This is a genomic window from Cryobacterium sp. TMT1-2-1 (genome assembly GCF_004403955.1).
GTDB lineage: Bacteria > Actinomycetota > Actinomycetes > Actinomycetales > Microbacteriaceae > Cryobacterium > Cryobacterium psychrotolerans.
Genome location: NZ_SOHC01000054.1, coordinates 1 through 42,157, shown reverse-complemented (window position 1 = coordinate 42,157; position 42,157 = coordinate 1). Strand labels below are relative to the sequence as shown.

Sequence of the window (42,157 nt, the reverse complement as noted above, 5' to 3'; positions counted from 1 at the left end):
ATTCGATCCGAGCCCACTGGTCATCGGTCAGGAGAGCAGTACGAGACATTCCTCCACCCTCCCAAACGAATCACGATTCGATTAGGAGACACGCCCTAGCCCCGGTTTTGTTGTTCAGTCAGCTTCACTGCGAGCAGGTTTGCGGCTTCTCCCGGTGTCAGAGTCAGAATGCTGGCCTCGTCCACGCCGAGTTCGCTGAGTGCTCGGATGAGGTAGAGCGGCAGAGCGTTATCGGCGCACTGGTTCTTGGGTGCGCCCCGATCGGGGAGCCGCCCTTTGCGGACGCACGCCCAGAAGATATCCACGGTCACTTCGAGCTGCTCTCGTAAGATATGTGACCACATGCTTGGAGAGTATGTCGATTTGTCGAGGGGCTTCGAGATGCGGGTTCGAAGGATTCGCCCGTCCCATAGCGTCAACTCGTACGTGCGATGGTGCGATACCGGCCGGCCCGTAGCTCCGCGAACGATGCTCCAGCCTTCTCCCTCGCAGAACTCGTCGTGGTGCTCACGCGTGGCAGCCGGGTGCTTACTCACCACCGCACTCAAGCCAATCGAGGAGCTGATCCTCGTCGGAGAGCTTGATCAGCTGAACGAGCGCCCAATTGGCCGTGTGGTTGGGTGCACCCTGGAGCCGGTCCTCCCAATCATCCGCGTATTCCCGCAGTGACAGAGCGAGGTCTGCGAGAGCGCCAGAGATATCCTCGCCCTCCGAGACAAAGGGGCGGTCCTGCATGAGGGCGATCGTACGCCCGTCCTCCCTGTACACCTTCACACGGGGCGAGACCGTGCGGTGGAAGTATCCGCGGAGCTTCTCGGCCGGCATAACTGCCGACAAGTGGGCGTCGCGGAGCACGGTAACGATGCGCCCCTGCTCAGTGGCGTCGAGGACGTCCTTGAGGTGCAGACGTGCGTCAGTGAACGAGCCGTAGTCGGCTGTGATTGGCATGGCTCTTCTTCTCCGTTGGGGACGTACATGAAGTACATCACGTACATCGTAGCGCGTCCAGCCGGCTACCGGGCGAGCAGCATCTGCCGGAAGAACGCAGCCAGCGCCGCGGTCGCCGTCAGCGGCAACACGTTCGCCACGTACTGGTCCGGACGCACCACCACAACCGCGCCACCGCGGTTGATGCCGCGGAGCTCGAAGATGTCGTGCTCCGGGTCTGCGGCGTACACCTTCTCGTAGTCGATCAGCGCGAACGGACCGGTCTTCGGCAGGAACGCGCCGGGAACCCGGCCGATGTCCACGCCGGCGTGCGCCTGCTGGTAGACCACCTTGACGTCGAAGACGCTGTCGATGTCGCTCCCCGCGGGAGTGTGCACGAGAAGCGGCGAATCAGGCGAGGTCTGCATCCAGTGCGCCCAGTCCGCCAGCGCCGAGGGCTCACCGGATGCGGCGGCATCCGCGAACGCGTACGCGCGCCAGCGCCCATCGGCGCGGTGGTGGTGCCCCAGCTGCACCGGGTTGGCGTCCGCGACGCGAACCACCGGGGCGGACTTGAAGCGCTTGCCGACCGGGAACCCGGTGGCGAGTTCCTGGTGGGTCGACTCGCCAATCAGCATCGACGCCGGGTACTGCGTCATGAAACCGGCAGGGAACTCGGCGGTCTTCGTGTAGAACTCCTCCAACGGCACGTCGAGCTCCTCCGGCTTTTTCGCCATCAGGCTCGACCACTCCTTGTCGAAGTCGATGAGGTTCCTGGCGATGACCTGACGCTCGGCCGAGTAGGTGCCGAGCAGGGTTTCGGGGCTGCGGCCGTCGAGCACATGGCCGAGCTTCCAGCCCAGGTTGAAGCCGTCCTGCATCGAGACGTTCATGCCCTGGCCGGCCTTGGCGCTGTGCGTGTGGCACGCGTCACCGGTGATGAAGACGCGCGGCGTGTGGGTGCCGATCTCGTGGGGGAGCACGTCGTCGAATCGGTCGGTGAGACGATGGGCGACCTCGTACACGCTGTGCCAGGCGACGTTCTTCACGTCCAGCGTGTAGGGGTGCAGGATCGCGTTCGCTTTCCCGATGATTTCGTCGATCGTCGTTTTTCGCACGGCCCCATTGTCGTCGTCGGCCACGTCGCCCAGGTCGACGTACATGCGGAACAGGTAGCCGCCCTCGCGCGGAATGAGCAGGATGCTTCCGCCCGAGCCGGACTGGATCGCGCATTTCGTGCGAATGTCCGGGAAGTCGGTGACCGCGAGCACGTCCATGACCCCCCAGGCGTGCTTTGCCTGGTCGCCGGCGAGCGTGCAGCCGATGGAGTCGCGCACGCCACTGCGGGCACCGTCGGCGCCGACCACGTATTTGGCGTGAACGGTGCGCTCCTGTCCCGCCCGTTCCCCGGTGGTGTGCGCGAGCGTCACCGTGACGGGATATTCGCCCTCGTTGCTATTCGACAGGCCGCGGAACTCCAGGCCGAAATCAGGCTTCATTCGCGTCGGCGAATTGGCCATCACCTCGGCGAAGTAGTCCAACACGCGCGCCTGGTTGACGATGAGGTGCGGGAACTCGCTGATGCCGGTGGGGTCATCCACCGCGCGAGCGGTGCGGATGATGCGCGACCGGTCGCTCGGGTCCGGCTTCCAGAATGCCATCTCGGTAATGCGGTAGGCCTCGGCGATGATGCGCTCCGCGAAACCGAACGCCTGGAAGGTCTCGACGCTGCGGGCCTGGATACCGTCGGCCTGCCCGATCGGAAGGCGTGCGCCGCGGCGCTCCACGATACGAGTCGTGATACCCGGGAACTGGGAGAGCTGGGCTGCGGTGATCATGCCCGCTGGGCCCGTTCCGACGATGAGCACGTCGACATTCTCGGGGAGCTCGTCGGGACGGTCGAGGCCGACCCCTGCGGCGTCCTGGATGCGCGGGTCTGTGGATACGTATCCGTGGTGGTGGAACTGCACGGCTTCCTCACTTCGTTGTGGGCGAATCGGACATCACTGTCGCTGTATCTTCGATAATCCAACGCGCAGTTCTTTTGTCGCTTTCTGAATCGTATATCATCTGGCTGGCCGCGGTGCTGTGCGACGAAGACGCGCCCGAACAACGCCCGGGACTGGTGCCGAGGCGCGGGGGTGTCGCTTTGCGGGCACTGCGGCTATCTTTATGCCGATGGAGTAGTCAGGAAGACCTCGTGGAAACGGAGGATCGGATGGGTACGGACAGCCGGGCACGGGTGATCGTGCGAGAGGGACCATGGGGATTCGTCTTCTTGTTGGCGTACATCGGAGCCGCCATCTACTTCATCTCGATGTCAAGCGGATCATTCTGGGGCGTCATCCTCGGACTGCTCCAGGCGGCCGTCTGGCCGGTCTACGTCATCTACCACGTGTTGGTGCTGATCGGCGCCTGATCGCCCCGCCTGAGCCCAGGCTGCTACCCGTGCCTTTCCGCAACGGGTTCGTCGCAGCGCGGTAGCCTGTCGGCCATGAGCCTCGACCCCGCCCTGCTCGACTGGATGCTCGACGCCGACCCGGCGCTGCGCTGGCGGGTCGAGCGCGACCTGGCCGGCGCGCCACCCGACGTGTGGGGCGCGACCCGGGCCCGAATCGCGACGGAGGGGTTCGGTGCGCGGCTGCTCGCGCTGCAGGAGCCGGACGGGCAGTGGGCGGGCGGGGCGTACTTCCCGAAGGACTTCGACTTCGAGGGCCCCGAGGCGGCCGATGACGCGGGACAGCCGTACACCGCGACGACGTGGTCGCTCAACGCGCTCCGCGACTGGGGCCTGGATGCCGCCGTCCTGGCCGGCACGGCCGACCTGCTCGCCGCGAACAGCCGCTGGGAATACGAGAACCTGCCGTATTGGGGAGGCGAAGTCGACTGCTGCATCAACGCGTTCACGCTCGCCAACGGCGTCTGGCTCGGGGCGGATGTCTCCGGCATCGCCCAGTGGTTCCTCGACCACCAGATGGCCGAAGGCGGCTGGAACTGCGAGTGGGTCGAGGGCTCGACCCGGTCGTCATTCCACTCCACGCTCAACTCGCTGAAGGGCCTGCTGTACTACGAGGCTGCGACCGGAGGCAGCGACGCGCAGCGCGCTGCCCGACGAGCCGGTGAGGAATACCTGCTGCAGCGTCGGCTGCTGCGCCGGCTGTCCACCGGCGAGCCCGTCGCTCCATGGGCGACGCGGTTCGTGTACCCGTTCCGCTGGTTCTACAGTGTGCTGAACGCGGCGGACTACTTCCGGGCGGCGGCGCTGCACGACGGGACGGCCCCCGATCCGCGGCTCGCCGACGCCATCGAGGTAATCCGCGCCGCCCGGCGCCCCGACGGCACCTGGCTGCAGGAGCGCCGCCACCCCGGGCGGGTGTGGTTCGAGGTCGATGTGCCGGCCGGCGAGCCGTCCAGGTGGCTCACGTTCTACGGCACGCGGGTGCTCGAGTGGTGGGATGCTTCCTTAGCTTCCGGGTCCTGAGATTCTGGGTTCGAAGACCACCACGGCCGTCTCCGTCGGCCGGCGGCGGGCGTAGCCGTCGAGATCCTTGTCGAGTGACCGCCAGAGGTCCCAGAGCCGGGCACGCTCCGCCCCGGTCGCGGCGTGGGCGACGACCTCACGGGTCCCGTCGGTGAGCTGCACCCGGGCCTGCGGGTGCGCCTGCAGGTTCAGCCACCACGCGGGTTCTCCTTCGCCCCAGCCGTTCATCGCCATGGTCACCAGGTTCGGGCCGTCCTCGAAATAGCCGACGATCACCGAGCGCTCCTGACCGCTGCGGCGCCCGATTGTGGTCAATCGCAGTGCGCCCCAACGCTCGGCCCGAGCGGGCCACAGGCCGCGACGCCCGCCGGTGAACCGGACCAGGGCCCGGTGCACCTTCCAGAAGAGCACGATGAACCATCGCGGCTGAAGTCGCGGGGTCCGTTCGCTCTCACCAGGCATCCTGATCAGCCCCTTCCGTCGTCGACACCGGTCATGGTAGCGGGGTCTGGTCACCCGCGCGCCCTGCCTGGAGGCGACGTCACGGCATGTAGTCCCGGTCGGCCGTTCCTCGTGGTGCCTGCCGGCGAGCATGAACAACTGCGGTGTATTGTGCGGCCGCCGCGGGCCGGTTGCCAGCTTGAGGCAATAGGTTTTTTCCATGGATAGGATCGCCCTTCCCCTGGATTGGATTGCCAATGAAATGCCCCACCGATGACACTCTCCTGGTCATGACAGACCGCTCGGGGATCGAAATTGACTACTGCCCCCAGTGCCGGGGTGTGTGGTTGGACCGTGGCGAACTCGACAAGATCATCGAGCGATCTTCGATCGCTGCCGTGCCGCAGGCATCCGCCCAGCCTCCAGCCGGCTACCCGGCGAACGACGGCTGGTCACGCGGCCGCACGGACGACGCACACGGCCAGTCCCACGGCGGTTACTCGGACGGGCGAAAGCGCAAGAAAGAGAACTGGCTCAGCGAGCTCTTCGATTGAGCCGAATCCGGCAATCACCAGGGCAGCGATCGAATCCGCCCACCCCCACCCCCGCAGAGAGTTGAGCAGCAGTCCACCGAGGTGCGCTGCGGACAGTAGCTGCACATCAGGGTCTGCTTCGAGTCCGCCACGGCCGACGCCGACCCCAGCTCACGGCCGGTGCGGCGCTCCAGCCAGCTCAGCACCGGCATGACGGCAGCCAGCGCGATCCCGACCGGGCTGTGCTCCGCTTCGCGAAGGCCAGAGATCGACGGGTCGGCATCGACAATCACGTGGGCGGCCAGGCCGAAGAACGCGTACGCGATGACGCGTTTCGTTTTCGGGCGGATCGGTGTCGCGAACGTCGACGACCATGCACTGACTATACAGTCACCACTGATCTGTGGAGGCCTCACCGCCAGGTGCGCCGTGCGTCGGACTAAGACCGTCTGAGCCGTGCCGCAGCCGCTTCCCGCACGACGTGCGTGAGGCCGTCGAGCAGGGGAGAGGCGAGGTTCCACCGCTGCCAGTAGAGCCGAACGTCGACCGGATGCTTCGGCGCGAGCTCCACGAGGGCGCCGGCGCGGAGGTGGGCGTCGGCCTGCTGCTCGGGCAGAAGACCCCAGCCGAGTCCAAGCACAATCGAGCGGGCGAAGTCGGCGGAGGTCGGGATGAGGTGCCGAGGTCCGGACGGCTCGCGGCCGGTTGCCGTGCGCACAAAATCGCGCTGCAGCTCGTCCTTCCGGTCGAAGTCGACGACTGGGATGCGGTCGAGGTCGGCGAGGTCGCCGCGGGGGTTCCAGCGTGAGAGGAAGGCGGGGGAGGCGACGGCCTTGTAACGCATGACCCCGAGCAGACTCGACGTGCATCCCTGCACGGCCTGTTCCGCCGCTGTCACTGCGGCCATGACGGTGCCGGAGCGAAGGAGGGAGACGGTGTACTCCTCATCGTCACGGTGCACGTCGAAGATGGCGCCGAAGCGCTCGTGGGCGGTTGCGAGGGCGGGCAGGAACCAGGTCGCGAGTGAGTCCGCATTGACGGCGACGGCGATCGAGTACGTCGCCTGTTCCTGGCCGTCCTCGCCCAGATCCCGGCGAAGGTCTTTGCCGAGTAGATCCACTTCGCGTGCGTAGCGCGCCACGCTTTCGCCCGCGGCGGTGGCCCGGGCGGGATTCGTGCGTTGCACGAGCAGCTGCCCGGTCGCCTCCTCCATCGCCTTGATGCGCTGGGATACTGCAGAGGCGGTGACGTGCAGGCGCACAGCGGCGGCGTCGAACGTGCCCTCGTCAAGGACCGCCACGAGGGTCCGCAGATGTTCGAGGGAATACGACGGCATTAGCTCTCCTAACGGTGAGTAAGAAACATTAGCTGTTCTGTCGTCAGGCGGCTGAGTAGGGTCGAGGAATAATGCAGATCGTGATTGCGCCCTTGTTGATGGGCCTCGGAACCGGGCTCGCCCTCATCGTCGCCATCGGGGCCCAGAACGCGTTTGTTCTGCGGCTCGGCATCGCCGGCCGGGGCCGGGAGATCCTCGCCGTCGTCGCTATCTGCGCCGCATCCGACATCGCGCTCATCGCCGCCGGGGTGCTCGGCATCGGTTCCGTGGTCGAGCGCTTTCCCGTGGCGCTCATCGTGCTGCGCTTTGTCGGCGCTGCCTTCCTGATCGGCTACGGAGTGCTGGCCGCTCGCCGCGCGGTGCACCCAGGTGCGCTGCGCGTCGACGACGGCGCGGTGCCGCCGGCTCCGGGCGCTGCCGAGGCTCAGGGCGGCAGCACGCTGACCGTCGAACGCCCAATCCGTCTCCGCGCAGCGGTGGTGACCGCACTGGCTTTCACCTGGCTCAACCCGCACGTGTACCTCGACACCCTGATTTTCGCCGGATCGATCGCCAACCAGCAGGGTCCTGACCTGCGCTGGTGGTGGGCGGCCGGCGCCATGATCGCGAGCCTCGTCTGGTTCTTCGCCCTTGGCTTCGGCGCCCGCCTGCTCCGGCCGATCTTCGCTCGTCCGGGGGCATGGCGCGTTCTGGACATCTGCATCGCAGTGGGAATGATCGGCCTCGGGCTTGGCCTCGCAATCGCCGGCTGACCGACCGAGCCTGCCGGCATCCGAACCCCTTGCGGCACCACGTCAGGAAAGCTAAAGTACAACCAAATGGTTGTAGAAAGCGTAGTGGACGACGAAGCGGACCGCATCTTTCATGCGCTCGCTGATGCGACGCGCCGGGACATCGTGGTGCGTGTCGTCCAGCAGGAGCAGTCGGTGTCGACGCTCGCCGCAGGCTATGCCATGAGTTTCGCGGCGGTCCAGAAGCACGTGGCGGTGCTCGAGCGGGCGGCCCTGGTCGTCAAGGAACGCCGGGGGAGGGAGCAGATCGTGCACGGAAACCTCGAAACCGTCCGCCGGGCCACCCGCCTGCTTCAGCGCTACGAGGAACTCTGGCGGTATCGCGTGCAGAACATCAGCAGCATCCTGTCCGAGGACCGAGAAGAAGACCGAGTTGAAGACCGAGTTGAAGACCGAAAAAAGGAAAACGAGTAAGGGAGAAAGTTCATGACTGTCGTCAGTTCACACAAAGACCCGGAGGCGCTGACCCTCACGTTCGTGGCCGAGTTCGACGCGAGCGTGGAACGGGTGTGGCAGGTGTGGGAGGATCCCCGCCAGCTCGAGCGGTGGTGGGGCCCGCCCACGTGGCCGGCCACCTTCGACCGGCACGACTTCGTGCAGGGTGGCCGGTCGAACTACTACATGACCGGCCCCGATGGCGAGAAGGCCCGCGGCTGGTGGGTGATCACGTCGATCCAGCCGCCGCGCCGGCTGGAGTTCGACGACGGTTTCGCCGACGAAAACGGTGAGCCCGTCGGCGACATGGGCGCCACCCACGGTGTCGTGACGTTGGAAGCATCCGAGGTTGGCACCCGGATGACCGCCGTCACCACGTTCGAGAGCGTGGAGCAGCTCGAGAAGATGTCGGCCATGGGCATGGAGGAAGGCATGCGGGAGGCGCTGGGCCAGATCGATGCGCTGCTGGCCGAAGTGAGGGCCTGACCGGTCCGGTCAGGCCTGGGCGTCTGCGGCCACCTCGACCGGGCGGCCTTCCTGCAGGGCGCGCAGGGCCGGGATGCCGACCGGCTCGGCCGAAAGCAGGGGGACAACGGCCAGCCTGTCCGCGTAGCGGCTCTGCACCTGGTCGATCTCTGCCAGCTCGTTCGCGGCCCGCGCCCGGAGGAAGGGGGAGTCCGGCGCCGCGGCCGCGATCGAGTTGTTGATGATCCAGGCCCACGGCGTGATGCCGGCGCGGCGCAGGTCTTCCTGCAGCTCGGCTGCCTCGAGCACCGGGGTGGTCTCGGCGAGGGTGACGAGCAGCACCTTCGTCTGCTCCGGGTCCTGCAGCTTCATCATCGGGGTGGTGAGGTGCATGGTGCTGCCGACCTGGCGCTTGACCTCCCGGTCGTAGGAGCCGGTCGCGTCGAGGAGGAGCAGGGTGTGGCCGGTCGGCGCCGTGTCCATCACCACGAATTTGCTCTTCGCCTCCCGGATGACGCGGGAGAACGCCTGGAACACGGCGATCTCCTCGGTGCACGGGGAGCGGAGGTCCTCCGCCAGCATGGCCAGGCCCTGCTCGTCGAGGTGGGCGCCCTTGCTGCGCATGACCGAGTCGGTGTAGCGCTGGATCTCTACGGCGGGGTCGATGCGGGAGACTTCGAGGTTGTCGGCGCCGCCGTGGAGGGTGTCGGCCAGGTGCGCAGCGGGGTCCGTCGTCGTCAGGTGCACCGGGAGTCCGCGATCGGCGAGTGCGACGGCGATGGCTGCCGCCATGGTGGTCTTGCCGACGCCGCCCTTGCCCATCAGCATGACGAGCCCGTGGCCTGCGGCGGCGATGTCGTCAACGAGGGCCGACAGCGGCGCGTCCGGCGTGACCAGCGAGGCATCCGCGGGGTCGGTGGGGGAGTTCCCGGGCTGGAGCAGGCTCCGCAGGGCGGGCAGGCCCACCATGTTGTTGCTCTTCAGGTCGATGTGGTCCGTCGGCAGCGCTTTCACGGCCTCGGATATGTCCGCGAGGGCGAGGCGTTCGCGGCTGTGGATGGACGTCGCCAGGGGGTCGGTCCCCGCGACGTCGGCGGGAAGGATGCCGTTGACGACCAGATACTGGTTGCCCATGCCGATCGCGGCCAGTTCCGTGTGGGTTCGGGCTGCCTCCTGCAGCGTGGACTGCTGGGCCCGGGCGACCAGGACCAGCCGGGTGCGCGCCGGGTCGGCGAGGGCGGAGACGGCTTCGGCGTAGATCGCCCGCTGCTTTTCCAGCCCGGAGAGCGGGCCCAGGCAGGAGGGGTCACCCTTGCCTTCGTTGAGGAAGTCCGTCCAGGATCCCGGCAGCCGCAGGAGCCGGATCGTGTGGCCGGTCGGCGCGGTGTCGAAGATGATGTGGTCGTAGGCGGCGGTCCAGGCGGCATCCGTGAGGAGGTCGGTGAATTCGTTGAACGAGGCGATTTCGGTGGTGCAGGCGCCGGAGAGCTGTTCCTCGATCGAGGCGACGGCCGCGGCCGGAAGCACGCCGCGCACCGGTCCGACGATGCGTTCCCGGTACTGCTCCACGGCCTGCTCCGGATCGATTTCCAGGGCGGACAGACCCGGCACGGAGTCGATCGGGGTGACGGTGTTGCCGATGGTGACGCCGAAGACCTGGCCCACGTTGGAGGCCGGGTCGGTGCTGACGAGCAGAACGGATGCCCCGGCATCGGCCAGACGCACGGCCGTCGCGCAGGCGACGGAGGTCTTGCCGACCCCGCCCTTGCCGGTGAAGAAGAGGAAGCGCGGGGCGGCGTCGAGGAACTTCAGAGCAGTCATTATCGTTCTAGCAGCAGCTGGTTCCGCCGCAGCAGGCGGAATCGCCTTGTTCCGTGGCGGCGGCCGCGGCGGTGGCCGTGGCGGTGGCCATGGGCAGCAATCGTGCCGCGGGGACCGGGGCAACGGCAAGGCCGGCCCAGCGGGCCAGCTCGGCGCGGGTCGGGTAGCGGCCGGTCAGCACGGTGGCGCCGTGGACGAGCACGACGGGGAGCCCTTCCTCGCCGGCCGTGTGCAGGAAGGTGCGGGCGGTGTCGTTTTCGGCGAAAGCCAGCGGCTCCTGGGCGAGGTTGAACCGTGCGACGTCGCCACCTTCGGTGCGTACCCAGTCCATGTCGGCCGAGAACGTGATGAGCTGCTGGTCGACGTCCACGCCGCAGATGCCCGTGCCGCAGCACAGACCGGGTTCGAAGATCTGGATGTTAGTCATGAGTCAACCGTTCCTTAGTCGCCGTTGTCAGAGACAGAATGCTCGTGGTGGCGGTCTACCCACTATATCGACGGTTGTCGATGCAGCGCAACGTGTGGACCTGCCAATCGCCGGTGTACTTCAGGCCGGGGAGGCCGTCCGCCGTGAGGGGACTCAGACCGTGACGGATGGCGCCGCCTCGTGTCGCTCGTACGAGGCCAGTCCGTGCGCCGAGAGGTAGTGTTCGGCGTCCAGGGCGGCGGCGCAGCCCGTGCCGGCGGCGGTGACCGCCTGGCGGTAGCGGCGGTCGACCAGGTCGCCGCAGGCGAAAACGCCGGGAAGATTCGTTTCGGTGGTCGGGTGGCCCACGAGCACGTAACCGTCGGCGTCGAGGTTCACCTGGCCGGTGACGAGTTCGCTGCGAGGGTCGTGCCCAATCGCGATGAACAGCCCGGTGGCACCCATCGCGGAGAGCTCACCGGTCACGGTGTCGCGCAGCGTCAGGCCGGTCAGAGTCTCGTCGCCGGTGGCCTCGACGACTTCGCTGTTCCAGCGGGGGTGGATCTTCGGATTCGCCAGGGCGCGTTCCTGCATGATCTTCGAGCCCCGGAACGAGTCCCGGCGGTGGATCAGGGTCACGGAGTCGGCGAAGCGGGTGAGGAACATGGCTTCCTCCAGCGCGGAGTCGCCGCCACCGACGACGGCGATGTCCTGGCCGCGGAAGAAGAATCCGTCGCAGGTGGCGCACCAGGACACACCGTGCCCGGTGAGGTGTTCCTCGCCTTTCACGCCCAGTTTCCGGTAGGCGGAGCCCATGGCGAGCACGACGGCGTGCGCCTGATAGGTGGTTCCGTTGCCGGTTGTGACGGTCTTGATGTCGCCGGTCAGGTCGACAGTGACGGCATCGTCATAGACGAGCCGTGCGCCGAATCGCTCGGCCTGCGCGCGCATCTCCTCCATCAGGTCGGGTCCCATGATCCCGTCGCGGAATCCGGGGAAATTCTCGACCTCCGTGGTGGTCATCAGGGCGCCACCCATCTCGACGGAGCTCGTGAGCACGACCGGCTCAAGCCCGGCGCGGGCCAGATAGGTCGCCGCGGTGTAGCCGGCCGGGCCGGACCCGACGACGATCACGTTTTCGACGCTCATGCTTGTTTGTCCTTTGGGGAGAGTGTTTCGAGGAGGTGCTCGACCCGGTCCTTGATCTGGTCGCTAATCACGCGGACCTCGTCGAGCGGCAAGTCAGCAGGATCCGTGAGCGCCCAGTCCTGGTACTGCTTGCCGGGGTAGATCGGGCAGGCGTCACCGCACCCCATGGTGATGACGACGTCTGCGGCCTGCACGACGTCGTCGGTGAGCGGTTTCGGGAACGCCTCGCTGAAATCGAGTCCGATTTCGGCCATCACCGCCACGACCTGCGGGTTGAGTTCAGGGGGGGGCGCGGAGCCCGCGGAACGTACGTGAACGGCCCCACCGGAGAGCGCGTTGGTGAGCACGGCCGCCATCTGGGACCGGCCGGCGTTTTGCTCGCAGACGAACAACACCTCGGGAACCGGGTGCTCGATGGCGCCTTTGGCCTGCGCGAGCGCGGTCAAACGGTCCGTGGCGAACCGGATCGTGTTCGTCACCACGTACGCCTTCACTTTCGACGTGCGCAGCAGCGACACGTAGGACTCGAGCACATAGCGCTCGATCGTTTCGGCGCCGAAGACGCCGGCGAACTTCACGGTCAGGTCCCGGGCGAGGCGCTTCAGGTGCTCCTCCGGAAAGGTCAGGCCCGGCAGGGCCCGGTGCGCGCCGGCGTCGCTCATTGTTCGCGCGTCTTAGGCCGCGGCGGGAAGGATCTCGGCGAGCAGCTTCTCGATCCGTGCCTTGATCTCGTCACGGATCGGGCGGACCGACTCGATGCCCTGGCCGGCCGGGTCGTCGAGTTCCCAGTCCTCGTAACGCTTGCCGGGGAAGATCGGGCAGACGTCGCCGCAGCCCATGGTGATCACCACATCGGATTCCTTCACGGCGTCCGTGGTGAGCACCTTGGGCACGTTGCCGGCGATGTCGATGCCCTCTTCGGCCATGGCCTCGATCGCAACCGGGTTGATCTGGTCTTTGGGGGCGGAGCCCGCGGAGAGAACCTCAACGCGGCCGTGGGACAGGGCGGCCAGGTAGCCGGCGGCCATCTGCGAACGGCCTGCGTTGTGGACGCAGACGAAAAGTACGGTGGGCTTGTCAGGCATGGCGTTTCCTTTGCTCGTGGCGGCTTGACTAAAGCATAGACGGCCATCTATGGGTTGTGAAGAGTTCAGACGGAAATTCAGCTGCCGTTCACCCTGGCGGCCGACATCTCAATCTCGGTCAGCAGGTCACGCACTCGCCGGGTGATGTCGTCGCGAACCGCGCGCACGCCGTCGAGGGGCAGGCCGACCGGGTCGGCGAGATCCCAGTCGAGGTAGCGGCGGCCGGGGTAGACGGGGCAGGCGTCGCCGCAGCCCATCGTGATCACGTAGTCGGCGGCGCGCACGACTTCGTCGGTCAGCGGTTTGGGGTACTCGCCGGCGATCGGGATGCCGACCTCGTCGAGCACGTTGATCACGAGCGGATTCACGAGCTCGGCGGGCTCGGACCCTGCGGTCCTGACGCGCACTCGGTCCCCGGCGAGCGACCGAAGGATCGCGGAGGCCATTTGGGACCGTCCGGCGTTCTGCACGCAGACGAAGAGCACCTCGGGCGTCTCGTCGGTGACCAGGTTTTCGACGGTCGCCAGGGCGCTGAGCCGTTCACCGGCGAACCGGCTGGTGAGGGACGGCAGGTAGCGGGTGATTCGGGCTCGCTCGGCCAGGAGCGCGTAGCTTTCCCCGACATAGCGGTCGATTGTCTCCACGGAGAAAACGCCGCGGAATCGCATCGCGAGGTCCTCGGTGATGCGCTCCAGCACCGCCGGTGCCAGCGGAATCGGTGGCGCACCCCGGCGCGCGCGCAGCACCTCGGTCACGTCCGCCTGTCGGCCCGGCGCGACGGAATACCAGGCGACGCGGCCGTCCTGCTCGCGCTCGAGGAGACCCTCTTCGACCATGACCCGCATGTGGTGGCTCACGGTCGGCTGGCTCAGCCCCAGCGCAGTGGCGAGCTGTCCGACGAGGGCACGGCCGCCGGGACTGTCGACGACCATCCCGAGCAGCTGCACCCTGGTCGGATCCGTCAGCACCTTCAGGCTCCGGGCGATACCTGCAGCGGCGTCGCGAGTCGGAATGGCCATGAGCGTGAGTATAATCGGGCGAGTGCCGCCGCAGCCTGTGGTGCATCAGCAGCAGCTCGACGCGCCGCCACCGCCGGTGGAGCAGACGCCGGTGACCGGGAGAACGAGCTGCACCTGCCGGGCGGCAACACGGTTGCCCGCGAGTTCGTCCGCGATCGAGCGCACCTGCTCGTAACCGGTCGCGAGGAGGAACGTGGGCGCGCGTCCGTAGCTCTTCATGCCGACGATGAAGAAATCCCGCTCGGGCTGGGTCAGCTCGGCCACCCCGTGCGGCGACACGGTGCCGCAGCTGTGCAGGTTCGGGTCGATCAGCGGAGCGAGGGCAGCGGGGGCCTCCACGATCTCATCGAGGGAGAGACGGATCTCGCGCAGCATGTCGAGGTTGGGCCGGAATCCGGTCGCATTCACGATGACATCCGCGCGGACGTGTTCCAGGCCTCCGCGGCGGTTTCCGACGATGTCGACGCCGTCGCCGTCTCGCTCCAGTCCGACGATTTCGAATCCGTCCACCTGGCTGATCGCGCCGGATTCGGCGAGGCGGCTGACGGAAGCCCCGATCGACGCGCGAGCCTGAAGCTCGTCGTCGGCCGAGCCGAACACTCGCACCGCTGCTGTGTTGCGAATGATCCAGGTCACGGTAGTGCCGGGCTCATCTCGCGCAAGTTGCGCCAGGTTGATCAGGGTGTTGGCCGCGGAGTGCCCCGCTCCGACGACGGCCGTGTGCTTGCGGGCGAAACGGTGACGTTCGGCGCCGAGGACGTCGGGCAGGGCATGGCTGACGAGGTCGGCGACGCCTCCAAATCCCAGCGGGTCGAGGCCGTTCGAGCCCAGGCTGTTGGGGTTCAGGTACGTCCCGGAGGCGTCGATGACGGCGGCCGCGCGGACATCCGTGATCTCCCCGTCGGCTCCGGCAAGGCGCAGGATGAATGCGCGGGATCCGCGGCCGACGGTGCGGGTGCGGTCCATCCCTTCACGGCTGACCGCTGTGACGGTCGTACCGGTGCGGATGCGGGACGCGATGGCGTCCAGGGCGGCCAACGGCTCGAGGTAGTGGGCGATCAGCTCGCTCCCGGTCGGAAGTGAGGACTCGTCGGGCTCGGTCCAGCCGCTGGCCAGCAGGAGTCGCCCGGCCGCGGGATCGACGAGATGCTTCCAAGGGGAGAACAGCCGGGTGTGCCCCCAGGCGGCCATGCTGCTGGCGATGCTCTCGCCGGCCTCGTAGACGATGAAGTCGATGCCGCGCTCGTGCAATTGTGCGGCGGCGGCGAGCCCGATCGGTCCCGCGCCGATGATCGCCACGGGCAATGTGCCGAGGTGAAGGTTTCGGGCTGCAGGAGCCGTCAGGTCGATGAGTGTCATGTCGATGCCGTCCCTCTATATTGATTGTTGTCGATGAATGAATCCTGCCCCACAATATCGACAGATGTCAATGTTGACTTATGCTGGGCACATGTCCACTCCCACCTTGCTTCCGCTGGCCGAGACCGAGGTCTGCCGGGCTCCGCTGACCCGGCAGCCCCTTGACGCGGAGCAGGCGGTGGACCTCGCCCGTCTCCTGAAGGCCCTGGCCGATCCCGCGAGGTTGCGGTTGTTGTCGATCGTTGCGGCTTCCGAAGGCCAGCAGGCGTGCGTGTGCGACCTGACCGAGCCCGTCGGCCTCAGCCAGCCCACGATCTCTCACCACCTCAAGGTGCTCATGGAGGCGGGTTTCCTCAGCAGGTCCAAGCGCGGCACCTGGGCCTATTACGCCCTGGTCCCCGGGGCACTTGACTCCGTCGCGACCGTGCTCGTCACGGCATGAGCGAATTCGCCCGGCGAGTTTCTGCCGAGTTTCTGGGGAGCCTGCTGCTGGCCGCACTCGTCGTGGGTTCCGGCATCGCGGCGCAGCAGCTTTCCCCGAGCGACGTGGGATTGCAGCTGCTCCAGAACGCCCTCGCCACGGCGCTGGGACTGTTCGCGATCATTCTGATCTTCGCGCCGGTCAGTGGCGCCCACTTCAACCCGGTCGTCTCTCTCGTCGACGCGGCGCTCGGGCACCGGGCCTGGCGCGACGTGGCGGCCTACGTGCCGGCGCAGATCCTCGGCTGCATCTCCGGAGCGGTCGTCGCGAACCTGATGTTCGGGCTTCCGGCTGCGAGCATCAGCGCGACCGAGCGCCTCACGGCCCCGCATCTGCTGGCTGAGGTCGTGGCCACCGCGGGACTCGTGCTCGTGATCTTCGCTCTCGTCCGATCGGGCCGGGGTCACCTCGCGCCGGCCGCGGTCGGCGCCTACATCGGCGCCGCATACTTCTTCACGAGTTCCACCAGCTTCGCGAACCCGGCGATCACCATCGGCCGGATGTTCTCCGACACCTTCGCCGGCATCGCCCCGTCCGCAGCGCCGGGCTACATCGCCGCGCAGCTGGCCGGGGGACTGCTCGGCTTCGCCCTGGTGCGGCTCTTCTACCCGAGCGCCGGCCAGGGCGTCCGAGCCGCACAGGCGAAGGCCCCGGATCCGGCGGCGGCACTCCCGTAGGTTTCGGGCGCCGGGATCACAGGGCGACAAATACCCCCTGGGGTATAGTTCATCCTGTTCGAGGCAGTCAACGAAGGAGAACTCCCATGTGCGGTGCAGCCGAATGACGAGTTCCGCGGAACGTGCGGACGAGGCCCCCGTCATCGGGGAGTTCGTCGACGGCATCACCATTCCCGTCATCAACGAACGCGCCGTGCGCGCGTCCGCGGGGCTGCTGTTCCTGTTCGGGACCATCGGGTTCATGACCGCGGCGCTGACGGGGGACTTCCAACTCCTGCGCATGTTCGGCATGACATTCATGCTCGACATGATGATGCGCTTGTTCGTCGGCACCCGGTTCACGCCGAGCCTGATCATCGGTTCGCTCATCGTTCGGCGTCAACGCCCCGAATGGGTCGGTGCCGAGCAGAAGAAGCTCGCCTGGACATTCGGCCTCGTGATGGCGTTCGTCTCGTGCGCCGCGATGGGTTTCCTGGGCCTCAGCGGGGAGATCACGCTGGCGCTCTGCAGCGTGTGCCTGGTCCTGCTGTTCATCGAGAGCGCCTTCGGGATCTGCGTCGGTTGCGAATTCCAACGGCTGTTCAGCAAGACGAAGCCGGAACTCTGCTCGGGCGACACCTGCACGTACGTGCCGCCGAAGCGCGGTGAGCGCCATTCGGTGTCGTCGGCGTCCGAGCGTGACGGACAGCCAGGCGAGCTCAAGCGATCGTAGGGTGACGATCGCCGCGCAGCGGCGACTACGGTTGAGGAGGCCCGAGAGAGGACTTCCATCAATGAGTGAAATCGCGGGCGAACTGGCGCGGGTGCGCGAAGCCTTCGACAGACCCACGCTGCGCCTGCTGGACCGCAAGTGGGCGCCGTTTGTGCTCGCCGTGTTCAAGTCCTCGTTCAGCCGCGACCGGCGCAGTGTGCAGGCCGACCTGCTGCACACCCAGGTTGACGCCTACCTGGCCGACCTGCGCACGGTCGGCAGCGATGTCCCGCCGGGCAAGAACGGCCGGGCCCTCTGCGTGCAGTGGATGAACGACCAGTGGCTCTACCGGGAGACGGGGGAGGGCGACGAGGAACACTATTCGCTCACCTCGCACGCGCTGGAAGCGCTGCTCCTGGTCGAGAGCCTGTCCCGGGACCGCGCGCTCATCAGCGAGAGCCGCCTCACCACGATCGTCGACACTGTTCGCCACCGCGCGACGCAGGCCAACCCTGACCGCGAGGAACGCATCCGTCGTCTCGACCTCGAGATCGCCGAGAAGACGAGCGAGCGCGATCGCCTCGAGGGCGGCGGCGAGATCGCCCCGGTGTCGAACGAGGCGATGCTCGAGGGCTACGCGAACCTCGTCGACCTGATCAACCAGCTGCCGAGCGACTTCAAACGCGTCGAAGAGTCGGTTGCCGCCATGCACCGGCAGATCGTGAACGACTTCCGCGGCGAGGAACGCCCGATCAGCGAGGTTCTCGACGAGTACCTCTCCAAGACGGATGCTCTCATGTCTGCGACTCCGGAGGGTCGCGCCTTCGAGGGGGCCTTCACCCTGCTGCGCAACGACGCGCTGCTGCAGGAGCTCAAAAGCGATCTCGAGACGATCCTGCTGCACCCGTTCGCCCTCGAGCTCACCGCCAACGAGCGACGCGGTCTCATGGGCACCGTGCGCCTGATCCGCAAGGGCATCGACGACGTGCTGACCCAGCGGAACGGGCTGAGCGAGACCCTGCGCGAGCACATCGTCAACCACGATGTCGTCAAGGACCGCGAACTCGAACGCCTGCTGCGCGAGATCAACAAGGAGCTCGCGACCTGGATGCAGACCGCCGGCCCGCGTTCGGTCGTGACGGCCGAACTCATGCCGGGAACACTCGAGGTCGAGCACCTCCGGGAACGGTTCTACGACCCGGCTGCGCACCTGCCGCCGCCGGACCTCGAGGACGTCTCCGACGACGCGCCCGAGCCGCCGAGCCTCGACGACATGCGCAAACAGGGCGGCCCGCTCCTCGAGGAGCTGCGCGACGCCATCGTGACGGCCTTCACCGACGGGGACGCCGCATCCGTCGGTGATGCGTTCAACGACCTGGATGCGAACCTCCGCCGTCCGGTCGAGATCCTCGGGATGCTGCAGATCGCCACCCAGATCGACGCGGTCAGCCGCGCGCAAACACTCGAACGGTTCGAAACCGTGAGGCCGGATGGCTCCATCCGCAGCTTCGAGGTGCCACGAATCATGTTGAACGAGCACGAAACCGCGGCACTGGCCGCCCTGAACTATGGACCCGATCATGACGCCTGAATTGACCGACGAGTGGACCGCCGAGCACGCTGACGACGAGCGCGCGGACGAGGAAAATGCGACGCCGGACGACTCGTCGCAGAGCTTCTCGCTGTTCGAGGGCGACGAGGGCGGACTCACCGTGGAGCAGCGCCGAACCCTGGTGCTGCTGCTCAAGCACCGGTACATCTCCGCGGCCCTCCAGCCGGCGGAATGGCGCACCCTCCTGGCCTCCCGGAGCCTGCTCAAGTCGCGCCTGAACGACGTATTCCTCGACCTGCATGTAGACCTCCATTACGAGGTGGCGTTCAAGCGGCAGGCGGTCGCGGAGGGCGGCGACCGGTTCCCCACCCTCCTGCACGATGTCTCGTACACCCGGGAGGAGACGATCCTGCTCGTGCTGCTGCGCCAGCGGTTCCGCAGCGAGCGCGCCAACGGCCACGACATCGTCATTGTCGACCGCGACAACCTGGTCGACAACGTGGCACATTTCCGCCCGGAGCACGCCACCGACCGCTGGGGAGATGCCCGCAAGGCCACCGCGGCCGTCGACAGCCTCGCCAAGGCCCGGGTCCTGCTGAAAACGAGCGACCCCGACCGGTTCCGCATTTCCGCCGTGATCGAGGTGCTGCTGCCCGTCGACCGGCTGAACGAACTGCTGGAATGGCTGGTCACCCAGAACGGCGACGACGCCGAATTAGAAGAGACTGACGAGACCGCCGAGCCACGACTGGAGGCCATCTCATGACCATGACCGATTCCCCGCTGTTCTACGCCGATGGCCTCACCGAAGGCACCACCCAGTGGAAGGCCGAGTCGTTCCAGATGGTCAACTGGGGTGGCTTCCAGGGGCACCACGAGGTCGCCTTCGCGCCCTCGGCCACCCTGGTCTCCGGCGCATCCGGCACCGGGAAGAGCAGCCTCCTCGACGCCTACCTGGCGCTGATGATGCCCTCCGATACCCCCTTCAACGGAGCATCCAACGACGCCGGCTCCGGGCGCGCGCGCAGCGTCGACCAGCGCAACCTGATGACCTACCTCAAGGGCAAGACCGACTCCAACCGGGAAGCCGGAACGGGCCAGATGCGCGACCAGGTGCTGCGCGGCGTGAACGCGTCTACCTGGGGCGCGGTGTCGATGACGTTCGTCGATGACAACCAGCGTCGCTTCACCGTGCTGCGGGCCTACTTCGTGCCTCGCGGCGGCAGCAAGTTCGCCGACATCACCATGAAGATGGCCACCAGGGACGGCTACCTCGACCTTCGCGACCTGGCCGAGGCCACCGAGTCCCGGTTCGACAAGCGGGCGCTGAAGGCCCGGTTCCCCGACCTGGATGTCTTCGACACCTATGCGGCGTTCGCCCAGACCCTCTACACGCGCCTCGGCATCGGAGCCAACGGCGAGGGCGGCAAGGCCCTGCGCCTGCTCGCACGCATCCAGGCCGGACAGCAGGTCAAGACCGTGGACGGTCTCTACAAGTCGATGGTGCTGGAGGAACCCGCCACCTTCGCAGCCGCCGACAAGGCCGTCGACCACTTCGAGGACCTGGAACGCTCCTATGGGGCCATGGTCACCGAGGCGCAGAAGGCCAGGGTGCTCGAGCGGCTGCCCGACCTGCACCGCGACTACGAGACGGCCACCGAGAAGGCCGACCTGATCGACACCTTCGGGGTACACCGCTCCGGGGACACGCCTTTCGGCCTGTGGCAGCTCCAGGCGGAACGGCGCCTGCTCGAGGGGGCCGCCGACGCCAACCGGGAGCAGCGCCGTGGCAACCAGGCGGAGTCGACCGCGGCGCGGGATGCCGAGAGCGAGTTGAAGACGCGGGTCGCCGACCTCCAGGACCGGCAGAGGGAGAACGGCGGCGAGGTGCTTGTGCGCCTGCAGAACGAACTCGGCCAGCTCAGCAACAAACGCGACGACGTGGCCGGCGTCCGGGCGAAGTTCGACGAACGCATCCGGCCCCTGTCCGCATCGATCGGCTCGCCGGAGGAATTCGGAGCCGCGCAGGGCGCCGCCGAAGCCTTCCTGGCCGGGTTCCCCCGCGCGGAGGCCGGCCTGGAGGCGGAGCGGGCGACGCTGCACCGCAGGTCGTACCCGGTCGAAGAGAGCATTCGCACCCTCAAGACGGAACACGCGTTCCTGACCGGGCGCGCGAGCCTGGTTCCCCAGCACCTGCACAACGCGCGCCTGATGATCGCCGAGGCGGCGGGTATCCCGGCCGAAGAGCTGCCATTCGTGGCGGAGCTGATCGAGATCGCGCCGGGCGAGGAACGGTGGCGCCAGGCGGCCGAGGTGACGCTGGCATCCGTCGTTCGGGTCATGCTCGTCGACGAGACCCGGCTCGCGTCGCTGAGCCAGGCCATCGACCCGCTCCACATCCCGGTGCGCATCCACTTCGAAGGGGTCGCCCTGCACGCGCACCAGGAGATGGTGGGCGACGCCCGGTTCGTTTCCGGCAAGCTCGTCTACAAGGATTCGCCCTTCAGCCGTTGGGTGCAGGATCGCGTGCAGGCGTCGAACCTGGATGCGCAGTGCGTGGCCACCCCCGCCGAACTGGTGGGGGACGGGCCCCGGGTCACGCCGAGCGGGCAGACCCGCAACGGCAAGCGCGGTGCCCACGGTTGGAACAGCGACCAGAAGTCGATCATCGGTTTTTCCAGCCGAGCTCGCCTGGAGGAGATCACCGAGGAGCTGGCCCGGCTGAAGGCGACCGCCGACGCGTCGTCGGTGGAGGCATCCGCCCTCGGGAACCGCATCGCCGACCTTCGCGCACGGAAGGTCGCCCACCAGTACGTCATCGACATCGCCTGGCCGACCATCGATGTGGATGGTGCGGAAGCCAGGATCCGCGACAAGGAGGCCGAGCAGGAGCGCCTGCTGGCCAACAGCGACGTGCTGCGCGGGCTGAAGGACGAGGAAATTCGGCTGTCCGCCGAGCTGGAGCGAGCCCAGAAACGCAAGCACGTCACCGATCTCGACGCACAGGGCCTGCGCGACGAACAGGAATTGATCGTGGACCGCCAGGATGCCGTCAGCGGCACTCTCGATCGCATCGACCGGGGCCAGTCCGTGAACTTGTCGGAGGAGCACTCGGCCCACCTGGACGCGCAGTTCGCGTTCGTCGGCGACAAGGATGACCTCGCCGCGTTCGAGGGCGCGGTCAAGCGTCTTCGCGAGCGGCTCACCGAGCAGTCCGCCCAGGACCGCGACAACGCCGCGAGCGCCCGGGACTCCCTGGTTCGCATCTTCGAGACCTTCCAGGGTCGCTGGCCTGACCCCAACATCGGCGTCTCGCTGGACTCGTACACGAGCTACCGGGATATCCTCGCCGCCGTTTACACGCTGGGCCTGCACGAGCGACGGCAGGAGTGGAAGCGGCGGCTTTCGCTCTGGAGCGGCCAGGACCTCGTTCCCCTGATGGGAGCCTTCACCACCTCCATCGAGGAGATCGAGGATCGGCTCCGGCCGATCAACGAGATCCTTGCCACCCTGCCGTTCGGGGCCGGGCGCGATCGCCTGAAGATCGCGCTGCGCCGACTCCACCGCGACGACGCCACGTCGTTCCGCACGGAGCTCAAGGCCCTGTCCTCCGCGGCCGCCCAGGACCTCACCGAGGGCGAGACCGAGAGCCGCTTCACACGGTTGCAGGCCTTCATGGGCCTGATTCGCCGGCCCGAGAGCGGTTCCAGGCAGGAGTCGCAGCGCGATCTTCTTCTCGATGTGCGCAAGCACGTGGAAATCACCGCCGTGCGCACCACGCCGGATGTGGTGGAGGCCAGCACCTACTCGTCCCTCGGCGGCAAGAGCGGCGGGGAGTCGCAGGAACTCGTGGCGTTCGTCGTGGGGGCGGCGCTGCGCTTCCAGCTCGGCGATGAAAGCCGCACCCGGCCGCGTTTCGCGCCCGTCTTCCTCGACGAGGGCTTCGTGAAGTCGGACTCGGAGTTCGCCGGCCGGGCCGTCGCGGCCTGGAAGGGGCTGGGCTTCCAACTCATCATCGGTTCCCCGCTCGACAAGGTCACCGCGCTGGAGCCGCACATGGAGCTGGTGCTGTCGATGACCAAGAACAACAGCACCGGATTCTCGTACATCACCCCGCTGTCCTCCCCGCCACCGGCGTGAGGTGGGCATCCCCTGGTGAATCGCGGACAAGTTGAGTTGCGGACAAAACACCTTAGAACTCAAATCGAAGGCACATTCTCCGCAACTCAGACAGAAGGACCCGAGCGCGGGGATTCTCGCAGCAACTCCCTCGCTCCGCGCTCAATGAGCACAGGGATATAGGCGCGAACCGGATTCCCGGCGAGAGCCGCACGCCTCTCGTATACCGCCCGTTCAACGGTTGACCGCGGCATGTCCGGGAACTTCTCGGCGAGCCGATCAATCACGTGTGCCACGGCCCGGTCCTCTTCCTCAGCAGTCACTTCAGCGCCTCTAATCGCAACCGGCCGAGCGGGGACATGACGTCGTCGGATGCCGCAGCAGAGCTCAATTCCGGCAGGGGAAGGTAATACGCGGAGGTGTAGCGGGCATGGTCGCCGGTGAGAGCCCAGACGGAGCCGCGGCGCCGACCAGGATGTGGTTCCACAGCAGTCCGGTCATGTTTGGCGAGCTCGGTCAGGACCCCGGACACGACGTCCTCGTGTGTGCAGAGAACGGTCCCGATACCACGTGCGTCCTCGATGAGCCGCATGGCCTTCCCGATGCGGCCGTCGGACAGGTCAGCGGAGGCTTCCACGCTGAGCGTTTCGCTCCGCGCCAGAGGTTCGACGGTCTCCATGCACCGTGCGGCGGGTGCGGAAAGAATCCGGTCAATTTCGAAGAACGATCCCAGATCTACCAGGGACCGGGCCATTGATCTTCCTTCGGAGGCAAGGGGGCGATCGTTTTCGGAGTGCTCCCATTGCTCCCGAGGCAGCGCCGCAGCGCCGCGCACCAGTAGCAGCATCCTCTCTTTGGCCGGCACCGGGCAGACGCCCAATTCCTTCGCCACCAGGGCGCCCAGGGCCAGGACGACGGGCCGTTCCCGGGCCTGCGTCAGTGTGCGCAGGGCGAGCGGGAGCGCGAGCCAGCGAGCATCGTCGACCTCGTCGTTGGCGGCGAAGACACCGGCATCCACGGTCACGGCCCAATAGCGAACGGTCTTGACCCGGCGCGTCCGGTCCAGGTAGACGACGTGGGGCAATTCGGCACCGGGGCGGCAGTCGAACCCGGTCTCTTCACGAACTTCCCGCAGAGCACAGTCCGCGTCCGATTCGCCGGGTTCGGCTTTGCCCTTGGGAATGGACCAGTCGTCCTGGTTGCGCCGGTGGACGAGCAATACCTCCGGATTTCCGTCTCGGCCGATGCGCCACGGCAGGGCGCCGGACGTCTTGACGCGGGCCAGCATGATCGTCCCGGAGCGGGTCACAGCAGGCCTCCAGCCGGAATCGGCTTCGGTGCGACATGTTTGGGGATGGCCGGGATGGCCGGCCTGGCCGGGATGTCCTGCAGCCCGTCGAGCCGGCTGTAGAGGCCACCGGCCGCGATCAAATCGGCATGCTTGCCCGTCTCGACGATCCGACCATGGTCGATCACATAGATGACGTCGGCGCGACGGAGCGTGGACAGCCGGTGGGCGATCACAATCACGCTCCGGCCGATCATCAGCCGGTCCAGGCCGCGCATGACGTATTGCTCGGAGATTGCGTCGAGGCCTGACGTCGGCTCGTCGAGGATCACGATCGGTGTGTCGCGCACCAGCGCGCGGGCGATCGCAATGCGTTGGCGCTGACCGCCGGATAGGCTGACCCCCCGCTCGGCCACCGGAGTGTCATAGCCGAGGGGCAGGGCGCGGACGAATTCGTCAACGTGGGCGGCCTCGGCGGCTGCGAGCACCTGCTCGCGGGTGGGGTGATCAGAACCGTAGGCGATGTTGTCGTAGATGGTGCCGCGGAACAAGATCGAGTCCTGCAAGACCATCGAGATCTGAGTGCGAATCGTCGCTAGTTGCAGGTCACGGATGTCCGTGCCGTCAAGCAGTACCGCCCCCTGAGTCACGTCGTACAGACGCGGAATCAGGCTGACGAGTGTGGATTTGCCGGCCCCGGTCGGACCGGCGATCGCGACCATCCGGCCAGGCTCTACCCGGAGATTGATCGAGTGCAGCACTTCAGAGCCGGCGTAGCCAAAACTCACCCCCCGCAGCTCTACCGCGCCTGTGAGCGCCGGGGCCGGCCGGGCACCCGGGCGGTCGATGATTTCGGGGGCGCTACTGAGAATTTCCAGGAGGCGTTCTGCACTCACCTGACCCCGGCTGATGACCGTGGTGAGTTTGGCCAGTTCCTTCATGGGGTCGTAGAGAGCCTTCAAATAGGCCAGGAACACCAGCAGCAGGCCCAGCGTCATCGTGCCATCCAGCACCCGCCTCACCCCAAACCACAGAACGAGCACCGTGCCGAGGACGACTATGACATCCACCAGCGGAGAGAGCGCCGACTGGAGCCTGACCAGCCGCAGGCCGGCATTCATCCGGGCGCCGTTCCGATCCCGGAAGTCGGCCTCATGGCGCCCTTCGCTGGTTGAGGATTGCATCACCCGGACCGAGGAGAACGTCTCCGCCATTGCCGATGCGATATCACTGTCCTTGTTGCGCGCAGCCCGGGAGGCCGCCTTGACGCGCGGTCGATAGATCACCACCATGGCAAACAAGAGGGGCGCGACGGCCAACGCAATCAGAGCGAAGGTAGGGTCCACGACCAGACAGATCGTCGCGATGAAACCCAGGATGAGAACGTTGGGAACAAGAACCGCCATGATCGAAATGATCATGGCGCGCAAGTAGTCAATGTCCGTGGTCGTTCGCGTGACCAAATCGCCCAGGCGTTGCTTGTCGTGGAAAGACAAGGACAAACGTTGAAGGTGGGCGAACACGTCAACCCGGATGCTCGCCGTCATCCTCTCCCCGACGCCATTGAGCAGCCGGGACCCCAGATACCTGGCGCCGGCATTGACAAGCGTGAAGACGAGCAAACTCGCGAGGGCCACGCTCAGCAGCTGCAGGCGGTCCAACCCGTCCGCACCGAACGCTCGCAGCAGGCCATTCTTATCGGAGGCTTCCGAGGTCTTGAGAACGTCGTCAACGATCACTTTCAGGGGCCACGGCAGCACCACCTGCATGACGGCGGCCAGAACAACCAAAATGACGCCCCCCGTCAACGCCCGGGCATGGGGTGCCATCGAGCGTCGAAACCGCCACAAGGGGAGAAACACAGGAAGCCTCCTACGTACGCGCCCACCCAAACTCCAACACGAAGGAAGAAGCCTTCCTGCGAGGTCAACCTATCCGGATCACCTTCACCGCCCAACCCCTGATCGGACGGCAGCGTTCAGGCTCTCTTTCGTCAGCCATGCCGCTTGCGCCGCGAGCATAAATGATGCAGTGTGATAGAAAAGATTGAACGCACTTGAACGCACTCTGATGCGATCTGGCTGACGAGGGGGTGCTGTGTCCAATCACAAGAAAAGTACCGCCACGACGAGCACCCTCGCGCGCGTGAATCAAACCGCCATTCTTGAGGAACTCCGCAAATCGGGCGCGCTCTCGAGGCAGCAGCTCGGCGCTGCCACAGGGCTCAGCCCGGCAACGATCAACCGGCTCACGGCGACCCTGATCGAGCAGGGCATTGTCGTGCCTGCCGGCCAGGAGCCCTCAACCGGAGGTAGACCGTCGGTTCTGCTGCGCTATGCGGGGGGTACCCGATTGGTCGCGGCTCTGCAACTGCACCCGAACAAGGCCTCGGGGATCCTCGTCGATTTCGACGGCACGGTCGTCTTCAGACGTGAAGTCGACTTTGGCCCTCGGTTGTTTCCCCTCGGCTCGCTCGACGCGGCGGAAGGCGACCACTACCAGCAGGGTCGCCTGGACAAGATGATTGAGTTGTTCGATTCCCTCATTCTGACCGCCGAGACGATGGGAACGCCCTGCCTCGCGGTCGGCGTTGCCGTGCCGGGCGTGGTTCACTACCCCGAGGGCAGCCTGGAACGGATACCCGAGCTGGGTTGGACTGAAGTTCCCCTCGGCCGATTGCTTCGCGAACGCACCGCACTTCCGGTCGTGGTGGACAACGACGCAAACGCGCTGGCATTCGGCGAGCTCCACCGGGGGGCAGGGCGTGGGCTCACGAGCCTCGTCGCGCTGTTGTTCCTGGAGAGCGGTCTCGGTGCAGGCATCATCACAAATGGCGAACTGCACCGCGGTGCGCGTGCCGGGGCGGGGGAGATCGGCTACCTCCTGATGGAGCGCTCGTCCCTGGAGCGCTCGTACTCCGAATACGGGGACCTTGAGGATCGACTTGGCCCGATTGCCCTGACGAAGCGGGCGCGCGAGCGGGGGATTGCGATCCCGGAGAGGGGCGTGCTCAACGCTGGGGATATTTTCGAACTGGCCGGGCGTGGGGATGCGGCCGCCCGAGAACTCTCGGAGGAGATTCTCGACATGGTGGCGATTGCCATCGCGGCGATGGTCATCATCCTCGACCCGGAGTTGGTCGTGGTGGGCGGAAGCATGGTGGGACGTGCGAACAGCGTGATCCCCGCGATTCAGCAGCGACTGACCGGACGCATCATGCACGTTCCCCGCGTTGAGGCGGCGACTCACCGCGATGATGCGGTACTTCTCGGGGCGGCTGAACTTGCGGCAGCCGAGGTCAACGGCTTCGCCTACATCGCCGGCCGCTAGCGAGACCAGCCGCGGCACGTGGCACGGGCCTCGTTCAGATAACGACCCGTCGGCCCGCTTGACACGTCGTCATTCCTGCGGCTAGGTTTACATCAACTTCTTATCACTTAGATAGGAAAGAAGTGTCAGGGTTGCTCCGCCGGTCCTGGAATGATGAGGAGCAACGTTGCTGGTCGGCATCGACATTGGCGGAACGAAGACCCACGTCCTGATCGAGGACGCGGGCAGGGTCGTTCTGGACCGGTCTGTGCCCACGAGCGGCTGGCAGCGCGGCGGACTACTGGACGACACTGAGAATGTCGTCCGATTGGTCGATCTCTTCCGCGAGGTCGCCGGAGCCACAGATGCTCCTCTCCTGATCGGCGCCCACGGACTGGACAGCGAATGGCAACGCCTGGAGTTTGAAGCGCGTCTGGCTGAAAATCACCGCGGCGCGATCCGCGCGGTCAACGATGTAGAACTCCTCGGACCCGCTGCGGGATTCGACGAGGCCATCGCGGTTGTCGTCGGCACGGGCTCCAAAGTCGTGGCGCACGCGGGCGACGGCGAGCTCATTTCCGCCGGCGGCCACGGCTTTCTGCTCAGCGACCCCGGCAGCGCTGCCGCGCTCGCTCGGGACGCCGTCCGCGCCGTGCTCGGCGCCCTCGATGAGGGTAGGGAGGTGGACCTGCTCGGTCGCGAACTGATGACGCACTTCGGAGTCGAGGACGAGATCGCACTCTCCTATGCCTTCACGGCGAATCCGCGCCTGACGACATGGGGAAGCCTCGCTCCGCTCGTCTTTGCCTGCGCGGATGCCGGCAGTGAGCTGGCCGCATCCGTCGTAGACAACGCCGCGAAGGAACTCGCGTCGGACGTCGGGCTCGTCTGTCGTCGGGGCGCCCTGGGGTCAGATGTCGTCTGCGCCGGCGGAGTCGTCACGAACCAGCCGCGCCTGTATCAGGCGCTTCTGAGCCATATCGAGGATCTCGACCTCGGGTTGACGGTGCACCTTTTGTCGGTTGCCCCCGTTGCGGGAGCGATCGAGCTAGCCAGAAAACTTCCCATCCAGACGCTATTCAATGATTCAAGGAGGAATGCATGATGCACAGGACAAAACGGGCACACCGCTCAATCGCAGGGATCGGCCTGGTGGCGGCGGCAGCACTGGTGCTGTCGGGCTGCAGCGTCACCGGCGCCGGCACGTCTAGCGGCGACACGGAGGGCGACGGCACGGGGACCATCAACGCGTTGTTCATGAAGCAGGCCGGTTACTCCGAAAGTGACGTCGCCGGGATGATCAAGGACTTCGAGTCGAAGAACCCGAAGATAACCGTGAAGCCGACGTTCGTCGCCTACGAGGCCCTGCACGACAAGATCGTCACCTCGGCGCCGGCAGGCACGTACGACGTGGTTCACCTCGACGTGATCTGGCCCGCCGACTTTGCGTCGAAGGGCATCATCACGGACGTCACGGAACGGTTCCCCGAGAGCTGGAAGTCCGAGATGCTGGGTGGCGCGCTCACGTCTGCTGAATATCAGGGCAAGTTCTACGGCGTGCCGTGGGGCCCATCGACGAAGATGTTCTTCTTCAACAAGGAGATGGTCGCCAAGGTCGGCGCCAGCCAGAGCGACCTCACGACCTGGGACGGCGTTCTCGCCGTTGCCAGGAAGATCAAGGATGCCGGCCTGGTGAAGTACCCGCTCGCCTGGAGCTGGTCCCAGGCGGAGGCCCTCGTGTGTGATTACGCCCAGTTGCTGGGCGCATTCGGGGGAGAGTTCACCGACTCCAGCGGCAAGTTGGTCACCAACGAGGGCGCCGGTGTCGAAGCGCTCGCCTGGATGAAGAAGACCATCGACGACGGCCTGACCGACCCCGCCTCCCTGACCTTCCTCGAAGACGATGCGAACAAGTCCATGGCTGCAGGCAAGACGGCCATGGAGATCAACTGGGAGTCAACCTTCCGCGACCAGAACGATCCGTCCATTTCCAAGGTGGTCGGCCAGGTCGTTGTCACACCCACGCCGGCAGGTCCGAACGGAGACCACCCGGGTGTGAATGGTTCGATGGCACTGGCGATCGGCGCGAAGTCGAAGCACCAGCTTGCCGCCTGGAAGTTCATTGAGTACATGACGAGCCAGTCCGTCCAGGAGCAGTACGTCAAGAGCTCGATGACCAACTGGAAGTCGAGCTACACCAAGCCGGAGGTCACCGAGTCGAACCCCGAGGTCTTCGAGACCGCCGGAGTCGCCTACGACTCGATGATCCTCCGCCCGCCGGTGCCGAACTACAACTCGGTCTCCCAGACTCTGCAGGTTGAAATCCAGAACGCACTGCTGGGAAAGAAGACCCCGCAGCAGGCGATGGATGACGCTGTCGCAGCGGCGAACGCGAACCTCGGGTAGCGAACATGTCAGTTGTCAGCGCGGAGAATACCGACACGCTTGGGGGGAGTCCTTCCCCGGGAAACCCTCCTCGGCGCAGAAGAGAGAAGCAGGGCCGGCTGGCCTTTTGGCTGCTGCTTCCCGCGGCGGTGGCAGTCTTCGGCGTGATCATTTATCCGATCATCCGGACCCTGTTCATCTCCTTCTTCGAGGTCACCTCCGCGCTGGCAACAGACACCCCCTTCGTCGGCATCGACAACTACGTACACGTGCTCACCAGCGCTTCCTTCTGGGACTCGATGGGGCGCACGCTGTACTTCACGATCGTTTCGACCGCGCTTGAGCTCACGTTCGGCCTGATCGTCGCCGGCCTGCTCAACGCGAAGCTCAAGGCCCGTTGGCTGTTCCGGGCGATCGTGGTCATCCCCTGGGCAATTCCGACAATCGTCAATGCGGCCATGTGGAAGGGCATTTTCAACGCGCAATACGGTTCCTTGAACGCACTGCTCACGCAACTGGGAATCATCGACGAATACCAGGCCTGGCTCGGCGATCCGACCACGGCGCTGAACATGGTGATCCTGGCGGACGTATGGAAGACGACTCCGCTCGTCGCCTTCTTCCTCCTCGCCGGACTCACGTCGATACCGCCGGAGCTTTACGAGGCCGCCAAACTGGATCGCGCGCGCTGGCCGCGCATTTTTCGTTCGGTCGTTTTGCCCATGCTGGTTCCTTCGATCTCGATAGTCCTGGTGCTTCGAACGGTCGAGGCGTTCAAGGTCTTCGACATCATTTACGCGATGACGCGCGGCGGCCCGGCAAACGGCACCCAGACGGTGGCCTATTACGCCTACACGACCGCATTCTCCGATCAAAACTTCGGCGTCGGCTCTGCGCTTTCGTACATCATCGTGGTCGTCATTCTGGCCCTCAGCGCGATATACCTCCGACTGCTCCGCAGATCAGAAATGAGTCTCTTGTGAAGAGATCCACTCGGAATTCGATCCTTGTTCACGCCGCGGCGGGTGTCGTCTCGCTTCTGATCCTCGCGCCGTTTGCCTGGATGATCATGGCGAGCGTGACGCCGCAGCGCGTCCTGATCACGACACCCCTTCGCTGGATCCCGGACGAGTTCGATTTCAGCCGCTATTCCCAGATCTTCACCGGCGGCTCGGATAGCGTCGGTGCGACGTTCCGTGCGGCGATGGTGAACTCGGCCGTTGTCGCGGTCGGCACGGTCTCGATCTCCATGGTCGTCGGCATCCTGGGCGCGTACGCCTTCGCCCGGTTGCGGTTCCGCTTCCGGCGCGCAACTCTCATGGTCTTCCTGGCGACGTACATGCTCCCGCAAATCGCGCTCCTGATCCCGCTCTACCTCATCCTCAATTCACTCAACCTCCTGGACACAACGACCGGGCTCATCCTCGTGGACTGCGCGCTCGTCATCCCGTTCGTGCTCTGGATCCTTAGCAACTACTTCATGACGATTCCCGAAGAACTGGAGGAGGCGGCACGCATCGACGGTACGACCCGCCTGGGCGCATTGTTCTGGGTCGTCCTTCCCGCTGCTCGACCGGGGATCTTCGCGGCGATCATGTTCTCGTTCCTGCTGGCGTGGGACGAGTTCATGTACGCGCTCATCTTCACGTCGTCGGATGCCGCCAAGACACTTCCCGTCGCCATCAGCGAATTCGCCGGTCGCTACACGACCGACTTCGGGCTCGTCGCTGCCGGCGGCATCCTCGCGGCCCTTCCGCCCCTCGTCGTGGCCATCGTCTTCCAGCGCTTTGTCGTTTCCGGCATGGCTGCCGGGGCAGTCAAGGGATAGGACCACACATGTCACACAACGCATTGTTCGTCGACGCCATTCGTGCTCAGCCGAAGGAGCTCGCTCTCGCCCACTTCGCTCTGACGCGCGACCTGCAGCGCGCTCGGCTGGCCGAGTGGATGCCGGGCGAAACCGTCGCGGTCGTCGCGATGGGCGCATCCAGCCACAGCGGCAACGCGTTCGTCGCGGTGCTGGCGGAAGCCGGCTTCCGGGCCGTCAATCTCACGGCGTCGGATGTCCTGCTGGCTGCCGACGGATTCCAGCCGGCCGACCACTACGTGGTCGTCTCCGAATCCGGTCGGAGCCCCGAGACCATCGAGGCGGCCCGCGGGCTGACCGTCGGGCGCCGAATCGGAATCAGCAACTTTCCCGAAGCCCAGATCGGGGAGGTGATTGACGCTCCGCTCGGCCTGGGCGGCTTCAACGACTCGCCCGTCTACACGATCGGCTACACGGCAACGCTGCTGGCTTACGCGCTGCTACTGGATCGTCTGGCAATCGTGCCCGCCGGCCCGGAGGTCGAGCAGATTTCCGCGATCGTCGAAGGCGCCCTGAACGCCTTCGACTCGATTGCCGAGAGCGTGAGCCGTTTCGTCGGAGAGGCGGACGCCATCGATGTGATCGGCCGGGGAACATCCTTTGCGTCGGCTGCCGAAACGGCGCTCCTGATCCGGGAGGGGCTGCGCATCCCGAGCGGAAGCTACGAGACGTTCCAGTACCTGCATGGACCGATGGAATCGGCTGCACCGGGGACCGTCCTGATCATCTTCGGGGACGGGCGGGAACTCACTGTTCCGGACGCCGTAGTGGACTCGGGCGTGCGCGTCATACTCGTGACGGCCGCGCCCGAAAGCGCGATCCCATCCGCAGGTCACGCTAATCTGACGATTGTGCCCCTGGACCCGAGCCTGGACGGTTTCGTGCGGCCGATCGTCGAGATCGTGTTTTCGCAGCTCCTGCTCGCGCATGCGATGGGCCGCAAGCCCTTCCCGATCGAGGAGTTCATCTACGAGCAGCACGATACAAAGGTCGAGGAAATGGGTGTCGGCCGGGAGGCCTGATTGAGCGCCTGGCCTCAGGTGTACCAGCAGCAATGACAACGAGTGCGGAGACAGGCGTGGACTGGATGTGGTGGGTTGGCCAGACCCTGGGGTTCATGGGCATCGCCGTCATCCTCTGGTCGCACTGGTCGAGGCAACGCCGCACCACCGTCGTCCGGAATGCGGTGGCGTCCGTCATCCTGTCTGCCTCGTACTTGTTCCTGGGCATGCCCGGGACCGCCGCGATACCCGCGATCGCAGCCGTGCGAGGCTGGATGCTTGCCCGCCCTGACGAGCCTGCGTGGGTGCGGGGCCGCTGGTGGACTCCGGCGTTCGTCACCGCTATCTGGGTCGCATACCTGGGGCTCAACGGAATACCGACCTGGTGGGCCGCGTGGCTCCCGATTCTCGGTTCGGGGCTCGTCATCGTCGCGCTGTCGCTTCGTGACGTGCTGCACGTCAAAGCCGTGATGTTCTTCGGCGTGGCCACCTGGGTCACCTATGAGATCGCCTTCGGCCTGTGGGGCGTCCTCGGCGGAGAGGTCATCGGACTGGGCCTGATTGGAACTGCATTCGTGATGATCCTCCGGCAGCGTCGCGCGTCCGTCGGGTCAGCTCTCCCCGTGGGTCAGGGAACGTATCGTCGCGACCTGTCATAGGCCCACAGCGCAATGGCAAGGGAGGCCCGGTCATTGTCTTCCAGTGGGTTGCGGCCGACGATATCCGCGATGCGTCCGAGTCGATGGCGGACCGTGTTGACATGAAGATACCGGGCCTCGGCGGTCGCCTGCAGGGACCCCTGCTGCTCGATGAACGTTCGGAGGGTTGCCAGGAGCTGGCTTCCGCGACGGGCGTCATGCTCGAGCAGCGGACGCACGAGCTGGTCGATGAAGGGAACCAGCCTCACGGGCGGTTGTTGCTCGAGCAGCCCGGTCAGGCTGGTCAGGCTTTCCGGGCCGGCAACCTTGCCGTGACGGCGCGCGAGGCGAAGCGTTGCGCGGGCTTCTCCGATTCCGCGGGAGATTTGGGAGACGTCGACCGGGCTCCCGTGGCCGCAGACCAGGCCCAGATCGCGGGCAGTGTCGTAGACGGTCTCCGGGCCGGTTGTGACGACGAAGGTCGCTTCGGGGGCGTCTGCGATCAACGTGCCGGGCAGGTGCGCGGCGAGGAGGGGGGCCGTCTCGGCCGGCCAGGCCGAGATTGTCAGGGACTTCCCAACCAGGCCGGCCCTCTGCAACTCCGGCATCAGGGCCGCCGAGTCGGCGAGCCCCTCGGAGACCAGGGCGAACAACTGGCCGATGCGCTGGCGGGCCGCATTGTCGCGGTCCACCCTCTCGTGCCTGGCGATTTCGAGCACCCGGCCGATCTGGCCGAGCACGTCGGCATCGGGCGAGGGAGGCTGACCCTGCCAGGCCAGGAGGTTTCCTTCCGCGGTCCTGACCGACAGCGACCCCGGGGCGTCGTCAACCACCGCGTTGAGGGTTGCGGTCGGCGGCGGCTCCGTGGCCGGATCGACGAGCTGGTAGCTGAGCGAACCACCGAGGGCCGCGGAAGACACGCTCAGGATGTCTTCCATCGGCGCGTTCTCGCGAAGGGCCGCGAGCAGCGTGCTGACCAGCTCTGCATTCCGCTGGCTGCTGCCGGACTGAGCCCGAACGCGCGCGTCGGCGAGAACATCATTGATCGCCAGGAAGGGGACCCCGTGCGCCATTTCGATGAGGGGAACGGACAGCCTGCGGCATTCCCTGATCAATGCCCGCGGGATTTGAGTGTGGACTTCGCCGATACCGAGACAGATCCCGGCCGAGCCGGTCGCGTGGACCGCCTCAACCAACCTCGCGCAACTGGCGGTGGTGAGAAGCGCCGACCCGACCGTGCAGACCAGCTCGGATCCGCGCAGATGTGGCCTGGGGTCGGTCATTTCCGTGGCGTGCGCCCAGCTGACGACCCGGGGGAGCGCCCACTCGGAGCCGACGACGAGGCGGAGCCCCAGCTCGGCCACATCGACGAGCTCCCCCAGTTCCAGGCCAAAGGCGGGAGCGATCGATTTAGCCACTTCTACTATCCTCAACTCGAAATACCGGAAAAAACTGCCAATAAACGTGGATGCGCCTGCAATTGCTTGTGGCTTCCTACAATATCACCCGCTGTTACCGGTGGTTCTTCCTAAGTTGTGGCCGAAAGTGGCCGCCGCAACCCGAATCAATTCATAATTGCGAGAGTCGAAGGAGACCAGACCATGACCCACACCGAAACGGTGTCTGCCACCGAAGGCATCACCCTCAAACGAGATTTCAATCTCTTCTCATCCTTTGCGTTCGGTTTCGCCTTCATTTCGCCGATCGTCGCGCTGTATGGGATCTTCGGCGTCGCGCTGTCCATCGCCGGCCCGTCCTTCTGGTGGGGTTTCCTCATCGTCTTCGGCGGCCAGCTCCTGGTCGCCCTCGTCTTCGCGATGCTGGTCTCTCGCTGGCCCATCGAGGGGTCGATCTACCAGTGGTCGGCTCGCCTCGGGGGCAAGGCATTCGGCTGGTTTGCCGGCTGGGCTTACATGTGGACCCTGCTCATCGCGATGGCAACCGTCGCCATCGCAGCGGCGGGCTTCATCGCCAACGTCATTGGGATCGAGAACCCCACCGGAGTGGACAAGGCATGGATTGCGCTCGTGGTACTGGTGCTCGGAACGGCCGTGAACCTGGCCGGCCGAATGGTGCTGAAGGTCTTCATGATCGCCAGCATCGTGGCTGAAATCATCGGCTCGCTCGGCCTCGGCACCTGGCTCCTGTTCTTCCACCAGCACAACTCCATCAGCGTGCTGTTCGATGGGAGTGCGGGCCTCGCACCGGGCACGGACTACCTGTCCCTCAGCGGTCCATTCCTGCTCGCAATGGTGTTCATCGGCTTCTCATTCGTCGGGTTCGAGAGCGCCGGCGCGATTGCCGAAGAAGTCAATGAGCCGCGCAAGAACCTCCCCAAGGCGATCCTTTTCGCACTCATCTTCATCGCGGTGGTCGTCATGTACACGAGCCTCGCCCTCATCCTCGCCGTCCCGGACCTGGACGCCGTGCGCAGCGGCAGCGTCGCGGACCCGGTGAACTTCACTCTGACCTCGCAGCTCGGCAGCCAGATCGCCAAGCCGGTCGAGATCCTCTTCGTCATCGGCTTCCTGGCCAGCTTCCTGGCCCTGCAGACCTCGGCCTCACGAATGATCTGGTCCTTCGCGAGGGATGGCGCACTGCCGGCCTCGAAGATGCTGTCCCGACTGAGCCGGAAACAGCGCCAGCCCGTGGGCCCTTTGCTGATCACGATGGTCGTCGGCGGCGCCTTGTTCCTCCTGAGCGACGTGGCTGAGAACGTCTACACGCTGATGCTGAACTTCACCTCCGGCGGATTCTTCCTCTCATTCCTGTTCCCGCTCGTCGGATTCGTTGTTGTGAATCTGCGCGGACGCTGGCGTGCCGGCCCGTTCACCCTCGGCAAGGCAACGCTCCCGCTCGCCGTCGTCGCGCTGATCTGGGCTACCTTCGAGTTCCTCAATATCGCCTGGCCGCGGCCCGTGTACGAAGAGTCCTTCCTCGACTGGTCGATCTGGATCGCCGTAGCGGTGCTGAGCGTCGTGGGAACGGTGATCTACCTGTCCGTGCACAAGCGCATTCCCGTGGTCACCGGACTGGAGTACCGGATGCCCGAAGAGCTCCTGCCTCCGGAGAACCTCTCGGAAAAGGAACCGCACTTCTCATGAGCCATGACCCGGCGGCACGCAAGGTGGCCATCGTGACGGGCACCGCCAGCGGAATCGGGGCGGCCGCCGCCGCGGAACTCGAGTCCCGCGGCTGGACCGTCGCCGGGTTCGACCTGAGGCCTTCGCCGCAGTGCTCCTTCGACGCGTGCGTCGACATGGCCAACCCGGAGGAGGTCAGGGCCGCGGTCGCCCGGGTCGTGCAGGAACTCGGGCCGGTTTCGGCCGCGGTTTCGGCCGCCGGCTACTACGAAATGCTGCCCGTGTCCGAGGTCACGCTCGACCACTGGCGCCGGATGCTCTCGGTGCATGTCGGCGGATTCGTCAACCTCAGTCGCGCGGTGATGCCGGGAATGACCACGGCCGGCGGCGGGTCGATTGTGGCCATCACGAGCGAACTGGCCATCGGCGGCGGGTCCCATGACGCACACTACGCGGCGGCCAAAGGCGCCTTGCTCGGCCTCGTACGCAGCCTCGCCGCGGAGTCCGCACCCAGCGGAATCCGGGTCAATGCCGTCGCGCCGGGCCCAACCGACACGCCCTTGCTCGCGGCCGACTCGCCGTGGCGCGCCCCGGAATACCTCTCCACTCTTCCCCTGGGCAGGCTGACCTCGCCGGAGGAAGTCGCGATCTGCATCGCATTCCTTCTCGACGAGGGCACATTCTGTGTCGGCGAAACCCTCAACCCCAATGCCGGAGCGGTGATCTGATGCCCGAGAACACAGGCCGTTCTTACCCCGATCTCGAAGGCAAGGTCGTTCTCGTCACCGGCGCCGCGCAGGGCATGGGAGCGGCGCACGCCCGCCGGCTTTCCGCCTCGGGCGCCACCGTGGCGGTGAACGACCGGGAGGCCTCGGCCGAACTCGCGGCCCTCGCCTTCGAGCTGTCAGGACTGGCCGTACCCGGGGACGTGTCGGACCCGGATCAGGTGCGCGCGCTGGTGCAGCGGGTCGAACAGGAACTTGGCCCGGTGGACGTCCTGGTCGCCAACCACGCCTTCATGACCATGGGGCCGTTCCTGGACGCGGACCCCGAGGATTGGTGGAAAGTCATCGACACCAACCTCGGCGGCACGTTCCACCTCGTCCAGGCTGTGCTGCCGGGGATGCGACGTCGCGGAGCCGGACGCATCGTGGTGATCTCCAGCGAGTGGGGTGTCACGGGGTGGCCGGACGCGACGGCCTACTCGGCCTCGAAGGCCGGCCTGATCTCGCTGGTCAAGACGCTGGGCCGCGAACTGGCCCCCGAGGGCATCATCGTCAACGCGGTCGCACCCGGAGTGACGGACACCCCTCAGCTCGAGGTCGATGCCCGAAGCGCCGGGATCTCCCTGGACGAGATGCGGGCCGTCTATGCCGGCAGCATCCCCCTGGGCCGGATCGGCACGTCGCCCGAAATCGCGGCGGCGGTCGCGTTACTTTGCGATTTCCGACTCTCCGCGATCATCGGCCAGGTGGTGCAGGTCAACGGCGGCTCCACGAGAGGGCGGGCGTGAGCATGCCCCCGATTCCAGATTCTTCACGCCTCCGGGCGGCACAGCACACAGAAGGAAAAACGCCATGAACACTCCCGACATCAGCGCCCGAAGCACGCCGGTGGGCCAGGTCGACGGCCAGAAGTCCCCGCGCTACGCCGGCCTGACCACGTTCGCCCGGCTGCCCCGGCTCGAGGACGTGCCGGACTATGACGTGGCGGTTGTGGGCATCCCCTTCGACGCGGGGGTCACCTACCGTCCCGGAGCGCGCTTCGGCCCCTCGGCGATTCGTGAGGCGTCCCGCCTGCTCCGCCCGTACAACCCCGCCCTCGACTCGATGCCCTTCGCAGATGCGCAGGTGGTCGATGCGGGCGACATCGCCTGCAACCCCTTCGACATCGTCGAGGCGCTCGGTGAGATCGAGGCGGGGCTCGCCGAGCTGATGGCGGACGGCCGCATCGTCCTGGCCCTCGGCGGCGACCACACCGTCGCGCTCCCGGCGCTGCGGGCGGCCCACGCCCAGCACGGCCCGGTCGCCCTGGTGCATTTTGACGCACACCTCGACACGTGGGACACCTACTTCGGCGCGCCGTACACGCACGGCACCCCCTTCCGCCGCGCGTCGGAGGAAGGGCTGATCCGCAAGGACCGGTCGGCCCATGTCGGAATCCGCGGATCGCTGTACGACCCGGCGGATCTCACCGATGATGAGAAAATGGGTTTCACCATCGTGCACTGCCGCGACTTCGACCGCATCGGGGTCGAAGGCATCCTGGAGCGAGTGCTGGAGCGGGTCGGCGACGCTCCCGTGTACATCTCGATCGACATCGATGTGCTGGATCCGGCATTCGCGCCCGCCACCGGCACGCCGGAAGCCGGCGGCATGACAAGCCGGGAGCTCCTCGCGGTGCTCAGGGGGTTCCGCCACAACAAGATCGTCGGCGCCGACATTGTCGAGGTGTCCCCGGCCTACGACCACGCGGCCATCACGGCCGTGGCGGCCGCGAATCTTGCCTATGAGCTGATCACGATCATGTCTGCGCAGCGCCGCGAATGACTGCCGCAGGCCCCATCCGATGGCCGGAGGGGAAGCAGTCGGCAGCGGCATTCACCTTCGATGTGGATGCCGAGTCGGCCGTGCTCTGGAACGCACCGGGGAACGCCGACCGGATGAGCGTGATGAGCCACCAGGCCTACGGCCCGCTCGTGGGCGTTCCCCGGCTGTTGCGGATGCTCGACCATCATCAGATCCGATCCACGTTCTTCGTCCCGGGGTACACGGCCCACCGGTATCCGGGAATTGTCAGGGACATCGCCAGGGCCGGCCACGAAATCGCACACCACGGCTACCTGCACGAGCAGCCGAGCGCCGTCGACCTCGCCGGTCAGATCGACAACCTCGATCGGGGACTGGACGCGCTGGCTGAGGTGGCCGGCGTGCGGCCGGTTGGCTACCGGGCGCCGATGTGGGATCTGTCCTGGGAGACCCCGGCGCTGCTGGCCGCGCGTGGATTCCTCTACGACTCGAGCCTGATGGACGCCGATGTTCCCTACGAGCTTGCGATCACGCCGGGCTCCGGGGAGTCGATCGTTGAAATCCCCATCCAGTGGGCGCTGGACGACTGGGAGCAGTACTGCTTCCTCCCGGACATCTCGGGCAGCGGCCTGATCGAGACGCCGGCCAAGGCCCGCGAGCTCTGGACCAGCGAATTCGAGGGGCTCCACGACGAAGGCGGATGCTGGGTGCTCACGAATCATCCCTTCCTCTCCGGCCGCCCGGGGAGAGCCAGGCAGCTGGGCGAGCTCATGGCCGAGGTCATGGCAACCCCGGGTGTGTGGGTCGCGTCCCTCGAGGAAATCGCGCAGCACACCCGCAGCCTCGGGCTCGCACCACGGTCAATCGTCCGGCCGGAACTCTGACGCGGAACTGCAACAGCCCCGCATCAAGCCACTCGCACCACGCCACCCGGAACCGCTGCTCCACCGCCCAACCTCACTACAGAAAGACACTCGATAATCGTGACTGCCACAACCGTCAATGACACCACGGTCACTGACTCCACCGCCAATGCCACCGCCGCCAATGCCACCGCAGGGGCGGGGCTTGACCAGCGCACGGTCGAGCTCGATCGTGCCTTCGTTTTCCACTCCTGGTCCGCGCAGGGCGCCCTCAACCCGCTCGTGATCGCCGGCGGGCTGGGCTCTCGCGTGTGGGACAACGCCGGTCGCAGCTACCTCGACTTCTCGAGCCAGCTGGTGAACGTCAACATCGGCCACCAGCATCCGGCCGTCGTCAAGGCGATCATCGACGAGGTCGGGACGCTGGCGACCGTCGCTCCGTCGACAGCCAACCTGGCCAGGGGCGAGGCAGCCAAGCGCATCGTCGGCCGGGCGCCGGAACGGTTCAACAAGGTCTTCTTCACCAACGGTGGGGCGGATGCGATCGAGAATGCGATCCGGATGGCGCGGCTGCACACCGGTCGCGACAAGGTGCTCTCGACCTACCGCTCGTACCACGGCAACACCGGTTCGGCCATTGTCGCCACCGGAGACTGGCGCCGCATCCCGAACGAATTCGCGCGCGGACACGTGCACTTCTTCGGCCCGTATCTCTACCGCAGTGAGTTCTGGGCGACATCGCCGGAGCAGGAATGCGAACGCGCCCTGCGCCACCTGGAGCGCATGATCCAGAGCGAGGGCCCCACGTCGATTGCGGCCGTGCTGATCGAATCGATCCCGGGCACGGCCGGCGTGCTGGTGCCGCCGCCCGGGTATCTGGCGGGGGTGCGGGCGCTGTGCGACCGTTACGGCATCCTGCTGATCCTGGACGAGGTCATGGCCGGGTTCGGGCGCACCGGGCGCTGGTTCGCGTTCGAGGGCTACGACGTCGTTCCTGACCTGATCACCTTCGCCAAGGGCGTCAACTCGGGCTACGTTCCGACCGGCGGCGTGATCATCTCGGATTCGATCGCGCACACCTTCGATACGAGCGTCTTCCCTGGCGGCCTGACCTACAGCGGTCACCCGCTGGCGATGGCGTCCATCGTGGCCGCGCTCGACGCGATGGAGGACGAGGGCATCGTGGAGAACGCGGCCCGGATCGGCCGCGATGTGCTGGCGCCGGGGCTTGCCGAGTTGCAGGCGAAGCACCCGGTCATCGGCGAGGTGCGCGGTGAGGGTGTGTTCTGGGCGCTCGAACTCGTCTCCGACCGGGAGACCCGCGAGCCGCTCAACGGCGCGGTGATGGGGCGGATCAAGGCGGAGCTGCTCGGCCGGGGCCTGCTGCCGTTCCTCGCGGACAACCGCATCCACGTCGTGCCGCCCTGCGTGGTGACCGATGACGAGGTCGCCGAGGCCCTGGCCGTCTACGACGAGGTGCTCAGCCTCGACCTGCTCAACTGATCGGTGGTCGAGCTTGTCGAGACCCTGATCTCGACAAGCTCGATCACCGCGGCTCGATCACCGCGACACCCGCAAACCACAACACCGACAGAATCGACAGATGACAATGAACGCTATTCCCACAATCAGCCACTGGATCGACGGGGCCGCCGCCGCCGGCACCTCGACCCGCACCGCGCCGGTGTTCAACCCGGCCACCGGGCAGGTCGCCAAGAACGTGAGCCTGGCCAGCACGGCCGACGTCGACGTCGCGATTGCGTCGGCCCTGGCCGCTTTCCCGGCCTGGCGTGACACCTCGCAGGCCAAGCGCCAGAGCATCATGTTCAATTTCCGTGAGCTGCTCAACGCCCGTAAGGGCGAGCTGGCCGACATCCTCACCGCCGAGCACGGCAAGGTGAGCGCGGATGCGCTCGGCGAGATCACGAGGGGGCTGGAGGTTGTCGAGTTCGCGCTCGGGATGCCGCACCTGATGAAGGGCGATTACTCGGAGAACGTGTCGACGGGCGTGNCACGCTCAAGCAGGCCCTCGGTGTGGTGGGCATCATCAGCCCGTTCAATTTCCCGGCGATGGTGCCGCTGTGGTACTTCCCGATCGCGATCGCGGCCGGGAACACGGTCGTGCTCAAGCCCAGCGAGAAGGACCCGTCGGCGTCGAACTGGATGGCCGCCCTCTTCACCGAGGCGGGCCTGCCCGACGGTGTTTTGAACGTCGTGCACGGCGACAAGGAGGCCGTCGACGCTCTGCTGGTGAACCCGGCCGTGCAGGCGATTTCGTTCGTCGGGTCGACCCCGATCGCGAAGTACATCTACGAGACCGCGGCGCTTCACGGCAAGCGGGTGCAGGCCCTCGGCGGGGCGAAGAACCACATGCTGGTGCTGCCGGACGCGGACCTGGACCTCGCCGCGGACGCGGCGGTCAACGCC

At 66.3% G+C, this 42,157-nt stretch carries 40 protein-coding genes and 2 pseudogenes; 26 read left to right on the top strand and 16 right to left on the bottom strand.

All coding sequences use genetic code 11. The features are described from left to right. Positions 1-95 precede the first annotated feature (95 nt). From E3T33_RS15445 to E3T33_RS09715, 3 genes are all read right to left on the bottom strand, one after another. Complete coding sequence (locus E3T33_RS15445) at positions 96-344, bottom strand: hypothetical protein (protein WP_198417065.1); 249 nt, start codon at positions 342-344, stop codon at positions 96-98. 184 nt (positions 345-528) lie between these two features. Beyond that, positions 529-948, bottom strand: coding sequence for a prevent-host-death protein (locus E3T33_RS09720; protein ID WP_134575223.1), 420 nt, complete (start codon positions 946-948; stop codon positions 529-531). 65 nt (positions 949-1,013) lie between these two features. Beyond that, positions 1,014-2,897, bottom strand: coding sequence for an FAD-binding monooxygenase (locus E3T33_RS09715; RefSeq protein ID WP_134575222.1), 1,884 nt, complete (start codon positions 2,895-2,897; stop codon positions 1,014-1,016). 248 nt (positions 2,898-3,145) lie between these two features. On the opposite strand from E3T33_RS09715, the gene E3T33_RS09710 reads away from it, so the two are divergent. After that, positions 3,146-3,346, top strand: coding sequence for a hypothetical protein (locus E3T33_RS09710; RefSeq protein WP_092324521.1), 201 nt, complete (start codon positions 3,146-3,148; stop codon positions 3,344-3,346). Positions 3,347-3,421: 75 nt separating this feature from the next. After that, a complete protein-coding gene (locus E3T33_RS09705) occupies positions 3,422-4,408 on the top strand; it encodes a squalene cyclase (protein ID WP_092324470.1) in 987 nt (328 codons plus the stop codon). On the opposite strand, the gene E3T33_RS09700 is transcribed toward E3T33_RS09705, so the two are convergent. Then, on the bottom strand, positions 4,391-4,870 hold the full coding sequence (locus tag E3T33_RS09700) for a nitroreductase/quinone reductase family protein (protein ID WP_134575221.1): 480 nt from the start codon (positions 4,868-4,870) through the stop codon (positions 4,391-4,393). The two genes, E3T33_RS09705 and E3T33_RS09700, sit on opposite strands and share 18 nt — an antisense overlap. A gap of 236 nt (positions 4,871-5,106) precedes the next feature. Between E3T33_RS09700 and E3T33_RS09695 the strand changes: the two genes are divergently transcribed. Further along, positions 5,107-5,403, top strand: coding sequence for a zf-TFIIB domain-containing protein (locus tag E3T33_RS09695; protein ID WP_092324473.1), 297 nt, complete (start codon positions 5,107-5,109; stop codon positions 5,401-5,403). Here E3T33_RS09695 and E3T33_RS09690 read toward each other — a convergent pair. Together E3T33_RS09690 and E3T33_RS09685 are read right to left on the bottom strand one after the other, a co-directional pair. Beyond that, positions 5,302-5,714, bottom strand: a pseudogene (locus tag E3T33_RS09690) (hypothetical protein); the annotation flags it as partial. The gene E3T33_RS09695 and the pseudogene E3T33_RS09690 sit on opposite strands and share 102 nt — an antisense overlap. Before the next feature lie 107 nt (positions 5,715-5,821). Beyond that, positions 5,822-6,718 (bottom strand): LysR family transcriptional regulator ArgP, encoded by an 897-nt coding sequence (locus E3T33_RS09685; RefSeq protein WP_092324474.1) that lies wholly within the window; start codon positions 6,716-6,718, stop codon positions 5,822-5,824. Positions 6,719-6,789: 71 nt separating this feature from the next. Here E3T33_RS09685 and E3T33_RS09680 point away from each other — a divergent pair, with 71 nt between their 5' ends. The 3 genes from E3T33_RS09680 (at position 6,790) to E3T33_RS09670 (ending at position 8,430) form a co-directional block, all read left to right on the top strand. Then, on the top strand, positions 6,790-7,470 hold the full coding sequence (locus E3T33_RS09680) for a LysE/ArgO family amino acid transporter (RefSeq protein WP_092324476.1): 681 nt from the start codon (positions 6,790-6,792) through the stop codon (positions 7,468-7,470). Positions 7,471-7,536: 66 nt separating this feature from the next. Further along, on the top strand, positions 7,537-7,923 hold the full coding sequence (locus E3T33_RS09675; RefSeq protein ID WP_134575220.1) for a helix-turn-helix domain-containing protein: 387 nt from the start codon (positions 7,537-7,539) through the stop codon (positions 7,921-7,923). Between the two features lie 12 nt (positions 7,924-7,935). Then, on the top strand, positions 7,936-8,430 hold the full coding sequence (locus E3T33_RS09670; protein WP_134575219.1) for an SRPBCC domain-containing protein: 495 nt from the start codon (positions 7,936-7,938) through the stop codon (positions 8,428-8,430). Positions 8,431-8,439: 9 nt separating this feature from the next. Here E3T33_RS09670 and arsA read toward each other — a convergent pair whose 3' ends face one another. The 7 genes from arsA to E3T33_RS09635 form a co-directional block, all read right to left on the bottom strand. Continuing rightward, the gene (gene arsA, locus E3T33_RS09665; protein WP_134575218.1) at positions 8,440-10,230 is read right to left on the bottom strand and encodes an arsenical pump-driving ATPase; all 1,791 of its coding nucleotides are present in this window, start codon (positions 10,228-10,230) and stop codon (positions 8,440-8,442) included. A gap of 7 nt (positions 10,231-10,237) precedes the next feature. Beyond that, complete coding sequence (gene arsD / locus E3T33_RS09660) at positions 10,238-10,657, bottom strand: arsenite efflux transporter metallochaperone ArsD (RefSeq protein ID WP_134575217.1); 420 nt, start codon at positions 10,655-10,657, stop codon at positions 10,238-10,240. Positions 10,658-10,810: 153 nt separating this feature from the next. Next, complete coding sequence (gene trxB, locus E3T33_RS09655) at positions 10,811-11,785, bottom strand: thioredoxin-disulfide reductase (protein ID WP_134575216.1); 975 nt, start codon at positions 11,783-11,785, stop codon at positions 10,811-10,813. Continuing rightward, positions 11,782-12,447, bottom strand: coding sequence for an arsenate reductase ArsC (locus E3T33_RS09650; protein WP_134575215.1), 666 nt, complete (start codon positions 12,445-12,447; stop codon positions 11,782-11,784). Before E3T33_RS09650 ends, trxB begins: the two co-directional genes overlap by 4 nt. A 12-nt stretch (positions 12,448-12,459) precedes the next feature. Further along, complete coding sequence (locus E3T33_RS09645; RefSeq protein ID WP_092324484.1) at positions 12,460-12,870, bottom strand: arsenate reductase ArsC; 411 nt, start codon at positions 12,868-12,870, stop codon at positions 12,460-12,462. 77 nt (positions 12,871-12,947) lie between these two features. Further along, positions 12,948-13,889, bottom strand: a complete 942-nt coding sequence (locus tag E3T33_RS09640; RefSeq protein WP_092324485.1) for a metalloregulator ArsR/SmtB family transcription factor — start codon at positions 13,887-13,889, stop codon at positions 12,948-12,950. A 45-nt stretch (positions 13,890-13,934) separates the two neighbouring features. Continuing rightward, complete coding sequence (locus E3T33_RS09635; RefSeq protein ID WP_134575214.1) at positions 13,935-15,248, bottom strand: FAD-dependent oxidoreductase; 1,314 nt, start codon at positions 15,246-15,248, stop codon at positions 13,935-13,937. A 91-nt stretch (positions 15,249-15,339) separates the two neighbouring features. Between E3T33_RS09635 and E3T33_RS09630 the strand changes: the two genes are divergently transcribed. The 6 genes from E3T33_RS09630 to E3T33_RS09605 all read left to right on the top strand — a co-directional run bounded on the left by E3T33_RS09630 (position 15,340) and on the right by E3T33_RS09605 (position 22,789). Further along, positions 15,340-15,690, top strand: a complete 351-nt coding sequence (locus tag E3T33_RS09630) for a metalloregulator ArsR/SmtB family transcription factor (RefSeq protein ID WP_092324523.1) — start codon at positions 15,340-15,342, stop codon at positions 15,688-15,690. Continuing rightward, entirely contained in the window at positions 15,687-16,406 is a 720-nt protein-coding gene (locus tag E3T33_RS09625) for an MIP/aquaporin family protein (protein WP_092324488.1), read from the top strand. The genes E3T33_RS09630 and E3T33_RS09625 overlap by 4 nt, the downstream gene beginning before the upstream one ends. 103 nt (positions 16,407-16,509) lie before the next feature. Then, a complete protein-coding gene (locus tag E3T33_RS09620; RefSeq protein WP_092324490.1) occupies positions 16,510-17,118 on the top strand; it encodes a DUF4395 domain-containing protein in 609 nt (202 codons plus the stop codon). Positions 17,119-17,179: 61 nt separating this feature from the next. Next, positions 17,180-18,688 (top strand): DUF3375 domain-containing protein, encoded by a 1,509-nt coding sequence (locus E3T33_RS09615; protein WP_092324491.1) that lies wholly within the window; start codon positions 17,180-17,182, stop codon positions 18,686-18,688. Beyond that, on the top strand, positions 18,678-19,415 hold the full coding sequence (locus E3T33_RS09610; protein ID WP_166784456.1) for a DUF4194 domain-containing protein: 738 nt from the start codon (positions 18,678-18,680) through the stop codon (positions 19,413-19,415). The genes E3T33_RS09615 and E3T33_RS09610 overlap by 11 nt, the downstream gene beginning before the upstream one ends. Then, positions 19,412-22,789: an SbcC/MukB-like Walker B domain-containing protein gene (locus E3T33_RS09605; protein ID WP_134575213.1), complete on the top strand. Its 3,378-nt coding sequence runs from the start codon at positions 19,412-19,414 to the stop codon at positions 22,787-22,789. The genes E3T33_RS09610 and E3T33_RS09605 overlap by 4 nt, the downstream gene beginning before the upstream one ends. Before the next feature lie 298 nt (positions 22,790-23,087). Here E3T33_RS09605 and E3T33_RS09600 read toward each other — a convergent pair whose 3' ends face one another. Beyond that, positions 23,088-24,077 (bottom strand): NUDIX domain-containing protein, encoded by a 990-nt coding sequence (locus tag E3T33_RS09600; protein ID WP_134575212.1) that lies wholly within the window; start codon positions 24,075-24,077, stop codon positions 23,088-23,090. After that, complete coding sequence (locus tag E3T33_RS09595) at positions 24,074-25,918, bottom strand: ABC transporter ATP-binding protein (protein WP_166784455.1); 1,845 nt, start codon at positions 25,916-25,918, stop codon at positions 24,074-24,076. The genes E3T33_RS09600 and E3T33_RS09595 overlap by 4 nt, the downstream gene beginning before the upstream one ends. A gap of 283 nt (positions 25,919-26,201) precedes the next feature. Between E3T33_RS09595 and E3T33_RS09590 the strand changes: the two genes are divergently transcribed. The 7 genes from E3T33_RS09590 (at position 26,202) to E3T33_RS09560 (ending at position 33,277) form a co-directional block, all read left to right on the top strand. After that, entirely contained in the window at positions 26,202-27,386 is a 1,185-nt protein-coding gene (locus E3T33_RS09590; protein WP_241982898.1) for an ROK family transcriptional regulator, read from the top strand. A gap of 166 nt (positions 27,387-27,552) precedes the next feature. After that, a complete protein-coding gene (locus E3T33_RS09585; RefSeq protein ID WP_092324500.1) occupies positions 27,553-28,470 on the top strand; it encodes a BadF/BadG/BcrA/BcrD ATPase family protein in 918 nt (305 codons plus the stop codon). Next, positions 28,467-29,771, top strand: a complete 1,305-nt coding sequence (locus tag E3T33_RS09580) for an extracellular solute-binding protein (RefSeq protein ID WP_092324501.1) — start codon at positions 28,467-28,469, stop codon at positions 29,769-29,771. The genes E3T33_RS09585 and E3T33_RS09580 overlap by 4 nt, the downstream gene beginning before the upstream one ends. A 5-nt stretch (positions 29,772-29,776) precedes the next feature. Then, positions 29,777-30,733, top strand: coding sequence for a sugar ABC transporter permease (locus tag E3T33_RS09575; RefSeq protein ID WP_092324503.1), 957 nt, complete (start codon positions 29,777-29,779; stop codon positions 30,731-30,733). Further along, on the top strand, positions 30,730-31,578 hold the full coding sequence (locus tag E3T33_RS09570; protein WP_134475943.1) for a carbohydrate ABC transporter permease: 849 nt from the start codon (positions 30,730-30,732) through the stop codon (positions 31,576-31,578). Before E3T33_RS09575 ends, E3T33_RS09570 begins: the two co-directional genes overlap by 4 nt. A gap of 8 nt (positions 31,579-31,586) precedes the next feature. Next, positions 31,587-32,639, top strand: a complete 1,053-nt coding sequence (locus E3T33_RS09565) for an SIS domain-containing protein (RefSeq protein WP_134575210.1) — start codon at positions 31,587-31,589, stop codon at positions 32,637-32,639. 32 nt (positions 32,640-32,671) lie between these two features. Continuing rightward, on the top strand, positions 32,672-33,277 hold the full coding sequence (locus E3T33_RS09560) for a YgjV family protein (protein ID WP_134475941.1): 606 nt from the start codon (positions 32,672-32,674) through the stop codon (positions 33,275-33,277). Here the strand turns inward: E3T33_RS09560 and E3T33_RS09555 are convergent. Continuing rightward, entirely contained in the window at positions 33,247-34,674 is a 1,428-nt protein-coding gene (locus tag E3T33_RS09555; RefSeq protein WP_134575209.1) for a PucR family transcriptional regulator, read from the bottom strand. The two genes, E3T33_RS09560 and E3T33_RS09555, sit on opposite strands and share 31 nt — an antisense overlap. Positions 34,675-34,857: 183 nt before the next feature. On the opposite strand from E3T33_RS09555, the gene E3T33_RS09550 reads away from it, so the two are divergent. The 7 genes and pseudogenes from E3T33_RS09550 to E3T33_RS09520 all read left to right on the top strand — a co-directional run. Further along, a complete protein-coding gene (locus E3T33_RS09550; RefSeq protein WP_134575208.1) occupies positions 34,858-36,360 on the top strand; it encodes an amino acid permease in 1,503 nt (500 codons plus the stop codon). Next, a complete protein-coding gene (locus tag E3T33_RS09545) occupies positions 36,357-37,067 on the top strand; it encodes an SDR family oxidoreductase (protein ID WP_134575207.1) in 711 nt (236 codons plus the stop codon). The genes E3T33_RS09550 and E3T33_RS09545 overlap by 4 nt, the downstream gene beginning before the upstream one ends. Further along, positions 37,067-37,852: an SDR family oxidoreductase gene (locus E3T33_RS09540; protein WP_134575206.1), complete on the top strand. Its 786-nt coding sequence runs from the start codon at positions 37,067-37,069 to the stop codon at positions 37,850-37,852. Before E3T33_RS09545 ends, E3T33_RS09540 begins: the two co-directional genes overlap by 1 nt. Positions 37,853-37,916: 64 nt before the next feature. Continuing rightward, positions 37,917-38,888, top strand: a complete 972-nt coding sequence (speB, locus tag E3T33_RS09535; protein ID WP_134475936.1) for an agmatinase — start codon at positions 37,917-37,919, stop codon at positions 38,886-38,888. Continuing rightward, positions 38,885-39,751, top strand: coding sequence for a polysaccharide deacetylase (locus tag E3T33_RS09530; RefSeq protein WP_092324516.1), 867 nt, complete (start codon positions 38,885-38,887; stop codon positions 39,749-39,751). Before speB ends, E3T33_RS09530 begins: the two co-directional genes overlap by 4 nt. A 99-nt stretch (positions 39,752-39,850) precedes the next feature. Beyond that, entirely contained in the window at positions 39,851-41,233 is a 1,383-nt protein-coding gene (locus tag E3T33_RS09525; RefSeq protein ID WP_134575205.1) for an aspartate aminotransferase family protein, read from the top strand. Positions 41,234-41,333: 100 nt separating this feature from the next. Further along, a pseudogene (locus E3T33_RS09520) lies at positions 41,334-42,157 on the top strand (aldehyde dehydrogenase family protein); the annotation flags it as partial.

What these genes read in the sequence shown, in the direction of transcription:
- E3T33_RS09705 (WP_092324470.1), top strand. Translation starts at nt 3,422, where the DNA reads ATGAGCCTCGACCCCGCCCTGCTCGACTGGATGCTCGACGCCGACCCG.
- E3T33_RS09710 (WP_092324521.1), top strand. Translation starts at nt 3,146, where the DNA reads ATGGGTACGGACAGCCGGGCACGGGTGATCGTGCGAGAGGGACCATGG.
- E3T33_RS09700 (WP_134575221.1), bottom strand. Translation starts at nt 4,870, where the DNA reads ATGCCTGGTGAGAGCGAACGGACCCCGCGACTTCAGCCGCGATGGTTC.
- E3T33_RS09680 (WP_092324476.1), top strand. Translation starts at nt 6,790, where the DNA reads ATGCAGATCGTGATTGCGCCCTTGTTGATGGGCCTCGGAACCGGGCTC.
- E3T33_RS09650 (WP_134575215.1), bottom strand. Translation starts at nt 12,447, where the DNA reads ATGAGCGACGCCGGCGCGCACCGGGCCCTGCCGGGCCTGACCTTTCCG.
- E3T33_RS09685 (WP_092324474.1), bottom strand. Translation starts at nt 6,718, where the DNA reads ATGCCGTCGTATTCCCTCGAACATCTGCGGACCCTCGTGGCGGTCCTT.
- E3T33_RS09675 (WP_134575220.1), top strand. Translation starts at nt 7,537, where the DNA reads ATGGTTGTAGAAAGCGTAGTGGACGACGAAGCGGACCGCATCTTTCAT.
- E3T33_RS09615 (WP_092324491.1), top strand. Translation starts at nt 17,180, where the DNA reads ATGAGTGAAATCGCGGGCGAACTGGCGCGGGTGCGCGAAGCCTTCGAC.
- E3T33_RS09580 (WP_092324501.1), top strand. Translation starts at nt 28,467, where the DNA reads ATGATGCACAGGACAAAACGGGCACACCGCTCAATCGCAGGGATCGGC.
- E3T33_RS09720 (WP_134575223.1), bottom strand. Translation starts at nt 948, where the DNA reads ATGCCAATCACAGCCGACTACGGCTCGTTCACTGACGCACGTCTGCAC.
- E3T33_RS09540 (WP_134575206.1), top strand. Translation starts at nt 37,067, where the DNA reads ATGCCCGAGAACACAGGCCGTTCTTACCCCGATCTCGAAGGCAAGGTC.
- E3T33_RS09635 (WP_134575214.1), bottom strand. Translation starts at nt 15,248, where the DNA reads ATGACACTCATCGACCTGACGGCTCCTGCAGCCCGAAACCTTCACCTC.
- E3T33_RS09605 (WP_134575213.1), top strand. Translation starts at nt 19,412, where the DNA reads ATGACCATGACCGATTCCCCGCTGTTCTACGCCGATGGCCTCACCGAA.
- E3T33_RS09630 (WP_092324523.1), top strand. Translation starts at nt 15,340, where the DNA reads ATGTCCACTCCCACCTTGCTTCCGCTGGCCGAGACCGAGGTCTGCCGG.
- E3T33_RS09560 (WP_134475941.1), top strand. Translation starts at nt 32,672, where the DNA reads ATGACAACGAGTGCGGAGACAGGCGTGGACTGGATGTGGTGGGTTGGC.
- E3T33_RS09565 (WP_134575210.1), top strand. Translation starts at nt 31,587, where the DNA reads ATGTCACACAACGCATTGTTCGTCGACGCCATTCGTGCTCAGCCGAAG.
- E3T33_RS15445 (WP_198417065.1), bottom strand. Translation starts at nt 344, where the DNA reads ATGTGGTCACATATCTTACGAGAGCAGCTCGAAGTGACCGTGGATATC.
- E3T33_RS09575 (WP_092324503.1), top strand. Translation starts at nt 29,777, where the DNA reads ATGTCAGTTGTCAGCGCGGAGAATACCGACACGCTTGGGGGGAGTCCT.
- arsA (WP_134575218.1), bottom strand. Translation starts at nt 10,230, where the DNA reads ATGACTGCTCTGAAGTTCCTCGACGCCGCCCCGCGCTTCCTCTTCTTC.
- E3T33_RS09610 (WP_166784456.1), top strand. Translation starts at nt 18,678, where the DNA reads ATGACGCCTGAATTGACCGACGAGTGGACCGCCGAGCACGCTGACGAC.
- E3T33_RS09545 (WP_134575207.1), top strand. Translation starts at nt 36,357, where the DNA reads ATGAGCCATGACCCGGCGGCACGCAAGGTGGCCATCGTGACGGGCACC.
- E3T33_RS09645 (WP_092324484.1), bottom strand. Translation starts at nt 12,870, where the DNA reads ATGCCTGACAAGCCCACCGTACTTTTCGTCTGCGTCCACAACGCAGGC.
- trxB (WP_134575216.1), bottom strand. Translation starts at nt 11,785, where the DNA reads ATGAGCGTCGAAAACGTGATCGTCGTCGGGTCCGGCCCGGCCGGCTAC.
- E3T33_RS09670 (WP_134575219.1), top strand. Translation starts at nt 7,936, where the DNA reads ATGACTGTCGTCAGTTCACACAAAGACCCGGAGGCGCTGACCCTCACG.
- E3T33_RS09640 (WP_092324485.1), bottom strand. Translation starts at nt 13,889, where the DNA reads ATGGCCATTCCGACTCGCGACGCCGCTGCAGGTATCGCCCGGAGCCTG.
- arsD (WP_134575217.1), bottom strand. Translation starts at nt 10,657, where the DNA reads ATGACTAACATCCAGATCTTCGAACCCGGTCTGTGCTGCGGCACGGGC.
- E3T33_RS09695 (WP_092324473.1), top strand. Translation starts at nt 5,107, where the DNA reads ATGAAATGCCCCACCGATGACACTCTCCTGGTCATGACAGACCGCTCG.
- E3T33_RS09550 (WP_134575208.1), top strand. Translation starts at nt 34,858, where the DNA reads ATGACCCACACCGAAACGGTGTCTGCCACCGAAGGCATCACCCTCAAA.
- E3T33_RS09620 (WP_092324490.1), top strand. Translation starts at nt 16,510, where the DNA reads ATGACGAGTTCCGCGGAACGTGCGGACGAGGCCCCCGTCATCGGGGAG.
- speB (WP_134475936.1), top strand. Translation starts at nt 37,917, where the DNA reads ATGAACACTCCCGACATCAGCGCCCGAAGCACGCCGGTGGGCCAGGTC.
- E3T33_RS09625 (WP_092324488.1), top strand. Translation starts at nt 15,687, where the DNA reads ATGAGCGAATTCGCCCGGCGAGTTTCTGCCGAGTTTCTGGGGAGCCTG.
- E3T33_RS09530 (WP_092324516.1), top strand. Translation starts at nt 38,885, where the DNA reads ATGACTGCCGCAGGCCCCATCCGATGGCCGGAGGGGAAGCAGTCGGCA.